This is a genomic window from Pseudarthrobacter sp. BIM B-2242 (genome assembly GCF_014764445.1).
Lineage (GTDB): Bacteria > Actinomycetota > Actinomycetes > Actinomycetales > Micrococcaceae > Arthrobacter > Arthrobacter luteus_A.
Genome location: NZ_CP061721.1, coordinates 2,399,074 through 2,454,062 on the forward strand (window position 1 = coordinate 2,399,074; position 54,989 = coordinate 2,454,062).

Annotated in this window: 56 protein-coding genes and 3 pseudogenes (1 of these 59 running past the window's edge); 28 read left to right on the plus strand and 31 right to left on the minus strand. The window is 64.4% G+C overall.

The features are described 5' to 3' along the window. Both IDT60_RS11010 and IDT60_RS11015 read left to right on the plus strand, forming a co-directional pair. On the plus strand, nt 1-34 hold the end of the coding sequence (locus tag IDT60_RS11010) for an acyl carrier protein (RefSeq protein WP_009359314.1). The gene continues 212 nt to the left of window position 1, outside the view; the window shows 34 of its 246 coding nt (coding positions 213-246); the start codon falls outside the window, past its left edge; the stop codon is at nt 32-34. A 153-nt stretch (nt 35-187) separates the two neighbouring features. Further along, on the plus strand, nt 188-1,426 hold the full coding sequence (locus IDT60_RS11015; protein WP_191079113.1) for a beta-ketoacyl synthase: 1,239 nt from the start codon (nt 188-190) through the stop codon (nt 1,424-1,426). Between the two features lie 165 nt (nt 1,427-1,591). On the opposite strand, the gene IDT60_RS11020 is transcribed toward IDT60_RS11015, so the two are convergent. From IDT60_RS11020 to IDT60_RS11040, 5 genes and pseudogenes are all read right to left on the minus strand, one after another. Next, nucleotides 1,592-2,095: a DUF3145 domain-containing protein gene (locus tag IDT60_RS11020; RefSeq protein ID WP_141140870.1), complete on the minus strand. Its 504-nt coding sequence runs from the start codon at nt 2,093-2,095 to the stop codon at nt 1,592-1,594. 272 nt (nt 2,096-2,367) lie between these two features. Next, nucleotides 2,368-3,294, minus strand: a complete 927-nt coding sequence (locus IDT60_RS11025) for a tyrosine recombinase XerC (RefSeq protein WP_191079114.1) — start codon at nt 3,292-3,294, stop codon at nt 2,368-2,370. A gap of 62 nt (nt 3,295-3,356) precedes the next feature. Continuing rightward, nucleotides 3,357-4,541 carry a DNA-processing protein DprA gene (gene dprA, locus IDT60_RS11030; protein ID WP_191079115.1) on the minus strand — a complete coding sequence of 395 codons (1,185 nt, stop codon included), beginning with the start codon at nt 4,539-4,541 and terminating at the stop codon, nt 3,357-3,359. Between the two features lie 12 nt (nt 4,542-4,553). After that, a pseudogene (locus tag IDT60_RS11035) lies at nt 4,554-5,426 on the minus strand (YifB family Mg chelatase-like AAA ATPase); the annotation flags it as partial. Between the two features lie 220 nt (nt 5,427-5,646). Next, entirely contained in the window at nt 5,647-5,964 is a 318-nt protein-coding gene (locus tag IDT60_RS11040) for a hypothetical protein (protein WP_191079116.1), read from the minus strand. 454 nt (nt 5,965-6,418) lie between these two features. Here IDT60_RS11040 and IDT60_RS11045 point away from each other — a divergent pair, with 454 nt between their 5' ends. From IDT60_RS11045 to IDT60_RS11070, 6 genes are all read left to right on the plus strand, one after another. Next, the gene (locus IDT60_RS11045) at nt 6,419-6,736 is read left to right on the plus strand and encodes a heavy-metal-associated domain-containing protein (RefSeq protein WP_191079117.1); all 318 of its coding nucleotides are present in this window, start codon (nt 6,419-6,421) and stop codon (nt 6,734-6,736) included. 188 nt (nt 6,737-6,924) lie between these two features. Next, complete coding sequence (locus IDT60_RS11050) at nt 6,925-7,395, plus strand: hypothetical protein (RefSeq protein WP_191079118.1); 471 nt, start codon at nt 6,925-6,927, stop codon at nt 7,393-7,395. Between the two features lie 150 nt (nt 7,396-7,545). Further along, nucleotides 7,546-8,187 carry a DUF305 domain-containing protein gene (locus IDT60_RS11055; protein ID WP_191081912.1) on the plus strand — a complete coding sequence of 214 codons (642 nt, stop codon included), beginning with the start codon at nt 7,546-7,548 and terminating at the stop codon, nt 8,185-8,187. An 85-nt stretch (nt 8,188-8,272) separates the two neighbouring features. Next, a complete protein-coding gene (locus IDT60_RS11060) occupies nt 8,273-9,151 on the plus strand; it encodes a F510_1955 family glycosylhydrolase (RefSeq protein ID WP_191079119.1) in 879 nt (292 codons plus the stop codon). A gap of 51 nt (nt 9,152-9,202) precedes the next feature. Beyond that, nucleotides 9,203-9,736 carry a hypothetical protein gene (locus tag IDT60_RS11065; protein ID WP_223883969.1) on the plus strand — a complete coding sequence of 178 codons (534 nt, stop codon included), beginning with the start codon at nt 9,203-9,205 and terminating at the stop codon, nt 9,734-9,736. A gap of 120 nt (nt 9,737-9,856) precedes the next feature. After that, entirely contained in the window at nt 9,857-10,270 is a 414-nt protein-coding gene (locus tag IDT60_RS11070; protein WP_191079121.1) for a four-helix bundle copper-binding protein, read from the plus strand. Nucleotides 10,271-10,334: 64 nt separating this feature from the next. Here IDT60_RS11070 and IDT60_RS11075 read toward each other — a convergent pair whose 3' ends face one another. After that, complete coding sequence (locus tag IDT60_RS11075) at nt 10,335-10,916, minus strand: TetR/AcrR family transcriptional regulator (protein ID WP_191079122.1); 582 nt, start codon at nt 10,914-10,916, stop codon at nt 10,335-10,337. Between the two features lie 84 nt (nt 10,917-11,000). On the opposite strand from IDT60_RS11075, the gene IDT60_RS11080 reads away from it, so the two are divergent. Both IDT60_RS11080 and IDT60_RS11085 read left to right on the plus strand, forming a co-directional pair. Further along, complete coding sequence (locus tag IDT60_RS11080) at nt 11,001-11,168, plus strand: hypothetical protein (protein WP_191079123.1); 168 nt, start codon at nt 11,001-11,003, stop codon at nt 11,166-11,168. Continuing rightward, nucleotides 11,165-11,713: a DUF2269 domain-containing protein gene (locus tag IDT60_RS11085; RefSeq protein WP_223883688.1), complete on the plus strand. Its 549-nt coding sequence runs from the start codon at nt 11,165-11,167 to the stop codon at nt 11,711-11,713. The genes IDT60_RS11080 and IDT60_RS11085 overlap by 4 nt, the downstream gene beginning before the upstream one ends. A 221-nt stretch (nt 11,714-11,934) precedes the next feature. Here the strand turns inward: IDT60_RS11085 and IDT60_RS11090 are convergent, their stop codons facing one another. Further along, nucleotides 11,935-12,312 carry a DinB family protein gene (locus tag IDT60_RS11090; protein WP_191079124.1) on the minus strand — a complete coding sequence of 126 codons (378 nt, stop codon included), beginning with the start codon at nt 12,310-12,312 and terminating at the stop codon, nt 11,935-11,937. A gap of 69 nt (nt 12,313-12,381) precedes the next feature. Beyond that, nucleotides 12,382-13,827 carry a mercury(II) reductase gene (merA, locus tag IDT60_RS11095; protein WP_191079125.1) on the minus strand — a complete coding sequence of 482 codons (1,446 nt, stop codon included), beginning with the start codon at nt 13,825-13,827 and terminating at the stop codon, nt 12,382-12,384. 190 nt (nt 13,828-14,017) lie between these two features. Here merA and IDT60_RS11100 point away from each other — a divergent pair, with 190 nt between their 5' ends. Next, complete coding sequence (locus IDT60_RS11100) at nt 14,018-14,407, plus strand: heavy metal-responsive transcriptional regulator (RefSeq protein WP_191079126.1); 390 nt, start codon at nt 14,018-14,020, stop codon at nt 14,405-14,407. A gap of 694 nt (nt 14,408-15,101) precedes the next feature. Here IDT60_RS11100 and lgt (IDT60_RS11105) read toward each other — a convergent pair. The 8 genes and pseudogenes from lgt (IDT60_RS11105) to IDT60_RS11140 form a co-directional block, all read right to left on the minus strand. Beyond that, nucleotides 15,102-16,004 carry a prolipoprotein diacylglyceryl transferase gene (gene lgt, locus IDT60_RS11105; RefSeq protein ID WP_191079127.1) on the minus strand — a complete coding sequence of 301 codons (903 nt, stop codon included), beginning with the start codon at nt 16,002-16,004 and terminating at the stop codon, nt 15,102-15,104. A gap of 291 nt (nt 16,005-16,295) precedes the next feature. After that, nucleotides 16,296-17,005: pseudogene (locus tag IDT60_RS11110) on the minus strand (DsbA family protein). 158 nt (nt 17,006-17,163) lie between these two features. Beyond that, nucleotides 17,164-18,234 carry a c-type cytochrome biogenesis protein CcsB gene (gene ccsB / locus IDT60_RS11115; protein ID WP_191079128.1) on the minus strand — a complete coding sequence of 357 codons (1,071 nt, stop codon included), beginning with the start codon at nt 18,232-18,234 and terminating at the stop codon, nt 17,164-17,166. After that, a complete protein-coding gene (locus tag IDT60_RS11120; RefSeq protein WP_223883689.1) occupies nt 18,234-19,886 on the minus strand; it encodes a cytochrome c biogenesis protein ResB in 1,653 nt (550 codons plus the stop codon). Before IDT60_RS11120 ends, ccsB (IDT60_RS11115) begins: the two co-directional genes overlap by 1 nt. A 192-nt stretch (nt 19,887-20,078) precedes the next feature. Continuing rightward, on the minus strand, nt 20,079-20,687 hold the full coding sequence (locus tag IDT60_RS11125; protein WP_191079129.1) for a cadmium resistance transporter: 609 nt from the start codon (nt 20,685-20,687) through the stop codon (nt 20,079-20,081). 52 nt (nt 20,688-20,739) lie between these two features. After that, a complete protein-coding gene (lspA, locus tag IDT60_RS11130) occupies nt 20,740-21,258 on the minus strand; it encodes a signal peptidase II (RefSeq protein WP_191079130.1) in 519 nt (172 codons plus the stop codon). Next, a complete protein-coding gene (locus IDT60_RS11135) occupies nt 21,255-23,207 on the minus strand; it encodes a cation-translocating P-type ATPase (protein WP_191079131.1) in 1,953 nt (650 codons plus the stop codon). The genes lspA and IDT60_RS11135 overlap by 4 nt, the downstream gene beginning before the upstream one ends. Beyond that, on the minus strand, nt 23,204-23,605 hold the full coding sequence (locus IDT60_RS11140; RefSeq protein WP_191079132.1) for a helix-turn-helix transcriptional regulator: 402 nt from the start codon (nt 23,603-23,605) through the stop codon (nt 23,204-23,206). Before IDT60_RS11140 ends, IDT60_RS11135 begins: the two co-directional genes overlap by 4 nt. A 148-nt stretch (nt 23,606-23,753) precedes the next feature. Between IDT60_RS11140 and IDT60_RS11145 the strand changes: the two genes are divergently transcribed. The 5 genes from IDT60_RS11145 (at nt 23,754) to IDT60_RS11165 (ending at nt 28,192) form a co-directional block, all read left to right on the plus strand. Next, complete coding sequence (locus IDT60_RS11145) at nt 23,754-24,503, plus strand: cytochrome c biogenesis CcdA family protein (protein ID WP_191079133.1); 750 nt, start codon at nt 23,754-23,756, stop codon at nt 24,501-24,503. 14 nt (nt 24,504-24,517) lie between these two features. Further along, nucleotides 24,518-25,138: a TlpA disulfide reductase family protein gene (locus IDT60_RS11150; RefSeq protein ID WP_191079134.1), complete on the plus strand. Its 621-nt coding sequence runs from the start codon at nt 24,518-24,520 to the stop codon at nt 25,136-25,138. 143 nt (nt 25,139-25,281) lie between these two features. After that, nucleotides 25,282-25,914, plus strand: a complete 633-nt coding sequence (locus tag IDT60_RS11155; protein ID WP_191081915.1) for an isoprenylcysteine carboxylmethyltransferase family protein — start codon at nt 25,282-25,284, stop codon at nt 25,912-25,914. 173 nt (nt 25,915-26,087) lie between these two features. After that, entirely contained in the window at nt 26,088-27,593 is a 1,506-nt protein-coding gene (locus tag IDT60_RS11160) for an alkaline phosphatase (RefSeq protein WP_191079135.1), read from the plus strand. A 65-nt stretch (nt 27,594-27,658) separates the two neighbouring features. Beyond that, nucleotides 27,659-28,192: a hypothetical protein gene (locus IDT60_RS11165; protein ID WP_191079136.1), complete on the plus strand. Its 534-nt coding sequence runs from the start codon at nt 27,659-27,661 to the stop codon at nt 28,190-28,192. A 404-nt stretch (nt 28,193-28,596) separates the two neighbouring features. On the opposite strand, the gene IDT60_RS11170 is transcribed toward IDT60_RS11165, so the two are convergent. Beyond that, on the minus strand, nt 28,597-29,982 hold the full coding sequence (locus tag IDT60_RS11170) for a phenylacetate--CoA ligase family protein (RefSeq protein WP_191079137.1): 1,386 nt from the start codon (nt 29,980-29,982) through the stop codon (nt 28,597-28,599). After that, complete coding sequence (locus IDT60_RS11175) at nt 29,982-30,611, minus strand: cation diffusion facilitator family transporter (protein ID WP_223883690.1); 630 nt, start codon at nt 30,609-30,611, stop codon at nt 29,982-29,984. Before IDT60_RS11175 ends, IDT60_RS11170 begins: the two co-directional genes overlap by 1 nt. Before the next feature lie 80 nt (nt 30,612-30,691). Between IDT60_RS11175 and IDT60_RS11180 the strand changes: the two genes are divergently transcribed. After that, the gene (locus IDT60_RS11180) at nt 30,692-31,330 is read left to right on the plus strand and encodes a class I SAM-dependent methyltransferase (protein WP_223883691.1); all 639 of its coding nucleotides are present in this window, start codon (nt 30,692-30,694) and stop codon (nt 31,328-31,330) included. Nucleotides 31,331-31,556: 226 nt separating this feature from the next. On the opposite strand, the gene lpdA (IDT60_RS11185) is transcribed toward IDT60_RS11180, so the two are convergent. Continuing rightward, nucleotides 31,557-32,924, minus strand: coding sequence for a dihydrolipoyl dehydrogenase (lpdA, locus tag IDT60_RS11185; RefSeq protein WP_191079139.1), 1,368 nt, complete (start codon nt 32,922-32,924; stop codon nt 31,557-31,559). 202 nt (nt 32,925-33,126) lie between these two features. Between lpdA (IDT60_RS11185) and IDT60_RS11190 the strand changes: the two genes are divergently transcribed. Next, nucleotides 33,127-34,368: a cytochrome P450 gene (locus IDT60_RS11190; RefSeq protein ID WP_223883692.1), complete on the plus strand. Its 1,242-nt coding sequence runs from the start codon at nt 33,127-33,129 to the stop codon at nt 34,366-34,368. 276 nt (nt 34,369-34,644) lie between these two features. Here the strand turns inward: IDT60_RS11190 and IDT60_RS11195 are convergent, their stop codons facing one another. The 4 genes from IDT60_RS11195 to IDT60_RS11210 all read right to left on the minus strand — a co-directional run bounded on the left by IDT60_RS11195 (nt 34,645) and on the right by IDT60_RS11210 (nt 37,078). Next, nucleotides 34,645-35,007, minus strand: coding sequence for a hypothetical protein (locus IDT60_RS11195; protein ID WP_191079140.1), 363 nt, complete (start codon nt 35,005-35,007; stop codon nt 34,645-34,647). A gap of 145 nt (nt 35,008-35,152) precedes the next feature. Further along, a complete protein-coding gene (locus IDT60_RS11200; protein ID WP_191079141.1) occupies nt 35,153-35,344 on the minus strand; it encodes a hypothetical protein in 192 nt (63 codons plus the stop codon). 283 nt (nt 35,345-35,627) lie between these two features. Then, nucleotides 35,628-36,620 carry an arsenic resistance protein gene (locus tag IDT60_RS11205; protein WP_191079142.1) on the minus strand — a complete coding sequence of 331 codons (993 nt, stop codon included), beginning with the start codon at nt 36,618-36,620 and terminating at the stop codon, nt 35,628-35,630. 2 nt (nt 36,621-36,622) lie between these two features. Next, the gene (locus IDT60_RS11210) at nt 36,623-37,078 is read right to left on the minus strand and encodes a MerR family transcriptional regulator (RefSeq protein ID WP_191081918.1); all 456 of its coding nucleotides are present in this window, start codon (nt 37,076-37,078) and stop codon (nt 36,623-36,625) included. 152 nt (nt 37,079-37,230) lie between these two features. Between IDT60_RS11210 and IDT60_RS23555 the strand changes: the two genes are divergently transcribed. The 3 genes from IDT60_RS23555 (at nt 37,231) to IDT60_RS11225 (ending at nt 38,518) form a co-directional block, all read left to right on the plus strand. After that, nucleotides 37,231-37,392 (plus strand): ester cyclase, encoded by a 162-nt coding sequence (locus IDT60_RS23555; RefSeq protein WP_370590747.1) that lies wholly within the window; start codon nt 37,231-37,233, stop codon nt 37,390-37,392. Nucleotides 37,393-37,559: 167 nt separating this feature from the next. Beyond that, nucleotides 37,560-37,919 carry a helix-turn-helix transcriptional regulator gene (locus IDT60_RS11220; RefSeq protein WP_305072114.1) on the plus strand — a complete coding sequence of 120 codons (360 nt, stop codon included), beginning with the start codon at nt 37,560-37,562 and terminating at the stop codon, nt 37,917-37,919. Next, on the plus strand, nt 37,916-38,518 hold the full coding sequence (locus tag IDT60_RS11225) for a cadmium resistance transporter (RefSeq protein ID WP_191079145.1): 603 nt from the start codon (nt 37,916-37,918) through the stop codon (nt 38,516-38,518). The genes IDT60_RS11220 and IDT60_RS11225 overlap by 4 nt, the downstream gene beginning before the upstream one ends. Nucleotides 38,519-39,164: 646 nt before the next feature. Here IDT60_RS11225 and IDT60_RS11230 read toward each other — a convergent pair. From IDT60_RS11230 to IDT60_RS11240, 3 genes are read right to left on the minus strand one after another with little or no spacing between them, the layout of a single operon-like run. After that, complete coding sequence (locus tag IDT60_RS11230) at nt 39,165-40,574, minus strand: rhodanese-like domain-containing protein (protein WP_191079146.1); 1,410 nt, start codon at nt 40,572-40,574, stop codon at nt 39,165-39,167. A 38-nt stretch (nt 40,575-40,612) separates the two neighbouring features. After that, nucleotides 40,613-41,503: a sulfite exporter TauE/SafE family protein gene (locus IDT60_RS11235; protein WP_191079147.1), complete on the minus strand. Its 891-nt coding sequence runs from the start codon at nt 41,501-41,503 to the stop codon at nt 40,613-40,615. Next, nucleotides 41,500-42,120: a rhodanese-like domain-containing protein gene (locus IDT60_RS11240; RefSeq protein ID WP_191079148.1), complete on the minus strand. Its 621-nt coding sequence runs from the start codon at nt 42,118-42,120 to the stop codon at nt 41,500-41,502. The genes IDT60_RS11235 and IDT60_RS11240 overlap by 4 nt, the downstream gene beginning before the upstream one ends. A 131-nt stretch (nt 42,121-42,251) precedes the next feature. On the opposite strand from IDT60_RS11240, the gene IDT60_RS11245 reads away from it, so the two are divergent. The 6 genes and pseudogenes from IDT60_RS11245 (at nt 42,252) to IDT60_RS11260 (ending at nt 47,729) form a co-directional block, all read left to right on the plus strand. Then, a complete protein-coding gene (locus tag IDT60_RS11245; protein ID WP_191079149.1) occupies nt 42,252-42,509 on the plus strand; it encodes a metal-sensitive transcriptional regulator in 258 nt (85 codons plus the stop codon). Nucleotides 42,510-43,100: 591 nt separating this feature from the next. Continuing rightward, nucleotides 43,101-43,232, plus strand: a complete 132-nt coding sequence (locus IDT60_RS23405) for a hypothetical protein (RefSeq protein ID WP_255527057.1) — start codon at nt 43,101-43,103, stop codon at nt 43,230-43,232. Nucleotides 43,233-43,524: 292 nt separating this feature from the next. Further along, a pseudogene (locus IDT60_RS23225) lies at nt 43,525-43,663 on the plus strand (c-type cytochrome biogenesis protein CcsB); the annotation flags it as partial. Between the two features lie 65 nt (nt 43,664-43,728). After that, on the plus strand, nt 43,729-44,631 hold the full coding sequence (locus tag IDT60_RS11250; protein WP_191079150.1) for a cytochrome c oxidase assembly protein: 903 nt from the start codon (nt 43,729-43,731) through the stop codon (nt 44,629-44,631). Between the two features lie 766 nt (nt 44,632-45,397). Continuing rightward, nucleotides 45,398-45,892: a DUF3093 domain-containing protein gene (locus IDT60_RS11255; RefSeq protein ID WP_191079151.1), complete on the plus strand. Its 495-nt coding sequence runs from the start codon at nt 45,398-45,400 to the stop codon at nt 45,890-45,892. 127 nt (nt 45,893-46,019) lie between these two features. Beyond that, entirely contained in the window at nt 46,020-47,729 is a 1,710-nt protein-coding gene (locus IDT60_RS11260) for a dolichyl-phosphate-mannose--protein mannosyltransferase (RefSeq protein WP_191079152.1), read from the plus strand. A 252-nt stretch (nt 47,730-47,981) separates the two neighbouring features. On the opposite strand, the gene IDT60_RS11265 is transcribed toward IDT60_RS11260, so the two are convergent. The 5 genes from IDT60_RS11265 to IDT60_RS11285 all read right to left on the minus strand — a co-directional run bounded on the left by IDT60_RS11265 (nt 47,982) and on the right by IDT60_RS11285 (nt 54,060). Further along, the gene (locus IDT60_RS11265; protein ID WP_223883693.1) at nt 47,982-48,599 is read right to left on the minus strand and encodes a class I SAM-dependent methyltransferase; all 618 of its coding nucleotides are present in this window, start codon (nt 48,597-48,599) and stop codon (nt 47,982-47,984) included. A gap of 135 nt (nt 48,600-48,734) precedes the next feature. Continuing rightward, a complete protein-coding gene (lpdA, locus tag IDT60_RS11270; RefSeq protein WP_191079154.1) occupies nt 48,735-50,102 on the minus strand; it encodes a dihydrolipoyl dehydrogenase in 1,368 nt (455 codons plus the stop codon). A 155-nt stretch (nt 50,103-50,257) separates the two neighbouring features. After that, entirely contained in the window at nt 50,258-51,139 is an 882-nt protein-coding gene (lgt, locus tag IDT60_RS11275) for a prolipoprotein diacylglyceryl transferase (protein WP_191079155.1), read from the minus strand. A gap of 156 nt (nt 51,140-51,295) precedes the next feature. Beyond that, complete coding sequence (gene ccsB / locus IDT60_RS11280) at nt 51,296-52,408, minus strand: c-type cytochrome biogenesis protein CcsB (RefSeq protein ID WP_191079156.1); 1,113 nt, start codon at nt 52,406-52,408, stop codon at nt 51,296-51,298. Beyond that, on the minus strand, nt 52,408-54,060 hold the full coding sequence (locus IDT60_RS11285) for a cytochrome c biogenesis protein ResB (protein WP_191079157.1): 1,653 nt from the start codon (nt 54,058-54,060) through the stop codon (nt 52,408-52,410). Before IDT60_RS11285 ends, ccsB (IDT60_RS11280) begins: the two co-directional genes overlap by 1 nt. 297 nt (nt 54,061-54,357) lie before the next feature. On the opposite strand from IDT60_RS11285, the gene IDT60_RS11290 reads away from it, so the two are divergent. Beyond that, nucleotides 54,358-54,966 (plus strand): TlpA disulfide reductase family protein, encoded by a 609-nt coding sequence (locus tag IDT60_RS11290; RefSeq protein WP_191079158.1) that lies wholly within the window; start codon nt 54,358-54,360, stop codon nt 54,964-54,966. Nucleotides 54,967-54,989 lie beyond the last annotated feature (23 nt).

Below are 54,989 nucleotides of genomic sequence, written 5' to 3' on the forward strand. Positions count from 1 at the left end.
CGCTGTCAGCTTCATCGCCGGCGCACAGGCCTAGCCAAGTCTTCAGCCACTTACGGTTGACAGGACTGCCGGCCTGCTTTTCTGCGGCCGGCAGTCCACCACATTTTTCCGGGCAGCCATTTGCCCAACATGCGGGACCCCGCCGGAGTTACCGGACACGGCCTGCCCAGCGACAGAGAGTGATCCAATGACACGCAAAGTAGTCATTACCGGTCTGGGTGCCACCACGCCCATCGGCGGCGACGTACCAACCATGTGGAGCAACGCGCTGAAGGGCGTCTCCGGTGCACGCACCCTGGAGGACGACTGGGTCGCCAAGTACGAACTGCCCGTCCACTTCGCCGCACGTTGCACTGTGCCGGCCCTGGATGTGCTGAGCCGCGTTGAGGCCAAGCGGATGGACCCCTCCACGCAGTTCGGTGTTGTGGCTTCCCGCGAGGCATGGGCCGATTCCGGCATCACGGAAATTGACCCCGACCGCCTCGCCGTGGCCTTCGCCACCGGCATCGGCGGTGTCTGGACCCTGCTGGACGCCTGGGACACCCTCAAGGAAAAGGGCCCCCGCCGCGTCCTCCCCATGACCGTGCCCATGCTGATGCCCAACGGCGTCGCCGCGGCCGTCAGCCTCGACCTGGGTGCCCGCGCCGGTGCCCACACGCCTGTTTCCGCTTGCGCTTCCGGCACCGAGGCCCTTCACCTGGGCCTGGATCTGATCCGTTCCGGCAAGGCCGACGTGGTCATGTGCGGCGGCGCAGAGGCGGCCATCCACCCCATGCCCCTCGCAGCATTCGCCTCCATGCAGGCACTCTCCCGCCGCAATGACGATCCCCAAGGCGCCTCACGCCCCTACGACATGGGACGCGACGGCTTCGTGATGGGCGAAGGCGCCGGTGCGCTGGTCCTGGAGGCCGAGGAACACGCCCTCGCCCGGGGCGCGCGCATCTACGGTGAACTTGCCGGCACGTCCGTGACTGCGGATGCCTACCACATCACGGCTCCGGACCCCCAGGGCCTCGGTGCCACCCGTGCCCTGAAGGCAGCCATGTTCGACGGCCGCATCCAGGCCGAAGACGTGGTCCACGTCAACGCGCACGCCACCTCCACCCCGGTCGGTGACAAGCCCGAGTACACGGCGCTCCGTGCCGCCCTGGGCAACCACATCGACAACGTTGCGGTCTCCGCCACCAAGTCGCAGATGGGCCACCTCCTGGGCGCTTCGGGCGCCGTCGAAGCAGTACTCACGGTGCTGGCCGTCTACGAACGAAAGGCTCCGGTGACCATCAACCTCGAGAACCAGGATCCCGAGATCCCCCTGGACGTTGTCACTAAGACGCCGCGCGAACTGCCCGCCGGCGACATTGTCGCGCTCAGCAACTCCTTCGGCTTTGGCGGCCACAACGCCGTCATCGCCATCCGCAGCGTCTAACCCCGGTTTCCGCTGATGCGGAAGGAGGCCCCGCGCCTGTGCACTGCACAGGCGCGGGGCCTCCTTTTGCTATGGAACATGGTAATTCTCTGCCGTGGTGCTTACCGCTTCGGTGCAGGGGACCGCGTCCGCCGTGGCGTTACTGGCGGAGTGACTGGACGGCGGTCAGCCGACCTGGTGCAGCCAGCGGACCGGGGCACCCTCGGCTGCGTGGCGGAACGGCTCAAGTTCCTCGTCCCAGGCCTCACCGAGCGCAAGGGAAAGTTCGTGGTACACGGCAGAAGGGTCGCCAGCGCCTGATTCATAGGCGTAGCGGATCCTGTCCTCTGAGACCATGATGTTGCCGTGAACGTCCGTGGTGGCATGGAAGATTCCGAGTTCAGGGGTATGGGACCAGCGGCCGCCGTCGACGCCCTGGCTCGGTTCCTCCGTGACCTCGTAGCGCAGATGAGCCCAGCCACGGAGGGAGGATGCCAGCAGGGAACCGGTCCCCGGGGCCCCCGTCCAGGAGAGCTCAGCACGGAACATTCCGGGCGCGGCAGGTTGAGGGGTCCACTCAAGATCCGTTCGCTTATCCACGACGGATCCAATGGCCCACTCGACATGCGGGCACAGTGCCGTAGGGGCCGAGTGAACGAACAGCACACCGCGGGTCATTGCAACAGACATTCCATCCTCCATAGCTGTAGGTACGTCTTCCCCAACGACCTCTGCCTGGATGAAACTGCCCGTGCTGTCTGTCCAGCGGCGGTGTTCCTTTACTGATTATTAAACTAAGTCCAGACTTGCTGTGACGCACAAAGCGAAGAGCTTCAAGCGAAACTTGAAAGTTGCCGGACGTGACTCTTATTGTGCCGTACACCGCGTAATTACGCCAGTGCGATTCGCCACACCCGACATGAAGCGTTGTTTGCCGTCACTGCGGGAAAAAGTGATGGCTGTCAGGCCCTCGGATGGGCCTGCTGGTAGCTCTTCCGGAGCCGTTCCACCGACACATGCGTGTAGATCTGGGTTGTGGCCAGGCTGCTGTGGCCCAGGATCTCCTGGACCGCACGGAGGTCCGCGCCGCCATCCAGGAGATGTGTGGCGGCGGAGTGCCTGAGAGCATGCGGGCCGGTGGCGGAGGTGTCGCCCAAGGCCTCGAAGAGGTCCTTGACCACCGTCCGGACCTGGCGCTGGTCAACGCGGTTGCCCCGGGAGCCCAGAAACAGCGCCGGACCGCTGTGCCCGTTGGCCAGGGACGGCCGGCCCCGGCGGAGCCAGTCGTCCACAGCGACCGCGGCCGGAACTCCGTAGGGGACGGTCCGCTCCTTGTTGCCCTTGCCAACCACGCGCAGGGTGCGGCGGTCCGGGTTGAGGTCGTCCACATCCAGGCCCGCCAACTCCCCCACGCGCAGCCCGGTTGCGTAGAGGACTTCCACTATGGCGCGGTTGCGCACCGGAATCGGCGAGCCTTCGGCGGCGGCTTGCTCAAGGCCGGTCAACAGCCGTACAAGCTGTTGGGACTGCAGAACCCCGGGCAGTGATTTTTCTGCTTTGGGCGCCCTCAACCGGAGGGCGGGGTCCACCGTGATGATTTCTTCCCGCAGCGCCCACGTGGTGAAGGACCGTGCAGTGGCCGATCGCCGGGCCAGGGTGGACCGGGACATCCCGGCCTGGCTCTGTGCCCCCAGCCAGCCTCGGAGAGTCGTCAGATCCAGTCCCGGCAGATCGGTGAGGCCCTCTGAGACGGCGTATTCAAGGAGGCTCCGCAGGTCGGAGAGGTAGGCGCGCCGTGTGTGTGCAGACCGTGCACGCTCCGCCTCAAGATACCGGCCAAAGCCCGCGAGTGCCTGCTCATACGCCGGGGGCAGTTCCTGATTCTCCACGCCTATACTGTCCCAGAATTTTCCCGCCAATCCGGCCAGGGACACAGGAGACCCTCCGGAATCTATCCGGAGGCCTTGGCACGTTTCCAGCCGCCCCTCTCAGAGACGGCCAGCCCCAGCAGCCCGAGCCTGCCCAGCCCTGCGCGCACGGAGTCGGCACTGAGGCCCGCGACAGCGCACAGCTTGTCCACCGACGTTGTGGAGCGGAGGGGCAGGGCATCGAGGAGGATCAGATCCTCCAGCGTGAGGCCGTCCTGTACTTTGTCACGCGCCGATCCGGGCTCAGCAAGCCCGTCACCGCTGGGTGACGCCAGTTCGGCGATCTCGGCTGCGTCGGTCACGCAGACTGCACCGCCATCACGGAGCAGCCGATGACAGCCGGCAGAGTTTGCGCTGTGCACAGAACCCGGCACAGCTCCGACCGCCCTGCCCAGGCTCTCGGCGTGGTGGGCAGTGTTCAGCGCTCCGGAACGCCACCGGGCTTCCACCACTACGGTCACGGCCGCCAGCGCGGCGATTAGCCTGTTCCGTTGAAGAAACCGGTAACGTGTTGGCGCCGATCCGGGCGGTACTTCGGCCAGCACCGCCCCCTGGTTGCAGACAGCACGTAGAAGATCCTCGTTTCCTGCCGGGTAGAAGCGGTCCACGCCGCCGGCCATAACAGCAATGGTGGGCACCGCTCCGGATCCCCCGGCCAACGCCGCCCTGTGCGCGTGCGCGTCGATGCCGTACGCCCCTCCGGACACAATCGTGAAGCCGCGCTGGGCCAGAGAGTAGGCAAGGTCCCCGGTGACCGAGGCACCGTAGCTGGTGCTGTCGCGCGAACCAACCAGTGCCACGCTTCGCGAGGGGCCGGGCAACTCCTGTTCCACGCCACGCCACCAGAGGCAGATGGGTTCGTGGACTCCGAGGTCCCCCAGCTGGCCGGGCCAGAGATCGTCCGACGGGATAATCACCCGGCCGCCGAGCCGCGCCATGGTGGCAAGGTCGCGCTCAGGTTCCAGATCCGGGATGCGCGGTGCCCAGCGTTTGAGGGCTGCCGCCATTCCGCCCCAGCTGGTAGCGGCGCCATTGTCCGCCAGAATGCCGGTGATTTCCTGTTCCAGCGCCGGTCCGGCAGCAGCCTTGCCCGTGGCGATCTGCAGGGCGTCCCGGGCGCCTGTTGCCTGCACAAGCGCCAGTCCGGCGGCGTCCTGGGGTTCCATGAGCCGCGACAGCGCGGCCCGGGCGATCCGTTCGTTATCCATTTGTACCGTCCTTCACGCCGCCGCCGAGGCAGCCTGCCGCAGGCCCAGGGCCTGGCCGATGTCATTAGTGTCCGGGGTGTCCCGTTGTGACAGGTCCGCCAGTGTCCAGGCGAGCCGCAGGACCCTGTCGTAGCCCCTGGCTGTCAGCACACCCCGTTCCAGGGAGTGGTCCAGGATCCGTGTGGCCGTGGCCGGCAGGCGCAAAGCCCCGCGCAAGATCCGGCCGGGCACCTGTGAATTGGTTTCCAGCCCCAGCGGCCGCAGCCGTTCCGCCTGCCGGGTCCGGGCATCGCATACCCGTGCGGCCACGGCAGCAGTGTTCTCTTCCGCCCCCGCCTGGCCGAAGTCGGCCAGCGAGACCCGTTCCACCTGCAACTGGATATCCACACGGTCAAGAAGCGGGCCGGACATCCTGGCCACATACCGCCGGCGCATCATTGGCGTACACGTGCACTCAAGGCCCTTGCCTGACGCTTTGCCGCAGGGACACGGGTTGGCGGCAAGGACCAGCTGGAAGCGGGCAGGATAAGCGGCCGTCCCCGCGGAACGGTGGATCACGAGTTCTCCGCTTTCCAGCGGTTGCCTCAACGCGTCCAGGACACGGCGTTCGTATTCGGGCGCTTCGTCAAGGAACAGGACACCCCTGTGCGCCCGCGATGCGGCACCGGGGCGCGGCAGTCCTGATCCACCGCCGATGATGGCGGCTGCCGTAGCTGAATGGTGAGGGTTCTCAAACGGCGGACGACGCAGGAGTTGCACGGCGGACGAGGGAAGGCCGCACAGCGAGTGGATGGCGGTGACTTCCATTGCTTCGTTGTCGGCAAGGTCCGGCAGCAGGCCGGGCAGCCTTTCCGCCAGCATGGTCTTGCCCGCGCCCGGAGGAATGCGAATAACGGCGTGATCGACGGTACTGCGATCCTTGCAATCTCAGGCAGAACGGTGCGATCACCACATGCACGTCAGGATCGGCCTTATGACCGTTCAGGCGCATGAGTCTGCCAGGAGACAGCAGCCGGGGCATGGACCGATAATGAGCGGCTATGGAAGGCATGACGAAAAGAAAGAACCCCGACAGCCTGGGCTGTCGGGGTTCCGTCGAGGCCTGTCAGGAGCCGCTGATCTTCCCTGCCGCGATGAGCTGCTGGGCGCGCTGCTGCTGCTCATCGTCGCCAAAGCGCGCCACCGCCGTCATCAGGTCCATGCCGTCCTCAAGTCCGCCATAAATGTCCTCCAGCCGCTCGCGCGAGCCGCCGAGCAGGCTGATACCGCCCAGCGCGTTAATCTGCTCGAGCTGCAGGTACGCGCGGTACACGAGGTCGACCTGCACACCGTCATCGGCGGTGAAGGGGTTCGGGACGTAGTCGGCGTCAGGCGTAAGGCCATCCGTGTCGAGGCCCAACTGGGCCAGCTCGTTCTTGTTCATGGATGCTTCTCCTTGGTTTTGGGACTGTCACTCGGCTGTGACGACTCTCGATCTGAGACCGTCAGGATGCCCCCGGCCGGGCTCCGCCTGGCTGGAACGCCAGCGGGCCGACCACGACGATCACACTGCTTTGGACGTCACTTACCTGGCGTACCAGGACGTCATCGACGCCTTTCAGCATACCGATGGGTGGACCAGCAAGCGTGGCATGCAGAAAGCGAATGAGCAGTTGGCAGGGGCCTGCCGGGAGGCAGCAGCCCCATTTTGTCACATTTGCATAACGGCCTGTCGGAACCCCTTGGGTTCAGGGGCTTGCGTACTATACCCCGCGCGGGGGTATATTCGAGGTGTTGTCAGTGAAGTGGTATGTCCCGGCCGGTGCCCCACGCCGCCTTTCACAGCCGTTCTACCCCAGCGACCATCGATCCTTCGTCTTCAAGGAATGGAAACTGACATGTGTGGAACTGAAATCCGTACCGAACGGCCTCTCGTTTCAGCCGCCTCGGGCTGCTCCTGCTGCTCAACCGAAGCTTCCTCCGCGCCCGCCACAGATGTCGGCGCCAACGGCGCCGTATTTGCAGTCGAGGGCCTGGCCTGCTTGCATTGCGTGCAGACCGTCCAGAAGGCCGTGTCCGCCCTTGAGGGTGTGGAGTCTGCCTCTGTTGACCTTGTTCCGGGCTGCCGTTCCCGTCTGACTGTCGGCGGCAAAGCCGACGACTCCGCTGTGCGGGAGGCTGTTACCTCCGCCGGCTACACACTCATCAGCAACTGACCTCCCCAGGCCTCCCCTGGCAGCAGGGGCCGTGCTGATCCGTGTCCACGATTGTGGTGGCACTGAACGCCCAGTTGCTGCGGAGCGTGAAACTCAATCCCTCCCAGGCACGTTGAACAAGAGGCTGTGACCCGGCATGCCGGTAGGCTTAAGGCTCTGGACAGCCTGCACGGAAGGGAGGAAACATTGTGAACTCATTATCTCGTGGACCCTTCAGCGCGTTCTTCCTTCGTGCAGGCTTCCTGACGGCGGCCCTGGCCATCATCGCCGGTATCTTCGGCATGCACATCATCACCGGCGCGCACCATATGAGCGCCGCGAACAGCATGCCGGCGCCGGCGGCCCAGTCATCCGTGCACCTGGAAAGCCTTCCCGCCGGCCACTCCCAACCACCGGGGATGTCCACGGACGGGGCGGTGGTTGCCCAAGCGGCAGCGGGGGCGTCTTCGTCCTGCGCCCCTGACGGGTCCTGCCCCGAGATGTCCGCCGGCGGCAACGCCTGCGTGCTGTCCCCGGGAAGCACCTCGCTTTCGGCCCCTGCGCCGGGAACAGCGCCCTATGCCTTACCGGACTTTGGTGCGGCGGCGGCAGCCAGCACGAACTATTCCTACTCACCGGGCAGCCCTTCTCCCGGTGACCTCTGTATCAGCCGGACGTAAACCAGCACGACGCGCCGTGTCCTTCCCGGCGCGGCTTCGAGCTACCTCGGCACGCATAAAACAGGCCGCCCCCGCTCGGGGGCCGTCACTGCATGCAATCCCACAGGCGCTACGCGCCGCTGATACTTTTGAGGACCCTGATTTTTCATGATGAAGAAGACCCTGACCATTTCCGCTGCCGCGATCGCAGCAGCAATCGCCCTCGCCGGCTGCGCCGCTGGCACAGAAGCCGGAAGTCCGGCGACCAGCAGCATGCCCGGCATGAACCACGGCGGCTCGACGATGCCCTCGGGTTCAGCGTCGGCAACCTCGGCCGCAGCTTCGGCTGAGTTCAATGACGCGGACACCATGTTCGCGCAGATGATGATCCCGCACCACACGCAGGCCGTGACGATGAGCGAGACCATGCTCAAAAAAGAAGGCATTCCCGCCGCCGTGACGGAGCTGGCCACCAAGATCAAGGCCGCGCAGGGACCGGAAATCGAGAAGATGACCGGCTGGCTTGAAAGCTGGGGACAGCCCACCGCGATGCCCACCACCATGCCTTCCGGGCACAGCATGTCCGGGATGATGGGCGAGGAGGACATGGCCAAGCTTGAGGCCGCGCAGGGCACCGAGGCAGCAAAGCTGTTCCTGACCCAGATGATCGCCCACCACGAAGGCGCGGTAATGATGGCCAGGACCGAAACCACCGACGGAAAGAACGCTGACGCGGTCCAGCTCAGCAAGGACATCGTCAGTGACCAGGAAGCCGAAATCCAGGAAATGAAAGACCTGCTGGCCACCCTCTAGCGAGCACACCACCCGGCACCGGCCCCGTTCCCTGCGGGGCCGGCGCCTCCCCCAAACCCATTTCCCGGACCACTCTGGAGTTCCCGTGCCCCTGCACCTTATAAACCGAGGCCGTCCCGCCGCTGGATTCACCGCGGCCGCCGCCCTCCTGCTGACCCTGTCCGCCTGTGCCTCCGGCACAACAACCGGCACCGCATCTACTACTGCCGCGGCTGGCCTTCCCAGCTCGCACGTCCACGGCCTGAGCGTGAATCCCACAACAGATCAGGTCCTGCTTGCTACCCATGACGGCTTGTTCGACCTCACCAAGTCCCCCGCCACAAAGATCGGAGACACCAACGACCTGATGGGCTTTACGACAGCAGCTGACCAGGGCGTGTTCTATGCTTCCGGACACCCTGGCCCCGGCTCGGGCCTGCCCAACCCCATGGGCCTGGTCAAATCCGTGGACGGCGGCAAAAGCTGGGAGCAGCTCTCCCGCCAAGGCGAATCGGACTTCCACGCCCTCGCGGTCACCAAATCCGGAATCGTCGCCCACGACGGAACACTGCTGACCAGCCCGGACGGAAAAACCTGGTCCCCTGCCACCGCCGAGTTCGTCCCAGCTGTCCTGGCCGGAAACCCGGAAACCGACACCGTTCTGGCCACCACCCGCGACGGGCTCCAGCGCTCCACCGACGGCGGGAAAACCTGGGAACTGAACGAGGCAGCCCCCATCATCCAATTCGTCGCGTTCGCCGGCGGCACCGAAGTCATCGGCATCGAACCCGACGGTTCAGTCCAATACTCAGCAGACACCGGCAGTACCTGGACCCAGACAGGCCGGATCGACGGGGAGGTCCAGGCGATCACCGCCGTGAAAAAGACGGGCGACAAACCAACAATCTGGGCCGCCACCACCGAAGGGATTCTCGTCTCCACGGACGGCGGTGTGGTGTTCCAGGCCCCCGACGCTGTCAGATGACCACACCCGAAGTCTGCAGCTGATGGCCACGGCAGTATAGGCGGCCCAGTGATGGAGCACCAGGAGAGGATCTGGTTCGTGGACCCTGGGACGCTGCGGGACGTTGTGGTGGACCGGGATGCAGTCGAAGCCCGGCTGGAAGAGTGCACCGACCTGGAACGCGTGTGGGTTCTATCCCTGCTGGGACGTGGTGAAGAAGCGGTCAGCGAAGCTGAACAACTGCTGGCCGCCTCCGAGGACCCGTTCCGGGCCCTGCTCGTGCTGGCCTACGCCTATCAGCGGCTGTACCGCTGGCGGGACGCGGCCCAAGTGCAGGAACGTGCCCTGCGCGCTGCACGCACGACATTCAGGGAAGCCCAGGTCCGCCATCAGATCGGGCGACGGCTTTTTGATGAAGGCCTTCACCTCGCTGCCGCAGCCGAGTTCGAGTGGGCGGCTGACCTGTTCAAAGCCGCCGGACGTCCCCGCGCAGCACTCACCTCCTACCGGGCAAAAGAACGGGCACTAAAGGTCCATAGGCAAAGCCGGCTCCCGGACTGGAAGGAGCGTTACTACCAGCAAAAGGACAGCCATACTGGCGCATAACAGCACAAGGAGGAGTGGAAAGGAGGCGCACAGGAACCCAGGCCCGGACCCCCCGCACAAACAAATTCATGCGCGGCCGGAACATTATCAGCTACTCAAACCTTTGGAAGAGAGTACACAATGACGCACGGAACCACTCACAAACTGCTCGACGCCTACCCCAAGGACCTTGGCGGCATCGACCCGCACAAGCTGGCCGAATGCATCGCGGCCTGTTTTGACTGCGCACAAGCCTGTACAGCCTGCGCTGATGCATGTCTGAGCGAGGACATGGTGGCCGAACTGACCAAATGCATCCGCACCGACCTGGACTGCGCCGACATATGCACCACAACAGGCAACATTCTCTCCCGCCATACCGGCTACGACGCCAACATCACCCGCGCCGTTCTCCAGGCCTGCGCCACCGTATGCAAAGCCTGCGGTGATGAATGCGAACAGCACTCCGGCATGCACGAGCACTGCAGGATCTGCGCCGAGGCGTGCCGGCGCTGCGAGGCCGCCTGCAATGAACTCCTCAAGTCCCTCGGCTGACTAAGAGCCTTGATCAGCCGCTGAACCATCATCGTGAAGGCCCGCCACAGCGCGGGCCTTCACCTCAGGCACCCGAAGAATGGGCGGGATGCAGGGCGCCTATGGTGACTTTGACGAGCCTGAGCACCGCCTCATGCGAAGTCATTTCAGTTGCAGCTCCAAGGGCATGCAGACAAAAGGCCGCGAGCTCGTCCGGGGCAACGTCCGTGCGGAAAGCCGCCGCGTCCGCCCCCTCTTCAATGAGCTCTGCGAGCAGGTCCTGAAGGTGTTGCTGAGCCTGCCCTGCGTGTCCTGCCTGATGCAGGCGGGCCGCGTTGGCATCATCGCGGCCCGAGCGGGACAGGAAAGCATAGGCACGTAAAACGGCCTCGAGCCGCTGCGCGGCGCCGGCAGTCTGATCTTTGATGCGGAGCAGCTCATCCAGATGCGCCTGCATCTGGCGCTCATGCCAGGCCAGCAGGATGGACTCCACGTCCGGGAAGTACTTGTAAAGGGTCGCCCGGCCGATACCCGCCTCCTGGGCGATCGCAGACATCGTGACCCCCAACGTGCCGTAACCGGCAAAAAGGCGCGCAGCGGCGTCAAGAACGGCACCACGCACAGCGTCCCTGTGGGTCTCGATCGTCTCATTCCAAAGCCTTGGCATACCCGAATGCTACAACCTGACACCCATTAGACACAATGGCGGTTCCGATACATACTGTTTTACAAAACTTATCGAAGGATCATCATGACACACCCCGCGCCCAACCCCGATTCAGGCACTGAGAGCAGAGAAACCCCACGGCACAAGACGCCGCGGTGGGTGAAGGGATTTCTGGTCGCTGCTGCCGTGCTGGTGGTCGCCATTGTGGTCATACACCTCAGCGGCGGAACGGTCATGAACCACACACCATGAAACTCATGCCCCCCGCGGTGCGCAAGGCAGCCCTGACCGTCCACATCCTCTCCTCCGTGGGCTGGCTCGGCGCCATCGCCGCGTTCCTGGTCCTGGCAATCGCCGGCCTGACGTCCGCGGACCCGCAGCTGGTCCGTGCGGCCTACACGGGAATGAACCTCATCGGCTGGATGATCATCTTCCCGCTCAGCCTGGCCTCCCTGATCTCCGGCATCGTCCAGGGCCTTGGCACCGTGTGGGGCCTGTTCCGGCACTACTGGGTCCTGATCAAACTCATCATCACCGCCCTGGCCACGGCCCTGTTGCTCGTACATCTGCAACCGGTCACCGCAATGGCCAAAATGGCCCTGGCAGCAGACCTCGGGCCCTCAGACATGAACGGAATGAGGATCCAACTCGTCGCCGACGCCGGAGCGGCGATACTGGCACTGCTCATCACAAGTATCCTGTCCGTCTACAAACCTCGCGGACTGACCCGGCACGGACAAAAAGTCCTGAACAAACAACAGGCTCAGACCCGGCCAGCCAAGGGCGCCAACGCATAGGAGCGGGGAGACCCGGCCGCCGGGCTGGGCATCCATGAGGCTCGTTTCGCAACCCGGCGCACCGCCCGGAGCGAGTCAACGGAGGCTTGACTGCCCAGCCAAATACCGAAGGCTTGCAGACACCACCCAGCGGAAAACTCTTTGCCGTGATTTTGCCTTACTCACCGGTTACTGGTCTGCACCGGGGCGATCTTCTCGAGCAGGCAAACGAGGCAGAGTGCTCAGCGGTCCATCCTGCGTGTGATGGCGCGGATGGTCTTGTCCAGTCTCGCGGACATCCGTCGGTTGTTGAAGTACAGGGCTGCAGCCCGGGAGCCCCAGTAATTCACGATGTGAAAGGGGCGGGTGCCCGCGTTTAAGAGTGAAGCGAAGGCACTGCCGGCGCCACTTGGCAGTCGACTGATGAGGTGGACTAGCGGGAGCAGTGCGCGGACGACCATGTAGCCGAAGACCATGTGGAAGAGTAGTTCCTCATTTGTCCACTTGGTGCCGTTGCTCTTGCGGCCAAGCTCGGCGGCTGTGGCGCCCGACAGCAACGCATCAAGGTCGGCTCGTGCCCGCCGGTATTCGGTCAGGATGTCTTCCTTGGTCGGTTCCATGTTCCCTCCAGTTCGCCCCTTGCTCGTTTACTTGCCGGTCACGGCACCCGAACGGAAGAGTACCGCGCCTTACGAGGCGCAGCAGGACAGTTTGGAGACGTCGGTCGTGAAGGATTGCGCGGCGATTTTGATGCCTTCGGCCATGGTCAGGTACGGAGACCAAAGGTTCGCTACCTGGTCTACCGTCATGCCGGCCTCGAGGATGTACACCCCGGCGGCGGCGAGGTCTCCGGCTTCCTTGCCGACCGCTGTGATTCCAAGGATGCGCCCGGTGCTGCTTTCAGCGACGATTTTGATGAAGCCGCGGGTATCCCGGTTCACCAGTGCCCGTGGCACGTACTCTAACGACAGCACCCGGCACTCGCATCGGATGCCCGCCTCGTTGGCTTCCCTGTCGGTCATACCTACCGCGGCCAGGGCCGGGCTGGTGAACGTGACGCGAGGCAGGTGCCGGTAGTCGACCTCGCGGCCGGCATTTCGAAAGGCGTTCTCCGCCATCAAGGTCCCGTGCGCGGACGCAACGTAGACGAATTCCCGGTGCCCCGTCACGTCCCCGGCCGCCCAGATCCTGGGGTTGGAGCTGGCCAGGGTTTTCTCGACCAGGATCTGGCCGGTGTCACCGGTCTTAACCCCGACTGCATCCAGGTTCAGTCCGTCGGTCACGGCGCGGCGGCCGGTGGCCACCAGCAGCTTCTCTGCCCGGAACTCCTGCTGGGCCCCGGCCACTGTGGCCGTGACGACGACCTCGGAGCCGGCCGCGTCCGCCCGGACCGATGTTACTGCTGCGCGGCGGACTACCCGGATGCCCTCGTCGGCGAAGACACTGACCAGGGCGCGGGAGGCCTCCGGTTCCTCCTGCGAGGCAAGCCGGGAGCGGGCCAATACGGTCACTTTTGATCCGAGGCGGGCAAAAAGCTGCGCCTGTTCCAAAGCCACGTACCCGCCTCCGAAGACGATCAGAGACTCAGGGACCTCGTCTAGCTCCATGGCCGTGGTCGAGGTCAGGTAATCCACCTTGTCCAGTCCCGGCACCGGCGGTGCCCATGGGGCCGAGCCGGTTGCGACGAGATAATGGGCAGCGGTCAGGGAGTCGCGGGCGCCGTCAGGTCCTGTGATTTCCAAGGTCGGTTCTTCCGGGGTGCCGGCGAAAACGGCAGTGCCATGGCGCAGGTCCCACCCGTAATCGGCGGCCAGATCCACGTACTTATCCGAGCGCATACCTTCAACCAGTGCCCTCTTGCTTTCCATAAGCGCGCCCATGTCCACAGGGCCGGCCGAGGTGCTGATCCCGGGGAACCGTCCAGTCCCGTCCAACGCGACGTGCCGGGCTTCAGCGGCGGCCAGCAGGGCCTTTGAGGGCACGCAGCCAGTGTTCACGCACGTCCCGCCCACTGTTGACCGCTCGATCATCACGACCCGCTTGCCCAGATTCGTTGCACGGATCGCGGCAGCAAAGGCTCCGCCGCCCGAACCAATTACGGCCAAATCAAAATCCTGCGGTGCTGCACCAGCCATTGGTCCTCCAGCTACTTTTGCGTGAACACCCAAAATCGTTCTATTTGCGTGCTGTCCTCAGTCTGCACCTTCCCCTGCACGGGAAGGTCAAGTCCGGGCCGCAGCTCGTGATTGGGATCTTGTCGATCGGCCACAACCTTCCAGTAGCGTGGAAGGATAAGAGCTTTCGGGAGTGAGATTAAGGACCCAGATGCGAATAGGAGAGGCCGCTTCTGCTGTCGGCCTAACAAGCAAGACGATCAGATTCTACGAGGATCGAGGCCTGCTCCCGCCAGCTGAACGTTCCGCCAATGGTTATCGCGACTATGGCCCCGACACGATCAGCCGCCTGGAATTCATCCGCCGTTGCCAAGGCGCCGGACTGACGCTGGCGCAGATCCAAGGAATTCTCCACATCCGGGATAGCGGCACAACCCCATGCACCCGAGTACAAGACATACTCGGCAAGCAACTCATCGATCTGGACAAGACAATCGCGGAACTAACTGCGCTACGAGCCACCGTCGCGGAACATTTCAGGACGATCGAGGCAGCAGACCCCGGTAACTGCGATGCAGAACAGATCTGCAGCTACATCTGACAGCCGTCTGTATCTCCCTGCTGCACTTGTAGATGTCTCACAACCCTTGGGAAACGAGACGTCTTACGACTGTATGAATGCTTGTACTCGTAAGTGAATTCCGGGATGCTCGTCGTCTCGAAACTAAGGATGATTGTCGATGCCGAGACCGTGAATTGCGATACATAGTTGAAAGAATCGATGGGAAAAATGGATAGTCCAGCAACTTCACTCCCCGGAGTTGAATGCCATAGGCAATGCCCAGTTCGATCAGTGTTGGTGGTGGAAGCATCAAAGACAACCCCCGATACCCCTCATTGTGATGCCCCTGAAATTCCCTATCGTGATGGCCTGTGTGCAAGACCGGCAGCACGGGGCAGCCGTCCCGATACCCTCCCGGCTTTCTGATCAGGTGACGTTGAGCGCGCCTGCGATGATGTAGTCCGGCCGCTGCCGGTCCTCCCACGACCGGATGACTACGGATCGGGTCGATTCCGTGGGCGTTAAGCGTCGAACAGAATCTCAGGCGCTTCTCGCTTAACCTTCACCCACGGGTGTTGAAAGAAGTGGAGGCCGCCGGGCCTACCTTGCCAAGTATGTGCCCCGTTACAACACCACAAACACTCAGGCATCGCACTGTTCTCACCCGCCGAAGTTCACGACGGATCCTGGAAAGAAACCTGGACAACACCCGGCCACGCACTAGAACCCGTGCTCATGTTGGTTCTTCCCGTGCCGGTGGCGGATGGGCTGGTCCTGGTTTTGTCGTAAGCACACGCGACCGGGGTCTGGCTCTGAGAATCTGGAACAGGGCCAGCCCTGTTACCAGGAGCAGTCCGGCTACCCAGGTATTCACTCTGAGACCCAGTATCGTGTTGGCGTAATCCGAGCGCATCAGTTCAAACCCAAACCGTCCTGCGGTGTAGAAGACGATGTACAGGGCAAAGACGGCCCCTGCACCCAGTGAGAACTTGCGGTCCAGGATAATGAGAAGCGATGCCGCGGCCAGACACCAGAGGGATTCGTAGAGGAAAGTCGGCTGAAAGTAGCCAAGAACCTCCGGTGTGCCTTCCGGTGTAAGCAGTGCCTGGCCGGTGGCAGGGTTCATGGCGTGGATCTGGAGTTTCCAGGGAAGATTTGTCGGGCCTCCGTAGAGTTCATTATTGAACCAGTTGCCCCAGCGGCCCACGCCTTGGGCGAAGAGCAGCCCGGGTGCCGCTGCATCGACGAACGCCGTGAAGGGAATCCCGGCCCTGCGCGCGCCCACTGCTGCGCCGACCAGGCCCAGAGCCACGGCGCCCCAGATACCCAGTCCGCCCTCCCAGATCCGCAGTGCCCCCCAGGGGTCCTTGCCGGGGCCGAAGTAGAGCTGGTTGTCTGTGATCACGTGGTAAAGCCTTCCCCCAATTATCCCGAAGGGTACTGCCCACATGACTATGTCCAAGGTCTGGGCTGTTGTGCCGCCGCGTTCTCGGAGCCGCCTGGCTGTCAGCCATGTACCGGCGACGATACCGGCGAGGATGCACAGGGCATAAAACCGGATCGTCAGGGGCCCAAGGTCGAAGGCGCTGATCGTCGGCGATGGGATGAAGAGGTCCGGTACTGCTGAAGCTCGCATGGCACCTGTCACTTGAGGTAGGAGATGAAGAGCCATCAGGCCCCTTGGGCTGCGTGGATGAGTTTTATGAGCCGAGGGGCTCGTACGATGTTCGGCTGCGTCCGAACATGACGACATCGACACCGGCCATCACAGGACGAAGCAACCTTCTTCCACGTCCTCGAAGGAAACGTCAGGCCGGTTCTGCTGGGCCTGATTCAGGTGTGGCTCTGGTTGCCGTGCCCCAGGACCAGACAGGTCCTGGAAAGGCAAAGCGTGTTGAAGGCTATCGCCCTGCTGATCGGATGGGTTTCATTTATTCGCGGCATCGCTGAGGAACTGGCGGAATTGTTCCTCGCTGTTGAGGACGAGTTTTTCGCCGTTGAGGAAGAACGTGGGAGTGCCGGTGACGCCGAGGGCTTTGCCGTCGTTGATGTCCTTGCGGATCCTTCCTTGGTTTCTTCGGCGGCCATGGCTGCGTCGTACTTCTCCATGTCCAGGCCAAGTTCTTCGGCGAAGGTCCGGAACAGGGCGTTCTGGAAGTCCTGCTTTTCGCCCCACTGGGGCTGGGTTTCGAACATCTTGGCGGCCATCTGTTCGTATTTGCCCTGCTGCGCTGCCGCTTCCACGGCAAGGGCGGCCTGGCCGGAGTTCTTGTGTGAGGGCAGCGGGAAGTAGCGGTTTACGAAGGTGATCCGGTCCCCGTATTCAGCTTTGAGGGCCTCCACCAGCGGGGCGGCGGCGCGGCAGGCCTCACACTCAAAGTCCAGGAACTCCACGAGCTGGGCCTTCTCCGTCGCGGGGGTCGTGAGCCGGTGGCTGTCCTCCCTGACGAGCTGGGCGTCCACGACAGGTTGCACGGCGGCCGGTTCGGGCTTGGTCGCGGTGAACACCGCGTACCAGATCAGGCCGGCGCCGACAATGACAGCCAGCAGGATCCATACGACTCGGCGGATCCGGCCTGCCCCGTCCCGCGGTACGGCCTGCGTTGTGGTGGGCGGGGATGTTTTTGTGCGTGTCATGCTCCATGCTTTCGGGTCGTGGTTGCTTCCCATGGCGTTGCTGTACTGAACTTGCTGGCGCATCAGGGCGGAAAGCCAGCTCAGTCGGGGGTGTCAGGAACGGGTCGTGGTGTCCGACCAGCCGGCCGCACACCATAAAGATGGCCCAGGTGCTGTGGTCAGAGCCCCGAGTATGAGTGCAGTCCGTTGAAGAACTGGTTCACGATGGTGAAGTTGAAGACCACGCAGAGGTAGCCGACGATGGAGAGCCAGGCGGCGCGGGTGCCGGTCCAGCCGCGGGTTGCTCGGGCGTGGAGGTAGCCTGCGTAGACAACCCAGATTACGAAGGTCCAGACTTCTTTGGTGTCCCAGCCCCAGAACCGTCCCCAGGCTTTTTCGGCCCAGATCGCGCCGAAGATCAGTGTGAAGGTCCAGCCGAGGAACCCGATGGCGTTAAATCGGTAGGAGAGGTTTTCCAGGCTCAGCGCCGATGGGATCAGACGCATGAAGGCAGGCTTGTCCGGCCCGCCGGAAGCCAGCGCTTTTTCGCGGCGCGCCTGGACGAGCTGCAGGGCTGACATCGCGAACGTGAGCGTGAAGAGCGCCGAGGAGAGCACGGCGATGGAGACGTGGATGATCAGCCAGTAGCTCTGCAGTGCGGGAACCAGGTGCCCAACGGGGGTCCAGTACGCCACGGAGGCCGCGACGAGCATGATGATGACCAGGCCGGTGACGAACGTGCCGAGGAAGCGCAGGTCGCGGCGGAGCAGGGCCAGCAGGAACACGGCGATGACAGCGAAGGCGCCGGTGGTGAGGAATTCGTACATGTTGCCCCACGGCACGCGTCCCGCACCGAAGGCCCGGGTGATCACACCCGCGCCGTGGATCACCACGCCCAGGACGGTCAGGGCCACGGCAACACGGGCAGGAACGCGTTGTTTGACCGCGTAGCGCATGTCGCCGTCAGCAGTGCCGCCCACTGCAACATTCGACGACGAGGGGCGGACGGCTGCATCAGCCGGCCGGCCGTCATCGGCCGCTGTTGGGTTCGGCGACACACCCGCGGCTCCGATGGCTACGGGGAATTTCGCCGCGGCGGTTTCTGCGGCCTTCCTGTCCACGGACTGCAGGGTTTTGCTGCTTTTGGCCAGGTCCCAGGCGAAGGCGATGAACGCCACGGTGTAGGTTCCGGCGGCCAGCAGCATGAACAGTTCGCTGTACTGGCCCAGGGTTTGGTTGATGACAGGCATTAGCGGTCCTTAACGTGTTGGGCGGTGTCGGGGGTGCTGGCGGTGGCCGGGAGCTGCCATTGCTTGGTGAAGAGTTCGCGCAGGGCTTCTGTTTCCCCGGCCAGGCGGTGGTCTTCGCCGCGGGCCAGCAGGCCGTACTCGACCATGGTGCGTCCATCCGGGTGGGTGCCGGTCCGCACCCAGACACGGCGGCGGCTGATGTAGAGCGAAGCTACGAGCCCGGCGACTGCCAGGAGGGAAAACACCAGGACACCGCCCTGTCCGGGCGTGGCCCGGATGTCGACACCGATGTAGCGTTTGAGCCCGTCGAAGCTGATGCTGCCCTTACCCTCAGGCAGAGTGTACGTCGCGCCGGGGCCAAGGGTAATCCCGCCGGCGGGCAGGTCCCGGCCGTTGAGCTGGGTCAGGTTCTTCACGTCGAGTACGTACACGTTCTGCGGCTTCCCGTCGTCCAGGCCGAGGTTCCCGTAGTAGGAGTTCAGGTTCAGCTGCGGGTTCAGCGGGTCGGGATCGAAGCTGTAGGACACGCCCTGGTCGTTTTTGATGGCCGAGGGGAGGAAGAAGCCGACAAACCCGAGCTGGTCCGGGCCCGCGTCCGGGACTTTGATCGTCATTGATGAGGTGAAGACGCCGTCGCTGGGAACGGACACCACGGGGCCGCTGAACGCCGTCTGGCCGTTGCCGTCCTTGACGGTCACGATGGGGGCGTAACCGTTTCCGACCAGAAAGATTCCGGTTTCTCCGAAGTACACCGGTTCGTTGACTTTCAGGATCTGCTGCCGGCCCTCGGCGCCCGGTTCCTCTTTGGTGGTGAGGGCGGCGGTGAAGTCGATGGGTTGGCCGAACTGACGGGTGGATTCCCTGTCAAAGCGCACATCAAACTGGTCCAGGGTGACAGCGAAGGGGTCCAGTGTTGCGGGATCGAAATTGGTGCCGGGCGTGAAGGCGTCATAGCCAACAAGGGTGTTGACGAACGTCTCGCCCTCGATCAGGATCTTTTGTCCCCGGTAGCCGAACAGCCCGCCGATGCCCACACAGACAAGAACACCGATCAAAGAGACGTGGAAGACCAGGTTCCCGGCCTCCTTCAGAAACCCCCGTTCGGCCCCGACCGAGGGCATGGCCTCGTCGGTGTCCCGCACATCAACCCGGTAGCCGCGCTTCCTCAGGACCGCGGCGGCATCGGTGACGGCCTGCCTGGCGGAGACGCCTGCCGCGGCGGGGAGCGCCATGGTTTCATATTCCGGCAGCCTGGACAGCCGGCGCGGCGTGCGCGGCGGTCGGGAGCGCATGGCCTTGTAGTGCGCCCTTGCCCTGGGAACGACACAGCCGATCAGGGAGATGAACAGCAGAAGGTAGATCGCGGAGAACCACGCCGAAGCGTACACATCGAACATCTGCAGACTGTCCAGGAACTTACCGGTGTCCGGATTGTCCTTTAGGTACCGTGTGACGGCGGCAGCGTTGACCGGCCGCTGCGGGAACAGCGAACCGGGGACGGCGGCTACGGCCAGCAACAGCAACAACAACAGGGCAGTGCGCATGCTGGTCAATTGACGCCACACCCAGCGCAGCATGCCTTTGATGCCCAGGGCGGGTTCGGCCACGGGCGTGGAGGTTTTGGGCTGGCCGGGTTTGGTTTGGGCGGTCATAGTGCTGCTTTCTGCCGCTGTGGGCTGTTCCGCTTTTTGATCGTTCTTCCCTGGCCTTCCCGCCGAATTCGTGCCGCTCCCCTGGTCATCTGCGCCTTCGCCCCTTTCCAGGCCCTGGGCTCCGGGCTGCGGGCCGGCTGGCTGTTGCCCGCAGTCCCGGGCGCCGGGCAGGCAGAAGCTGCCGGGGCAGCGTCAGAGCCAGAGGTTGATGAGGCGTTGCAGGGATCCTGATCCGATGAGGATGGTCAGGCCCAGCCCGATGAAGACGGCCGGGACGAGCCAGTGTTCAATTTTTTCCAGGGTTTCGACGACTTTGTGGTGGGTGCCGATGAGCTTGCCCAAGGCGCACCACACAGCGACCAGGGCCAGGAAGACGATGACGGTGATGGTGGTGTCGGCCGGTGCCATAGTGCGGAACACGGGGGTGTAGATCGCGATGTTGTCCGCGCCGTTGGCGATGGTGATGCCCGCGATGCCAAGCAGGCCAAGACTTCCCGTGAGTTTGTTCTCATCATCATCATCGCCCTCGCGTTTCAGGCCGCGGATCAGGCCCAGGATGCCCAGGATCAGCGGGAAAATTCCGAGCAGCCCGACCCATTCGTCCGGGACGATGGTCAGACCCAGGGCAGCCAGGAGACTCAGCCCGACGAGGGTGATGAAACCGGCGTACTGCCCTCCGACAATGTGCCAGGCCCGTGGCTGGCCCCTGCTGGAGGCCAGGAAAAGCGCCGTCAGCACCACGATGTCATCGATGTTCGTCGCGGCGAACATCGCAGCCGCTGCCAGGATGGTGGCAAGCATGAGGAGTCCTTTCCGGGTATCAGTGGGGCGTTAGGGCGCTCTGGGGTGCTGCCTACGCCTTTTGCTGTTCCCTGGACCCGAGCAGGGTGCCCAGGACGTACAGGCCTACGCCGACGGTGACGAAGACGTCGGCGAGGTTGAAGGTCGGGAACCAGCCGCTGTGCAGGTAGTCCACGACACCCTCCCCGTCCAGCCGGTCCATGAGGTTCCCGGCGCCGCCGCCGAGCACCATCGCCGCACCGGCCCGGCAGATGGCCGGCATGGCCGGGGCGGTGGAGACGGCGTACCAGGTCATGCCCAGCACGATCGCGGCGGTCGCGGCGATGACCAGCCACGGGGCCAGGTCCGCGCCGAGGCTGAACGCGACCCCGGTGTTGTAGAGCAGCTTCAGGTTCAGCAGGCCCAGATCGACCGTGGCACCGTTGGCGAGCAGGGCTTCGGCCAGGGCCTTGATCCCCAGGTCGGCCGCCGCCAGCACGGCTGCCGCGACGAGCAGGGCGATCTTGATCCGCCGTGCCTTCTCAGCGACCGGTGGCGTTCCGGCAGGGTTGGCCGGGGGCTCGGCGCTCACGCCGCCGGTTCCAAAGCAGGCGCCGGCTTGGCAGCGGGGAGTGCGTTTTTGCGGCTGATCCGGCCGGCGCGGACGCCGTTGGCGATCACCACGATTTCGGCCAGTTCGTGGATCAGGACGACCGCGGCCAGTCCCAGCAGCCCGAACAGGGCCAGCGGGATCAGGATCGCGATCAGCAGCAGGGACAGGCCCACGTTCTGAAGCATGATGGACCGGGTCCTGCGGGCGTGGTCCAAGACCTGGGGCAGGTGGTTCAGGTCCTCGCCCATCAGGGCGATGTCAGCGGTTTCAATGGCGACGTCCGTGCCCATGGCACCCATCGCTATTCCGGTGTCAGCGGTGGCCAGGGCCGGGGCGTCGTTGACGCCGTCACCGACCATGGCGGTGGGCTGGCGGGACTTCAGGGCCCGGATGATCTCTGCCTTGTCTTCCGGGCGGAGATCGGCGTGGACTTCGGTGATCCCGGCTGCCTTACCCAGGGCCGCGGCGGTGATCGCGTTATCCCCGGTGAGCATGGCCGTGGTGTACCCGGAAGCGCTCAGCCGGGCGATGACCTGCGGGGCTTCGGGGCGCAGTTCGTCACGGACCGCTACGGCACCAATGACTTCACCGGCGGATTCGATCAGGACGGCGGTGGCGCCTGCCGTTTGCATCCGCTCGACATCCGCGGCCAGGGCGCCGGGGTTGATCCAGCCGGGGCGGCCCAGCCGGACGGTTTTGCCCTCAAAGGTGCCTTGCAGGCCGGCGCCGGGAACGGTGTCCACGTCGGTCACATCGGCCCTGGCGGGTGATGCGGCGAGGATGGCGCGGGCCAGGGGGTGTTCGCTGCGGGCCTCCAGCCCGGCCGCGAGGGCCAGAACCTCCTCCCGGGTAGCGGTCCCTGCGGCGGCGACATCGATCACTTCGGGCTTGTTCCGGGTCAGGGTGCCGGTCTTGTCCAGGGCGATGGTGCGGATCTTGCCGAGGGTTTCCAGGGCGGCTCCGCCCTTGATGAGCACACCGATGCGGCTGGCGGCGCCGACGGAGGCGACGACGGTGACCGGGACGGAGATCGCCAGAGCGCACGGCGATGCGGCAACGAGGACGACCAGGGCGCGTTCGAACCACAGCAGCGGCTCTCCCACGATGAAGCCGAAGGCGATGATCAGGGCCGCGGCGATGAGGATGCCGGGGACGAGTTTCTTGGCGATGTTGTCGGCCAGGCGCTGCCCGGGGCCCTTGCGGGACTGTTCGGCCTCGACGATGTGCACGATGCGGGCCAGGGAGTTGTTTTCCGCGGTGCTGGTGACTTCGACTTCCAGCGGCCCGGTGCCGTTGATCGCCCCGGCGTAGACATCGCTGCCGGGACCGGCCTCCACGGGGACGGATTCGCCGGTCAGCGCTGAGGTGTCCAGGGAGGTGCGGCCGGTGATGATCCGGCCGTCGGTGGCCAGCCGTTCGCCCGGGCGAACGATCATCCGGTCCCCGGGAACGAGCTCGGCAGGGTCAACGACGATTTCTGCTCCACCGCGCAGGACTGTCGCTTCGGCCGGGACCAGGTCCAGCAGGGCCCGCAGGCCACGCCGGGTCTTGGCCAGCGAGTATTCCTCCAGGCCTTCAGAAATCGAGTAGAGGAAGGCGAGCATCGCCGCTTCCTCGTACTCTCCCAGCGCGACGGCCCCGGCGGCGGCGATGGTCATCAGGGTCCCGACGCCGATCTTGCCTTTGGCCAGGCGGCGCAGGGTGGAGGGAACAAAAGTCCATGCCGCGACCAGCAGCGCCCCGATTTCCAGGACCAGGCGCAGCCACTCCGGGCCCCCGCTCAGGGACAGGATCCAGGCGGTCAGGAGCATCACACCCGCGATGGCGGCGGCCCTGATTTCGTTGATCTGCCAGAACCCGACCGCTTCCTCGGCCTCTTCCGCCGCGGTTTCGGGCTTGTCGTCGCTGCAGCCGCAGGCGTCACTCATTGCGCAATCTCCTTCGTTGGTTCCACGTTTGTCAGTTCCGGGCCGCTTCCGGCGCCGTAGTTCGGGCACAGGCTGACCGCGTTGCCGGTTGCGGCGAGCAGGACTTCGGCCTGGGCAAGCATGTCCATCAGTTCCGGGCGTGAGAGTGAGTAGTAGACGCTGCGGCCCTGCGCACGGCCTTCCACCAGGCCGCAATCGCGCAGGCATGCCACATGCGCGGATACCGTGGACTGGGCCAGGCCCAGCTCCGCGGCCAGGTCACCCACCCTGATTTCCCCCTCGGCCATCCGCTTCACAATGCCCAGCCGGGTGGCGTCACTCAAGGAATGAAACAGAGCGGCAGCAGGAGCCAGTTCCCGCCACCCTTCATTCAAAACCGTCCCATGATGAATCGTCATAGGACGATGATAACGCATAACTTTGATGTTATCGGTCCCTTACAGTAACGTTCAATGGGACAAGTACGTACCTCCAGCTCTAGGTTGTGCGGCCCGGGCATGCCGCCGTGGCGCGGCCACGAACTTGGCATGAATCGAGGAGTCAGCGTTGAGCATTGGCGGGTATTTCGCCGAGATGGTGCAGTCCGGGGCGCTGCTGGTTGCTATGCCGCTGGCGGCTACGGCAGGGATTGTCTCCTTCATTTCCCCGTGCATCCTGCCGTTGGTACCCGGGTACCTGGGCTTCGTCTCGGGATTGACAGATCCCACCCGGCCGGACAACCGTCGCAGGGTCATCACGGGTGTTGGGCTGTTCATCCTTGGATTCGCCGCTGTTTTTACCCTCTACGGGGCCGCGTTCGGCGTGATTGGAGGGTGGCTGCTGCAGTGGCAGGACATCCTGATCCGGGTCTTGGGCGTCTTCGTGGTGTTCATGGGCCTGGTGCTGGTCGGTGGTTTCTCCTTCCTGCAGACCACCCGGAAGCTGTCCTTCAGGCCCAGGGCAGGCGCCGCCGGCGCCCCGGTGCTGGGGATCGTGTTCGGCCTCGGGTGGACCCCCTGCATGGGCCCTACCCTCAGCGCGGTCCTGGCGCTGAGCACCACCACCGGGGATCCCTGGCGCGGGGCGCTGCTGGGATTCCTGTACTGCCTGGGGCTCGGAATCCCCTTCATGCTGGTCGCGATGGGCCTGAACTGGGTGACAAAAACCCTGGGATTCATCCGCCGGCACATCCGCACGTTCAACATCATCGGCGGTTCCCTGCTGGTCCTTGTCGGGATCCTGATGGTCTCAGGGATCTGGATGCTCTGGATCTACCAGCTGCAAAACCTCGCCGCCACAATCACCACTCCCGTCTGACGGAAGAACCAATCATGAACACACACCAACCCGCACCTGTACCTCCCCTCCCGGGGCGGCGGAACCTGCTGCTGGGAGCAGCATCCGCGGCGCTGCTCCTGGCAGGCTGCGCCGCCCCCGACACCCTGGCAGACCAGGCCAAAGCCGGGGACAACAAAAACTACATCGCCGGGGACGGATCCGTTTCCGAATACTCCCCCGACACACGCAGCGCCCCCGTGACGATGACTGGCGCGCTCTATGACGGCACCACGGTGGATTCCGCGGACTGGCAAGGCAACGTCACCGTCCTGAACGTCTGGTACGCCGCCTGCGCGCCCTGCCGTAAGGAAGCCCCCGACCTGGAAGCCCTGCATCAGGAATTCAAGAACGACGGCGTGCGGTTCTACGGCATCAACGTCCGCGACACCGCCGCCACCGCGGCCGCCTTCGAACGCACGTTCGGCACCACCTACCCCAGCTTCAACGACTCCGACGGCGGCATCCTGCTCGCCCTGGCCGATCACGTGCCCCCGCGGGCCGTACCAACCACCCTCGTTTTGGATAAGCACGGCAAAGTCTCCGCCCGGGTCCTGGGTCTGGCCGAAAAGAGCACCCTCAAAGCCCTGATCAGCGCCGCGCTCAGCGAGGCCTGAAACGTGCCGGGAACGTGCACGGCAGGCACGGACCTCATGCCCTGCTCTGGGCGGCGGGTACTTCCCCTGGCTTCAGGCTCAACGACATCCGGCGGCTGGGGCAGCCGGACCGCACAATCCGCGCCGACCAGGAGTTACGGGTGATGGCTGTTGCCGCCCTGGTCCTGTTTGTCGTCATGATGCTGCTCGCCGGCGACCTTCGGACACTGCTTCAGCGCCGCAGGACCGGCGACACCGGCAACCGGCGGAACTGGGCGGACCGCGGTTCAACCGAGTGGTGGGGGCTGGCCCTGGCCGAGCTGGGCTACCTGACGGTCGGCATCGCCGCTCCCGCCGCTGCCTTTTCCGGCCTGCCGCCCATCGCCGCCCTTGACCACCCGGCTGCGCACATTACCGGAGTCGTGATCGCCATCACCGGCATCCTGGCAACGTTCGGCGCCCAGCTGGCGATGGGATCATCCTGGCGGATCGGAGTTGACGAAACCGAACGCACCGCGCTGGTGACAACCGGCCCGTTCCGGCTGATCCGCAATCCCATCTTCACCGCCGCGGCCGCGGTGTTCCTGGGGCTGACGATGATGGTACCCAACGCCATCGCGCTCGTCGGCCTCATCTGCACGATCACCGGAATCCAGATCCAGGTCCGCCTGGTCGAAGAACCCCACCTGCGCCGCATCCATGGCACCGCCTACACCGACTACGCCTCCCGGGCCGGCCGCTTCCTGCCCGGCCTGGGCCGCCTGCCCGCCGAGCGCCATCCCCGGGCTGAGACCTGACGGAAGCTGAAACCGAGGCCCGGCCGGAGTGCAGGAACCTGTTTCCCGACTGTTTACCCTTACGGCATCTGCAGGACCACTGGAGACAACTTAGGGGCCGTGGGCGGTACCTACGATCCGTGGTGGCGTCATCAAACGCCACCACCGATTCGTACCCCTTTTGGAGACACCCGATGCGACGCACTCTTCCCTTGCTTGGCTCCGCCGGCGCCCTTATGGCCGCAGCCGTGGCCGTCACGGCACTGGTCGGGCCTGCCGGGCCCGCCACAGCGGCCCCGGACGGCAACAACGGCCGGACCAAGAACGTTATCTACCTGCTCGGTGACGGCATGGGCCGCACCCACATCAGCGCCGCCCGGGAACGGTTCTACGGTGCCGAAGGCAAACTGGCCATGGAAACCCTCCCGGCCCAGGGCTACGTCAGCACCTACGCCGTGGAGAAGAAGTCCGGCCAGCCCGGCGAACCGGACTTCAAGCCCAACCTCGTCACCGACTCGGCCTCCGCCGCGACCGCCTGGGCCTCCGGGGTGAAAACCTATAACGCTGCCCTGGGAGTGGACGCCAAGGGCGCCGTGGTGCCCACCGCGATGGAATTGGCCAAACAGGCAGGCTACCGCACAGGGAACGTCTCGACCTCCGAGATCACCGACGCGACCCCCGCCGGGCAGATGAGCCACGTCCTGGCCCGCGGCTGCCAGGGCCCCGTCTATTCTGCCTCGGCATGCCAGGACACGGCCGTGACCGGCGACGCGCTGCCCACCAGTGATGTCAGGGTCACCCCGGTCGCTGACCAAATCGCCCGCAACGGCACCGCCGATGTCATCTTCGGTGGAGGCCTGGGACGCTTCGACGCCGCAGATGAAACCGCCCTGAAGGAACAGGGGTACTCGGTCCTGGGTTCGGCGGCAAGCCAGATCCCTGCCACCCGCACCGACCTGAACGCAGCCTCCGGGGATAAGGTCTTCGGCTTGTTCAACAAGGGCAACCTCACCGTGGAAAAGACCAAGCAGGACAACCCTGCCGCACCCCAGGCCCAGGAACCGTCCCTGCCGGACATGACCAAAAAAGCCATCGAGCTGCTGAACAGCAAAAAAGGCGCCAACGGCAACGGTTTCTACCTTCAGGTCGAAGGGGCCCTGATCGACAAGCGCTCCCACGCCAATGATGCCGCCCAGTCGCTAGAGGAGATCAAAGCCTTCGACGATGCCGTTGCCGCCGCTCTTGACTTCGCCAAAAAGGACGGCAACACCCTCGTGATCGTGACCGCCGACCACGAAACGGCCGGTTTCAACATCATCGAGAAGGGCTCCTTCACCAACCCCGAGGCAGCAGCACCTCCGGTCAACGTCGACAGCGGGAACACCGCCAACAATTCCGCCCCGTCACGGGCGGGCGGGAACACCAAAGACCCCGCCCGTTCCTCCGGCATCCTCAACGGCGCCGGCGCAGCCGACCCGCGTAACTTCGCCCCGGCCACCTTCCGTACCCCGAACGACCCGGCCGAGGTCAAGGACGGTTCCAAGGAGGCCAGCCTGTGGCTGACCTACATCTCCGGCAACCACACCGGCGCTGACGTTCCCGTCTACGCCTACGGTTCCGGCTCTGAAAAGCTCCAAGGCAGCGTGGACAACACGGACCTGTTCGACATCGTCGGCAACGCCCTGCGCGTCCTGCGCTGACCTGACCAGTACATCCAGGGGGTCCGGGAAGATTTCCCGGACCCCCTGACACCGAAAAGAAGACCATGCACCGACGCCAAATCATTGTCCCTGCCGTGCTGCTCATCGCGGCTTTAGCCTTGACCGGATTCCTCGTGACGGCAGCGCAGCAGCCTCCCGGACCGGCCGATGCCGGCCATGGCCCGGCGGCAGCAGCAGCCAGGACTTCATTCCCGGGCCTCCCCTCTGCCGCCAGCGAGCCGGACCTGCCGGGGCTGCACGCGCCAGGGCCGGGCAAGGGAAAGGCACTGCAGGTTCCCGGACCGTTCGATGACAGGTTCGTGCTCGAAGGCCTGGTCTTCGACGGTTCAGCGGTCAGCGGCACCGTCAGGTCAACCGGGGCCACGAGCGAGCTTCTGGACCTTCAGGTTCTCGCCGGCTTTTACGATGACAAGGGCAGTCTGCTCGGCACGGCACGCTTCGACCACCACTTGGGAACCGAGGAACCGCACGCCGACGCCCCGGCAGAACACACGGAGTTCACCATGTCCGTCCCGGACCAATACCAGGACGCGGCAGTCTCAGCAGCGGTCGGCGTGCCCGTCTTCGTCACCGAATAGACCATCCATCGGGAAGGCCGGCCACGTCCTTCCAAGCTGGTCCGTTGAGCTCCGGAACGCCCTGGCACTGTCCTAATCTTTCCGGCCGCCGGCCGCCGGCCGCCGTTGACGGCCGTCGCCTTCCAAAGGAACACCACTCCTTTTTGACCCCGACGGAACCAAACCAACGACCCACGAACCTGGACAACCCGGGAAGCTTCAGCCCCGAACGCTTCCGCCACTGGTAGCACGTGGCCACCGATGCCAGGGAAAGACGCACGCTGGAACTGATCAAGCGCGCGATCCGCCCGCTTGCCGCGGAACATACCCTCCGAACTAAGCCCGCCTATTCAACCCGTCCAAGATGCGGCATGTCACCATCGGGGCCCGCTTTGAATGATGACCTGCGGTGGGGGGGGTATTCCTCATGGCCCCGCATCGTGAGGCGATGCGGTATACGGGACGACTGTGCGGTACTTGCCCCCTGGTGTCTGCTGGGGCAACTCATCTGCTCGAATGAGGGTGACGTGGGCGAGGTCGTGGCCGGTGAGGAGGTTCTCGATCTCGGTGCGTGCGGCTTGCCAGGTGAGTCCGGGATCGGCGCCAGCCTTGGGGTGCAGGCGGAGCCGGAGTTCGGTGGGTGATGTTTGCACCACTTGGAACAGGTCAATCCCCGGGACACGGTCAAGCAGGGTGCTGACAGTGAGTGGGGTAATACTAACGAGTTCCTCGTCATGGGCGGGGAAGGTGAGCAGGTCCGCCGTGCGGCCGTGGACGCGGACGGCCGGCAGCCGGTCTCCGCATGGGCAAGAGTCAGGCCGGACCAGCACAGCATCGCCGAGGTCATAACGCAGAATCGGTTGGACGCGGTTGGCCAGGTTGGTCAGCAAGGTGGTGTGGGATTGTTGGCCGGGCGGGACGGGCCGGTGGTCGGCGTCGACGGGTTCGAGGAGCACCCAGTCGCTGTTCACGTGCAGCCAGTTCTCACGGCAACTGTAAGTGAGGAACGGACATTCGGTGGCGGCGTAGCTTTGCCGGACAGTGGCTCCGAACGCGGCGGCAATACGGTCATACTCGGTCACCGGAAGGCCTTCGGCCGACAGGACGACCAGGATGGGGTCGATGCGCAGCCGTCCTGCCTGCTGCTCCCCTGCAAGCAGCGCGCCGGTACCGGCATAGGCGGCAAGAATGGCCGGCCGGAAGGTGCTGAGCCGGGTCACCAGCTCCGGCACTGGCAGCTGGACAGGCAACACGTCGATGAGGCGCCGGCGGAACCTGTTTTTACGCAACCCGGCCGCGGCCACCGCTGAGGCGAAGTGTCCGCCGGTTGCGTTGACCATGGCGATACGCCCGCCGTGCGCGGCGATCCGTACCACGTCTGCCGGAGAGAGCCATGCACCGAGCATCCGTGTGCTCAGCGCGGCGGTCACGGCCAGGGAGTGCTGGTCAAGCAGGAACAGGCCACGGGTTCCGGTGGTGCCCGATGTCGTCAGCGCCGTGTATTGGCCAAGGAACTTCTCCCCGACCCGAGCGGGATCATCGACGAACGACTGGACCTGGGCGAGGCTGATCTTGGGATCGGTCACCCAGTCGTCGAACCGCGCCATCAGCGTTTTCTTGCTGACGACCGGCAGCAGGGCAGCGTCGCTCACCCGCTCGGGCAACCCGTGATAGAGCTCGCGGTAGTAGGCAGAATGGTTGCGCGCGTAGGTGACGATCCCGGCGAGCCGGTCCTGTTGTCTGCGCAGCAGCATTTCCGCGCCCTGTTTGTGCACGCGGCGCGCGTCCAGCATCAGCCCAAGAGCAGTCATCACGGCCCACCGGGATGATCCGGCCGGTGCTCGCCGGCTTCTTTCCATGCCTCATGGCCGGACCACGCGGCGAATCCCGCAACAACGAGGGCGGCAACCGGGTCGGCCCACCACCAGCCGAGGACAGTGTTCAGGCCAAGGCCGGCGAGCACGGAAATGGACAGGTAGTTCGACATCCAGGTTTCGGTCGATTGCGCCACCAGCACAGGGTTTCCCAGTGCCTGCCCGGTGCGGCGCTGGGCCAAGGCAACCGGGACCATGACGATCAGCGCCGCAACGTTGAGCATGATGCCGACCAGTGATTCCCCCGCCTTGTCCTGGGTGATCAGGTCCCGCGCGGCCTCGAACACGACGTAGGCGGCGAGTGCGTAGAACGTGAGTGCGATCATTCGCAGGGCCGGTCGCAGACGTGAGGTGGTACCGGCGCGCAGTTGCCAGATCACCACCGAGGCGGCGAAGACCTCGATCGCCGAATCGATGCCGAATCCGACCAGCGCCGTGGAGCCGGCAGCCAGCCCGGCAGTGATCGCGACGGCACCCTCAATGAGATCCCACACCACAATGAACCACGCCAACCTCAGGCCGCGGCGGGTGAGCTTGTCCCTCTCCACCTCAGTGATCATCGGCATAAACCGATGATAGCGCGTCTTGTGCTGATATGGTGTGACCACGATTACAAGTACTTGAACGACGGGTGCCGGTTATGTTGATGAACAGGATCGAAACTGCGCTGGTGACCTCGCCGCCCCGGCGGTGGTTGCAGCATTACGAAGTGCACCTGCTGACTAAGCTGGGCGGACGTACGCCAGGAGCGCGGGTCGCGGAGATCGGCTGCGGCTCCGGCTACGGCACCAAGCTGATCCTCGACAAGTTCGGCGCCGCCGGCGTCGACGCCGTCGACCTTGACCCGGCGATGATCACCCGCGCTGCCAGGCGGCTGCAGCGCTACGCCGGACGGGTCCGGCTGGCCCAGGGCAGCGCAACTGATCTGCGCGCCGCGTTCGCTACGTTCAGCGGCGGCACTGACGCCAGCTACGACGCGGTGTTCGATTTCGCCATCATCCACCACATCCCTAACTGGCGCGACGCGCTGGCCGAGGTCGCCCGTGTACTCACCCCGGGCGGCCGATTCTTCTTCGACGAGGTCACCGCCGCCGCACTCGCCCGCCCGTCCTACCGGCGGCTGTTCGACCACCCCGGCAAGGACCGGTTCACCGCCGGGGAATTCCTGGCCGAATTGCCCCGCCATGGCCTGGACGTGGGCGACCGCTGGGTTACCCGCGTGGGCGGGGACTACCTCCTCGGAGTCGCCACGAAGTCCGGCAGGACCGAGGAAGTAACCAACTAAAGCCCGCCGTTGCTCGTCTCTTCAGTGCTTTTGATCCGGCGGGGACGGGCGAAGCGGCCCGCACTTGGATGTGTCCCTGACCCGGCGGGGTGCCTTCCGGGGGACGCCGTTCGGCCACCTGCCCTGGGAAGCAGCCGCGGTTCTACTTGCCCGGAACGGACGATGTTTTTAACGGGGCCTGCTGGGCACGGTGTCGCAGCGGTCGGTCCTGCACCCTCCTGCCAGGTCAATCGTGGGTGTGCAGGGGTTTTCCGGCCAGGGCCAGGGCAGCTTCACCGATCGCGTCGTTTTGGGTGGGGTGGGCGTGGATGAGGTTGGCGACGTCTTCGGGGTAGGCGTCCCAGTTGACCATGAGTTGGCCCTCGCCGATCAGTTCACTGACCCGGGCACCGATCATGTGGACGCCGACGATGGGCCCGTCCTTCTGCCGGACCATTTTGATGAATCCCGCGGTTTCGAGCATCAGGCTCTTGGCGTTCCCGGCCAGGTTGTATTCGGTGGTTTCGACTCCATCTGTGCCGAATTTCTCCCGGGCCTGGGCCTCGGTCAGACCTACGGACCCGATTTGGGGTTCGGAATAGGTCACGCGCGGGATGCCGGATTCCACGATGGGCGCGGGCTTCAGCCCGGCGATTTCCTCGGCAACGAAGATGCCATGCTGGAAGCCGCGGTGGGCCAGCTGAAGCCCAGGGACAATGTCTCCTATGGCATAGATGTTGCCCACGCCGGTGTGCAGGCGGTCGTTGGCCAGGACGAACCCCCGCTCCATCGGGAGGCCATTTTCCTCGTACCCGAGATTTGCCGTGGCCGGGCCGCGGCCAACCGCTACGAGCAGCAGGTCGGCCTCGAGCGTCGTGCCGTCCCGGGTAGTGACCGCGACGCCGTCCTCGTTCTGCGTCACGCCGGCGAACATGGTTTTCGTGTGAAAGGCGATATTGCGGGCCCGGAAGGCGCGTTCGAGCCCTTTGGACACGATTTCCTCTTCGCCGGGTACCAGCCGGGGCAGCGCCTCAATGATGGTGACCTTCGCCCCAAAGGAGCTCCACACCGAGGCGAATTCCACCCCAATTACGCCGCCGCCGAGAATGATGGCGCTTTGGGGCACGAAGTCCAGCTCCAAGGCATGCTCGGACGTGATGACCCGCCCGCCGATGTCCAGCCCCGGAAGGGACCTGGGGTAGGAACCGGAGGCCAGGACAATGTTGTTGCCCCGGTAACGCGTGCCGCCCACCTCGACGGTGTCCGGCTCAACAAGCCTGCCCCAGCCGCTGACAAGTTCGACACCGCTGGAGGCAACCAGGCCCTGAAGACCCTTGTACAGGCGGGAGACCACACGCTCTTTGAACGCGTTCACACCGGACATCTCAACACCTTCAAAGGTGCCGGCCACCCCGACCGACTTGCTGCCACGGATTGCGTCGGCCACCTCCGCGGAATGAAGCAAAGCCTTGGTAGGGATACACCCGCGGTGCAGGCAGGTGCCGCCAAGCTTGTCGCCCTCAACGAGGGCCACCTTCATCCCCAACCTGGCACCGCGCAGGGCAGCGGCGTAGCCGGCGCTGCCGCCTCCCAGGACAACAAGGTCATAGCTCATTGATCTTCCCTTTCCACCAAACGGACTGGTCAGCGTGTGTTTGTATCGTACGCGGACGATGCCGGCTCCGGCCGGGTATCAAACGCGGAAAGAACAAAGCCCACCCGAAGCGCCAACCAAGGGACAAGGGCTTCCTGCCCGGAAGCCGCTGGCCTAGACTCGGGAAAAACACGGCCTGGCCTGCACAACGGGGAGAATACGAGTGACTGCACGATTGCCTGACAGCTCGCTGGCCCTGCTGCGGCAGGGCTACACCTTCATCTCCGCCCGCTGCGACGAAGCCGGCACAGACCTCTTTCAAACCCGCCTGATGCTCCGCCCTGTGGTGTGCATCAGGGGAGCAGCGGCGGCGGAGTTCTTTTACGGCGGGGGCCGGTTCAGCCGTACGGGGGCTCTCCCGCGGTCGGTCAAGCACCTGCTGCAGGACGCCGGCAGCGTCCAAACCCTTGAAGGGGACGCGCACCACCGCCGCAAGCAGCTGTTCCTGGACCTGGGCAGCCGCGGATCGGCTGAACGCCTGGCGGACCATTTTGACGCTGAATGGCATGACCCTGATCGCGGGCTGCCGTCCGGGCGGCGTTTCAACCTTCACAACGAAGCCCGCCGGATCCTCACCGCGGCAGCCTGCCGATGGGCGGGTCTTCCTACCGACCCGTTCACTATCCGCAGGCGCAGCACGGAACTGGGCCTGATGATTGACCAGGCCGGCGCCTTCGGGCCAGTGAACTGGTACGCCCGCTGGCGGCGGCATTCCACCGAAAAGTGGGCCGCGACCGCCATCCTGACAGCACGCTTGGCCGCGCCGGACCAGACACCGGCAACCCCGGTGGAAGCCATCGCCTTCCATCGCGATCACGCCGGCAAGGAGCTGCCCGCCGACACCGCCGCGGTGGAACTGCTGAACCTGCTCCGCCCGGTCGTGGCCGTCAGCAACTTCATCGTCTTCGCTGCCCTTGCCCTCACCCAGCACCCCGAATGGAAAAACAAACTCGCCAACGGGGACGATGACGACCTGCACTGTTTCGCCCAGGAAGTGCGCCGGTACTACCCGTTCTTCCCCTTCGTCGGCGGCACCGCCACCGGGCACCTGGAATGGTCCGGGCACGCCTTCAAGCCCGGGGACTGGGTCCTCCTTGACTTGTACGGAACTAACCACGACCCACGAAGCTGGCCAAACCCGGAAAGCTTCGACCCCGCACGCTTCCGCACCTGGCAGCCCAATCCCAACACCCTGATCCCACAAGGGGCAGGCGACAAGGAAACAGGCCACCGGTGCCCAGGGGAAGACATCACGGTGGAACTGATCAAACGCGCCATCCGCACCCTTGCGGACACACCCGCCCTGCAGGTACCCGCACAGGACCTCAGCTTCAACCTCTCCAGCATGCCCGCCCTACCCAAAAGCGGATTCATCCTCGGGCCTGGCCATGCCGGCCGCCGCTGACAGAGCAGAACGAACCAGAGAACGGCTGGGAACGACTCATCCGGGCAGGTGGTTCAGATATGAAACACCGCGCAGCACCAGAACAGCCAAACTATTGCCGCCGGTGCGATCCTGTTTGCTCCCAGACGAGGGATCCCCTGGCTTCGGTACGAGCGGTGGAATGGTTGGAGCGGCATCAGATTCGGTTTTACCTGGGGGCTCGACCGCACGAATGGGCGTCAAGGGTTGAAACAGGCGTTTGTGCGGCGCTTGTGACCACCGGAAGGTTGGAGACCCCTAGTCAGCCTCGCTGTTCGCTGGGCCAATAAATTTGGACAACGTCCTTGCCTCGGTGGGCTTCAGGAAGAACTCAACCGGTTTGAGCCTGCCATCGATCTCCAAGGTCAATGTGAAGCCCTCAGATCCAACGCTGGGGCGGGCCGACCAATGCTTGACGACTGGCGCGAGGTCCCGCCCCATCAGAACGTTGCGCTCATCCATGTCCCAAGGCGCGCCCGCGTCGACCATCGCTTTATGCTCTCCACAGAGGTAGGCCTCATGATAGCCGACAGCAGCGTTTTGATTACCGAAAACGAAGGCGGATCCAGGGTTCGTGCAACGGAGCACTGAGCAAATAATCATGCTTTGGAAGATACCCATGAATGTGGAGGAAACCCGTGCAACACGTCCATGAGACTTCAATAGCTTCAAGCTCCGACGGGGACAGGAATCTCAGTCATCCCCCTGTACAAGTCCCGCTACCGTCACGCCGTGTTCGGCTTCCGGGGTAAGAAGACGTCGAATGTCAGCTGATCGACAAGGCCCTGCCGGAGAAGGCCTGAAACGTCAGGTAAGACTCGGCCTTCTTGGCCGCCTGTTCCTTCCATCCACTCTCTACGTGATCCGCGGCCCAAATAGCCTCCCTCGGTGTGAACTTGTGCAATTCCAGTTGCATTATCAGACCGGTGCGCGAGAACGCATGGAAGTGCAACGTCATGGGGAGGCCTCGAAGCCCACAACTGCCAAAAGCAGTTTTATAGGCTGGATATGAAGCCTAAGGACCGATATCCGGAGGTGGAGATGCATCTAAGTGCCCGCATCGCCCCGGGCTGAAGACGGCCACCAGTTCATCCATGTGCGGGGTAGCTTGCGCTGGCGGTGTATAGGAGGCCCCTTCCGGCGATTCTATCCCCAGGCATTGGCGACAGATGAGTAGTGAGAGCTGACAGCTGAACGCACGTCTACGGTCTATGACCAAGGGCTTGTGCTCAGCGCCCGTTTTACGACTGTGCGTGGGTCAGGTGGCGTGTCTCGTGCTCCGGCACGATGATAGGGACGATGCGTACCAGGACGACCATGGCGACCAGTTCGACGAGTGTCTGGGTGACGACGGCTAACGGGGCGATGCTCAGTGCCGGCGGCAGGGCCAGGGCCAGTGGGAGGACGACGAGGGAGTTGCGGGTGGTCGTGGAGAAGATGGCGGCCCGGGTGGCCGGGACGTCGAGGCGGGCGGCGCGTCCTGCAACTTTTCCTATGATGACGGCGATGACGACGAAGGCCACGTAGAGGGGAATGACGCGGGTGAGATTGAGGACCTGGGAGCCCACTGCGGCGATCTGGGATCCGATCACGACTGCGAGGGTGACCATCATCAGAGGCACCATGGCACCAGCCATGGTTCTTTCTATCGCTTGACCTGCACGATGCCGGCGGGCGATGTGCTGCACGGCGGCGGCGGCGGCCAGGGGCAGCACAATCAACAGGAGGAACGCTTCGATAAACGGGCCGACATCAATCACGTCAAGAACGTCGGCGCCGGCGAACAGCAACAGATAGACCGGGAGCAGGAGTACCTGCACCAGCATCAGCAGCGGAGTTGCGGCGAGCAGGCGGGCGCTGGCGCCGCCTGCGATGCCGCTGAAGACGATGACGTAGTCGACGCATGGAGTCAGCAGCACCAGCAGGACGCCGAGCATCAGCCCGCGATCGTCCGCGACGAAGCGGGAAAGACCGAACACAAAAGCGGGGATGATGATGAAGTTCCCGATGAGCACCGTCCCCAGGAAGGGGATGTCGCGGAATGCTTTGCCCACCTCGATCAGTGGGACAACGAGGAACGTGGCGAACAGCAGCAGAATCAGCACCGGTTTAATGGAATGTTCCAAGGCCGGCGCGAGCTGCGGCGCAGCCAGACCGACCGCCGCCCCAGTCAAGATCGCAACCATGTAGAGCAGAACCTGCTGATCGTCCCACCAGCCGATAATGCGGTTCATGATCACCGTGCTCCTTCGATGGTTGTCGTCTTTGGGTCGGTTGTCTGCGTGGGGCATGCTTTCCGCTGGGTGGCGAGGAGTGCGCATTCGGAGCGGCAGGATCGTCCGCTGTCCGGACAGGCGCCAACCCTGGCCACTGCCGTATCGAGCCGGTCACGCAGCAGGCGCAGACTCGCAAGGCGTTTATCGACCTCAAGCAGCCTCTGCTGTAGCCGGGGGTGAAGAACTTCACGCACCTCAGTGCAACTTTCACCCTCGATAACGGTCAGAAGATCCACAATTTCAAATAGCGACAGATCGAGCTGCTTCGCAGCCTCAATGAACGACAGCTGGCCGAGCGCATCAACGTCGTAGTCCCGGTACCCGTTGGAGCCCCGCTTCGCTGTGAGCAGCCCTACCGATTCGTAATAGCGCAGCGTCGTCGCGGGGACCCCCGACGCTGCCGCCAGCTCTGAAATTCGAACGCTGCCTAGCGTAGACCTTCGAGTGCACTCGAAGGTCCACTCGGCGCGAACCCGGGCTGGAAATGTGGACGGTGTGGGACTGTAACAGCATTAAATGCGGTCCTATTGTTGACGCATGAGCGAGACGGCCGAGCACAACAAGCGCACTGTTTTCCATGCTGGTGGAGGCACTTTCCGGATGTCAGGACGTCGTCCAGACAGCGGCTGAAGGCGATACCGTCGTCGCCAGGCTGCGCTGTTCTGGTACTCACCTCGGTGTCTGGCGCGGGCATGCCCCGCCCGGCAGGCGCTTTGAGTGTGTGGGTTAACGCGGTGTACTTCTTTTCTTTCCTAGATGGGTTGATCAGTGGCAGTTGGGGCCTTGAGGACAACCTGAAACGCTTCGCCCAACTAGGCCTCGCACTGGACTCACGCGCTCCTTCATTTGAGGGCAGCCGTGTCTCAAATGGTCAGTGTCTACTGTATAGTTCAGCGAGTGCTGACTATAGATTCTCACTTGGATGTAATGAACCGGTTAGGCCGGGCCATGGCCGACCCCACCCGGTCCCGAATACTGCTGACCCTGCTGGAGCGGCCCGCCTATCCCGCTGAGCTGGCCCGAGGCCTGGGGCTCACACGGTCGAACGTGTCGAACCATCTGGCGTGCCTGCGGGACTGCGGGATCGCGGTCGTCGTGCCGGAGGGCCGTCAGAACCGGTATGAGATCGCCGACCCGCACCTGACGCGCGCGTTGACCGCACTGGTCGATGTCACCCTCGCGGTGGATGAGAGCGCCCCGTGCCTGGATCCGGCCTGTTCGGTGCCGGGCTGCTGTGATGCGGAGGCTGAGGCATGATCCTGTCTTCAGCCCTGCAGGCGATCGGCCTGTTCCTGGCCACGAACATCGATGACATCATCGTGCTCTCCCTGTTCTTCGCCCGCGGCGCCGGCCAGCGCGGGACCAGCGCCCGGATCCTGGTTGGCCAGTATCTGGGGTTCGTCGGTATCCTCGGCGCGGCCGTGCTCGTGTCGCTGGGCGCGGGGGCAATCCTGCCCCCGGAGGTCATCCCGTACTTCGGGCTCATCCCTCTGGGCCTGGGACTGTGGGCCGCCTGGCAGGCCTGGCGCGGGGACGACGACGATGACGACGATGAGGCCAAGATCGAAGGCAAGAACGTCGCCGCCTGGACGGTGGCCGGAGTGACCTTCGCCAACGGCGGGGATAACATCGGCGTCTACGTCCCGGTCTTCCTCAGCGTCGGCCCGGGAGCCGTGGTGGCCTACTGCATCGTGTTCCTGGCCTTGGTCGCGGTGCTGGTGGTGCTGGCCAAGTTCATCGCCACCCGCCGGCCGATCGCGGAGGTGCTGGAACGCTGGGAGCACATCCTGTTCCCGATCGTCCTGATCGGCCTCGGTGTCTTCATCTTGGTCAGTGGAGGAGCCTTCGGCCTCTAGCGAGTCCTCCAGGACAGAGACGTGGTGGCGGTGCGACTGAGCCTCGGTCGCACCGCACCGCCACCTAGCGGCGGCAGCCCTACCATATAAGAGCCAGGACACAGCGGCTGCGGTGATAGGTTTCTGATGGGCCGGGTCAGAGCCGCAAACGATACTCGAACACTACATCCAGCAGATTGACTTGCACTAGGTTTCAACTTGCCGTCAAAGTGCCCGTAAGAGGTGCCGCGTATAGGCGACTTAAGGCTTCCCGTTAGACGGTCCCTAGCGCGACAACCCGAATTTGACGTCCGGTTTTGCAGAGGTGGAGTTTGAGGTGTCCCGTATACCCTGCCCGCAAAACTGCCCGGTGAACGCGCGCCCTAAACGCTACACACCCAAGCGTCTCAAAACCCTTGCGACTTGAGACGGAAAGGTTCCGAGAGACACGGAGCTGGGCGTGACAGTTGGTTTCGAAGGGCGGTGTGCCCTGGTGCGGCTCGGACGTGGTCGCACTCTATTCATCGGCCGCGTGCGAAACGTGCGCTGCGGTGTCCGATCCTTAGGGGGTGCCGAAGTCACCTCTCATGGAAATCAGTGGTTCCCGGGAGTAGTCGCAGGGCGGCGGTCCCGTGGTCCACCGGCCCGCCCCGCCCTGCGAGGTCAATCAGCTCGTGGTGTCCGCGGGCGCGGAGGCCTGGAACGCGTCCCACGCAGCGTAGCTGCCGTCCAGTTCGACGACGTCGTACCCGGCCCGGCGCAGGGCGCTGGCGGCGACGGAGTTCCGGACGCCGGACTGGCAGTAGGTGACGATGGTGCCTTCGGCGGGAAGCTCATCGAGGTGCCACATCAGGCGGCCGCCGCTGAGCTGGTGCGAGCCGGGGATGTACCCGGCTGTGTGCTCGGTCTTGTTCCGGACATCCACGACCATGGCGGCGTCAAAGCCGTGCAGGTCTTCGGGTTGGATCAGCTTCGGCGTGAAGGTGGGGAGTCCTTCGATGCTGGTGACGTAGCCGGCCACGTTGTCGATGCCTACGCGGACAAGATGGTCCCACATGCCCTGTGCGGCTTCCTGGTCCTGCGCCAGCAGGACCAGCGGGTTCTTGTCCGTTTCCGGGTTGACTACCCAGGCGCCGTAGCTGGCAACGGACTTGCCGGCCGGAATGTTCAGCGAGCCGGTGACGGTGCCTTCGTGGACTTCGCTGTTGGGGCGGGTGTCGATGAAGGTCAGGGTGTCCTCGGCCAGGCCTGCAGCTACGATGCCGGTTGCGAGTTCGGGCAGCGGGGTGCGCTGACCCATCACGGCGGGGCCTTCACGGTTTTCCCGCTTCATCCGGCCGAAGTAGGCGTGGGCGTCGGGCTGGCCGTCGAGGAGTTCGTTGATGAAGCCCTGCTCGTCGTTCGCCGCGAGGTAGGGACCCCACCAGGAGTAGAGCCGCTCATAACCGACCGTGGAGGACGGGATCGCGCCGAGCGCCTTGCCGCAGGCACTGCCGGCACCGTGGGCGGGGTGGACCTGAATGTAATCGGGCAGGGTCAGGAACTTGTCCCGCAAGCTGGCAAAGAGCTGCCTGGCGCCTTCGAAGCGGGTGTCGACGCCGCCGGCGGCCTCGTCCAGCAGGTCCGGCCGGCCGAGGTCGCCCGAGAAGACGAAGTCGCCGGAGAGCAGGTAGCCGGGCTGGTCGCTGAACGCCCCGTCGGTGACCAGAAAGGACAGGTGCTCCGGGGTGTGGCCCGGGGTGTGGAGGGCCTGGATGCTGATGTTGCCGATGGTGATCTTGTCGCCGTCGGAGAGGCGTTCGCCGTCGAAGTTGTACTGCCAGTCCGGTCCGCCCTCGCCGGAGACGTAGATCTTCGCGCCGGTGGCTGCGGCCAGTTCACGGGTGCCGGAGAGGTAGTCGGCGTGGATGTGGGTTTCGGTAACTGCCACGATCTTCATGCCGTTCTTCTCAGCCAGTTCCTGGTAGACCGCGATGTCGCGGCGGCTGTCGACAACAACCGCGGTGCCGTTGGCCTGGCAGCCGATCAGGTAGCTGGCCTGTGCGAGGTCTTCGTCGTAAATGCGCTCGATAAGCATGTAGTGATCTCCTTTGAGAAGAGGGTGGTAAGCGTGGATCAGGCGGGTCTGGGAAGGGTGCGCCGGGTATTGCGCAGTGGGCAGGAGCGGATCAAGAACCAGCAGATTGCGGCGGTGGCTGCGGTGAGCGCTGCGATTCCGGCGGCGATGAACCAGTGCAGGTGGGCCGGTGCCTGCTGGATGAGGACAAAGCTTCCCATGGCAAGGACGAACCAGCCGAAGGCTTTGCGCAGTGCGGCTTCCGGGATCCGGCCGGCGACCTTGGAACCGGCCAGGGTGCCCGCGATGGCCGCGGCTGTCACGCCGAGGGTGATCCCCCAGTCGAGCTGGACGGTGGTGAGGTAGCCGGCGAGCCCTGCGAACGATTTCATGGCGATGACCACCAGGGAGGTGCCCACGGCGACGGACATCGGCAGGCCGCCCAGGAGTGCCAGGGCCGGGACCACGAGGAAGCCGCCGCCTGCGCCGACCAGGCCGGTGATGAGCCCGACGGCGGCGCCGTCCAGCAGCACCCTGCCTAGGGGCAGCTCGTGCTTGACTGGTGCGGCGCCGTCGTCGTTCTTCTTTTTCCGTCCGCGGAGCATTGCCACGGAGGTCGCCACCATCATGATGGCGAAGGCAATCAGCAGGATCTGGCCGGGAATGTGCCCGCCCAGCAGACCGCCGAGGAACGCGCCGGCCATGCCTGCGGCGCCGAAGATCAGGCCGGTCCGCCACATCACCCTGCCCTCCCGGGCGTGGCTGAACACGCTGACCACGGAGGTAACGCCGACAACGAGGAGGGAGGCTGCGATGGCTTCCTTGGCCTCGAACCCGGCCGCGTAGACCAGGATCGGGACGGTCAGGATCGAGCCGCCGCCGCCGAGGACGCCGAGGGAGAGCCCGATGACCACCGACAGGGCAAGGACCAGGGCCAGGGTGGCGGTCATGAGGCGTTTGCCTCCTCCCGGGCGTCGGTGACGGGAAGGGTCAGGATGGCGCTTTCGCGCGTGGGTTCCTTGGCGGCCTTGTTCCACGGCATTGCCGAGAGGGCCTTGCCCATGGCACAGGTATTGGTGGCTGCGGAGAAGGTCAGTCCGGTGCCGATGGCCCCGGCGAGCATGCGGACCTTCGGGGAGACGAACTTGCCGCCGGCCAGGCCCAGGACCACCAGGGAACCTGCGGCGAGACGGACCTGCCGCTCGAGGGCCCAGCGGTCCCTGCCCTTCACGACATCGCCGCCGGCGGCAGCGAAGCCTGGCGCGCCGCCGGTCAGGACGTAGGCGGTGTCGATCCCGGCCTTGGCAAGACGCTGGCGGGCCTGCTCGGCGCGCACCCCCGACTGGCAGACCAGGACAACGCGGGAGCCCAGTCGGGCGGCAAGCTCCTCGGTGTGTTCGGACAGCAGCGGCAGGGGCACGTTGTAGGAGCCGCCGATATGCAGGGACTCAAACTCGGCGGCGGACCGGACATCGATCACCACGAGATCGTGGTGCTGGTCGATCCAGGTGCGAAGGGTCTCGGGAGCAAGGGCAGTAACGGCTGGTGCGGTGGAAGGGGAAGTCATTGCTGGCCTCTCGTGGGGTGGCGGGAAAGGGTGTGGATACCCCACCGAGTATCGCAGATACCCCAAGGGGTATGCAAAACACCCTAGGGGGTATAGTTGAAGCCAATCCACCCCGCCCTTTTGGAGACTCCATGCAACTCGACCCAACTGAACTGACCCCCGTGGTCAACCGCCTCAAGCGCGCCCAGGGACAGCTGGCTGCTGTGACCCGCATGCTCGAGGAAGGCAAGGACTGCAAGGACATCGTCACGCAACTGGCCGCCGTGTCGAAGGCCCTGGACAGGGCCGGCTTCGCCATCATCGCCACCGGCCTGGAGCAATGCATCGTCCGCGAAGACACCACATTGGACAAAAAAGAACTGGAAAAGCTCTTCCTGTCCCTCGCCTGACAAATCCGACATCCCAGAACACGGCTACCAACGCCAACTTCACCGGGGGCCGTGGAGAGTTCGCTTAGCCTGCTGGCCTTCATCGCCACGTCGAGGTCCGCACTCACCGCTCGCATGTCGCCCAAAGCGAACCCGGGAAGCAGCTCGGCCGGGTTCGGGCAGGCGCTGCTTCCGTGCGTAGGTTTGACGGCAAATCGTCCACAGCTCGTATGTCTTCACGCATAGATGGTTAAGGACATAGACCCGGGGATCTATGTGAGGGGTATGTTTTTCGCTCATACACGAGGAGAAAAGATCCCTGCTAAATCAGCACAAACAGCCCCCTCCCACTGCGATCACCACATGCTCACTAAGTGTCGAGTTCCGACAGCACGCGCCGGCCAAACTCGCCGTCGAGGGTGAAGGAAAGAGTTGGTGGTGCATCCGCGTAGGTTCCCGGAACTGAAGGCTCGGCCCTGTTTCGCCGCCGCTCGGATTTCGGTCGTGGTCACAGGAGGCTCACGGGCAGCGCTCCGATGCCGTTTTTTGCGGTTTTCCACATACTCAACGACTCCCCTATCGGCAGCCGGCCACTGATGCTGCACTGGAGCCATGCTCAGCTACGAAGACATCATCCTGCCCGGAGGGGAACGGGTCCTGGTCATCCAGGAGCACGAGGACGGCCGCTGCTGGTGCGGCGAAATCTGGGATTGGCGGGCACCGCCCAGTCATTTAAGTGTTTAGGTTCGGGGCCGCTTCCCAGCACGGTGCTGGTCCGGTCTAAAGCAAACACCGTCGATGCGCGGCCAGGGACGTACAGGAATCTCGATCATCAGGGAGTGCAGAGGTCCACGGTCGTCGGGACACGTGGGGGAAATAAAACGCGAAACGGAACCTCGACGCGGCAGGGCCCTAAGGTCTTGCCCGGGGCTTCCCAGCCGAAGGCCTGTTCTTGGGGTGGCTTGTGAAAAAGTGAAATATCCAACGCTAAGGTTTTGCGCCAGCGGTTGCGAAACGTCCCTCTAGGCCGGCTTAAATCCTCGCCCGGGCCGCACGTGGCGGGCGCGGCAACCGCTCGGCCTGGCTGTGCATCATCGGATTCGCCGCTAGTGTTCAACTTCACCGTCGTCAACGTGTACTTCCCCGGCCTGCACTCCTACTCCAGACGCACCTGACCCCGTCCCCGGCACCGCGGCGGCCGAATAACGATGTATCATCGCTTCGGTGAAGGGAACCTGCCATGCCACCGATTGACCAGTGGGTCGCGTTCGAACCCCTCGCGGGCTCGCCAATCGCCGTCGCCGCCCTGCTGCTCGCGGCGCTATACCTGAGGGGGGCGATCTGGATGTGGCGGCATCGCCGTCGCTGGGCAATCGCCCGTACGGCATCGTTCTTGACCGGATGCGTCCTGATCTTTGCCGTCACGACGTTCGGCGTGAACCGCCTGGCCGAGGAGTTCGTCTCGGGCCTGGTGTTCCAACAGATCACCCTGTTGACCGTCGTCCCGCCGCTTCTCATCGCTGGCTCGCCGGGGCGTCTTCTCCTGCGCAGTACACCGCACACCGACCTCGGACGACTCGTGCTCCGCGCCGCGCACGCGGGACTCCGATCACGATTCTGCCGCGCCGCACTACACCCCGTGGTCGCCATCGTCGCCGCGATCCTGCTGTACCCGGCTCTCTATCTCACAGACGTCATCAGCATCATCATGCGCATCCCCTCCGGCCATGACGCCATGTTGTTCATCTTCCTCGTCCTCGGCGTCATCTCGGCGATACCGCTATGGTCGTCCGACCCCTTGCCACGTGTCCCATCCTTCGCTGTGCGGTTCGTCGACATCGTCGTCGAGCTCCAAATCCATGCCGTCTTCGGCCTGATCCTGCTCCGAACCGGGACACCGCTTTTCAGTGCATACGCCAACCCCACCGGCGACCATGATCCGATCCTCGATCAGGCGATCGCCGGGACCCTGGTATGGACCTATGCAGAACTGCCGCTATTCGTGGTACTCATCGTCTGCCTTTCCCGCTGGCGCACCCGGGAGATGCGCACCTCGAAGCAACGACAACGCGTCGAGGATGCAGAGCTCGACACATACAACGAATACCTCGCAAGTATGGCCCAGGGACGCCTTGAGAGGTAGTGGGATCCTCGTGTGTCGCGGCCAGCGCATCAGTGCCGGCCCCAAGCGACCAAGGTACTGCTGGTTCCGGGCAGCCGGTGACGTCGTTTATTTTCCACGGTCGTCCTCTCGTCAGCCCGTATTCCGGGCCGGAATAAGAAAGCTTAGCGCCTGCCGCAGGCGGCCGGCTTGGGTAGCAGGCTGAGTAATCAGTGAGCGCCGTTCAGCCGCCGCGCGTACCGGCTCAAACCGTGCAGGTACCGCCGCCGGCCGCCGGCAACCCTGAGCCGATAAAGAGGATCACGGCGTACTAAACAGCGGCATCCACACGAACTGCCGTGTCGGTAAAGCGATGAAGGGCCCAGGGCAGTCATGGCCGCAAGCCAGGGCACTGCCGGTGAGCAGCGGCGGTGCCCGGCCAACCACCCCGGGGTGAGATACTGCAGTTCAGGCGGCACGAGTACCGGTGATTAGTGTGCCTATCCCGACAATCCACGCCAGTTATTCAACCCAGGGGAAACAATGCGACGTTTCTGTTTCATCGCGATGGCCATCTTGGGACTGATAGGAGTGATGGCTATCGCCGCGGCCGCCGACAGCACAGATCGGGCCGTCGGGATCCTACTCTCCCTCACAGGTTTCATCGGCGCAATCGCAGTCGTCAGAACCAACAGAAACTCAAGCTAGCTGTATTGGGGCAGACCGTGAATCCGCAGGGATGGATGGAGTGAGGGCTGACGGCCGTCGCCAAGATGAAATATCCCGGGAAAAGTGGAAAGCTGGCCCTATGCCTGAATCCAGTAGAGCTGCGCCTGCCCCAAAGAGCGCACCCGGTGACGCCAGCGTTCTTTACACCGAGAAGCTCTGGCCGAACTTCTGGATCTGGCTGGTCTCCGCGGGCTTCTCGAGCGCCGGAATCCTGATGCTGGCGCCCATCAGCATCGCGGCCGGGATCACCGCAGCTATTGTGCTGTTCGCCATCATTTTCGTGCTGTTGGTCCTCTCGACCCCGACAATCCAGGTGACCGGGTCAACGCTGAGTGTGGGCCGGGCCACGATCGAACGGAGCTTCGTCGGCACCACCATGGCGTTCCGCCGCGCCGAAGCGACGGCGGAACGCGGCACCCGGCTCAATGGCCTGGCGTTTCTGTGCATCCGTGGCTGGGTGGATCCGGTGGTCCGGATCGAGATCACTGATCCCTCCGACCAGACCCCGTACTGGCTGGCGTCCACCCGGCACCCGGACCAGCTGATCGTGGCCCTGTCGGCCCAGCGGCACTAGGCCTGGGTTAGCTCAATGTCCCCGTAGGGCTTGTTTATTACCACCGTCCTCCAGCCCGGGCTCCGGGTCATAACGCCCGGGTTTATGACCCGCAGATTATGGCACCGGCAAAACATAGCATGGGCACATGACGCAGACCTCCGTACCTCCTGTCGAGGCCCGCCCAGCCCCTCTGGAGCATCCGGCGCCCGGGACGCCTGTACGCAATCTTGCAAGCCACCGGTGGATCCGCCGGCCGCAGGAAGCATTCACCGAAAGCGCCCTGCAGGAACGGCTGCTTGGCGGCATCCGTTCATGGCGCGATTATCCGACGTCGCTGCGGCTGTGGTTCTGGCTGATTCCGGCCCTCAACGCCGCGATCGGCGGCGTCCTCCGCTTTGTCCGCCTGGACATTCCGCGCAGCCTGGTGTTTGACGAGACCTACTACGTCAAGGACGGCTATTCGCTGCTGGTGAGCGGTTACGAACGCAGCTGGCCGGAGGAGGCCAATGTCTCCTTCAACGCCGGTAACCCGGCCGTCCTGCTGGACACCCCCCAGTACGTGGTCCACCCGCCGGTCGGCAAGTGGATGATTGCGGCAGGAATGTGGCTGTTCGGGCCCGACAATCCCCTGGGCTGGCGCTTCGGCGCAGCGCTGACGGGGACCCTGTCCATCCTCCTGATCGCCCTGATCGCGCAAAAACTCTTCCAGTCCCTGACCCTTGGGGCCGTAGCCGGCCTCCTCCTGGCAGTGGACGGACACCACCTGGTGATGTCCAGGACCTCCCTGCTGGATATTTTCCTGATGTTCTGGATCCTCGCCGCTTTCGGTGCGCTCCTGATGGACCGCGACGACGGCCGGCGGCGGCTGGCCGCTACGCTGGGACGCCAGTCCGCCGCTGCTGCCCCGGACGGCAGGCCCTCGGTGCTTCAGCTGTTTTCCGGACCGTGGCTGGGCGTCCGCTGGTGGCGCGTGGCGGCGGGCATCTGCCTGGGCCTTGCGGTGGGCACCAAGTGGTCCGCGCTGTTCTTCATGGCTGCCTTCGGTTTGCTGACCGTCTTCTGGGACCTGAGCGCTCGCCGGGTCGCCGGGATCCGGGGCTGGATCAGCGGCGGCCTCATCAAGGACGGAATTCCCGCTTTCCTAAGCATCGTCCCTGTTGCCGTCCTGGTGTACGTTTCCACGTGGGCCGGCTGGTTCCAATCCAAGGATGCGTACTTCCGGCACTGGGCCGACACCAACCCCTCAGTCCAGTGGGGCTGGATTCCGGGCCCGCTGCGGTCTCTGGCCCAGTACCATCTGGAAGTCTACAAGTTCCATCAGGGACTCAGCTCCGACCACCCCTACGAAGCCAGCGCCTGGAGCTGGCTGGTGATGGGGCGGCCCACGTCGTTCTTCTACGAGTCCCCCAAGCAGGGAAGCCCAGGCTGCGACGTTACCAGCTGCGCCTCGGCCATCCTCTCAGTGGGCAATCCCCTGATCTGGTGGAGCGCCACGGTTTCGCTGGTGATCCTGCTGTTCTGGTGGGCAGGCCGCCGGGACTGGCGGGCCGGTACCATCCTGGCCGGGGTCGGCGCGGGCTACCTCCCGTGGTTCCTGTACCCGGAACGCACCATGTTCACCTTCTACGCCGTCTCCTTTGAACCGTTCCTGGTACTCGCCCTGACATACTCCCTCGGCCTGGCGCTCGGACGGAGGCAGGACCCGCTGTGGCGTCGGCGTTCCGGGCTCTACCTGGTGGCCCTGTTTGTGGCCGCAGCAGTTTTGCTCTCGGCATTTTTCTACCCAATCTGGACCGCGGAAATCATCCCGTACCAGGAGTGGCGGCTCCGGATGTGGATGCCGTCCTGGATCTAGGGCAGAATGCTCGCGACCTCTGACCTGTCCAAAAATTCATCCACGTCCCGGCCGGGACTCGCCTCCAGCTTCCTTTGCCCCAATCCTGGCCCTGCCAAAGACCTGGGCAGGCCTTGTTCGACCAGCCTTCGAACACATGTCACCGAACGAGCTCTGGACCTCGAGGATCTGGCCCGGGGACGGCAGTGCGGTCTGGAAAGGTAAGGTTACGGCGCTGGACCAGCGAACAGGGCGCAGGCGGCGGAGTACATATCAGCCGTCGCTCCTGGCAGGAACCGGCTTTGCGGCCACACCGAGCAGGTAATCGCCGGAGATCCGGGTGAGAGAACCAATCACCACGAGCCCGTGGTTGGCCAGTTCGTCGAGGAATTGCTGGGCGGTGAAGCGGTCCTCGGTGGGATGGTCGAACAGCCGCTGATAAGTCGGGCGGGCCAAGGCGTGAGCGGTGACCTCTTCGAAGTAGAACCGCCCGCCCGGCGCCAGGACCCTGCTGGCCTCGGCGATGGCTGCGCGCCAGTTCGGTATGTGGTGGACGATCCCGAAGTCGAACACCGCGTCATAGTCGTCGTCCCCGGCACTGAGCGCGGAACGCAGGTCGGTTGCGCTGCCTTGCGCCAGTCGCACCCGGTCACCATAACGGGCAAGGCGCCGGGCAGCGCGGTTGATCATCGCCGGGTCCAGGTCTACAGCGTCAACGCTTGCGGCGCCGAATCGTTCCAGCACCAGCTGGGACCCATAGCCTAAGCCGCAGCCGATCTCCAGCGCCCGTGCCCCGGGCAGCAACCGGCCACCCAGCCGCAGCAACACCCGGATCTCGTAGAAGCGCTGCAGCCACCGCCGGGGCGGAGAATTGACCAGAAGAGTTTCCATCCGGTTCATTAACACCGTTAGCCGTCCCTTCGTCCAAACGATGTGGGTGAGTCAACGACAGCCACCTGGGACGACCGGGGTGGCAACACGGCGATGGTGAAGCCCGTCCGCAGAGTCGAACCGAGCAGACGTCGTTCAACCGTGGGCGTGCAAGGGTTTGCCCGCCAAGGCGAGGGCAGCCTCACTGATGGCGTCGTTCTGGGTGGGGTGGGCGTGTACCAGGTTCGCGACGTCCTCGGGATAGGCCTCCCAGTTGACCATCAGCTGGCCCTCCCCGATCAGCTCACTGACACGGGCGCCGAGCATGTGCACCCCAACGATCGGGCCCTTCTTTTGACGGATAAGTTTGATGAAGCCCGCGGTCTGCAGCATCTGGCTTTTTGCGTTCCCGCCAAGGTTGTACTCGACCGTCTCGACGCCGTCGGCGCGGAACTGTTCCTTCGCCTGGGCCTCCGTGAGGCCGACAGAGCCGGCCTGGGGTTCCGAGTAGGTCACACGCGGGATGCCCGATTCGATGATGGGTGCCGGGTTCAGGCCGACGATCTCTTCGGCGACGAAAATCCCGTGCTGGAAGCCCCGGTGGGCCAGCTGAAGGCCGGGCACGATGTCCCCGATGGCATAGACGTTGCCGACCCCGGTGTGCAGCCGGTCGTTGGTGGGCACGAAGCCGCGCTCCATGGGGATGCCGGCTTCTTCGTAGCCGAGGTTTGCTGTGGAGGGGCCACGGCCCACCGCCACGAGCAACACCTCGGCCTCCAAAGTTTTCCCGTCCTGGGTGGTGACGGTGACGCTGTTATCGTTCTGGGTAACGCCGGCGAACATCGTGTTGGTGAGAAATTTGATGCGGCGTTTGGTGAAGGCCCGCTGCAGTCCCTTGGACAGGGATTCGTCCTCGTTGGCGATGAGGCGCGGGAGGGCCTCGACGATGGTCACTTCCGTGCCGAAGGAAGCCCAGACGGAAGCGAATTCCACGCCAATGACGCCGCCGCCGAGGATGATCGCGCTCTTGGGTACGAAATCTAGTTCGAGTGCCTGTTCGGAGGTGATGACCCGGCCGCCGATCTCCAGACCGGGCAGGGACTTGGCACAGGACCCGGTTGCCAGCACGATGTTTTTGCCCTGGTAGCAGGTGCCGTTGACTTCCACCGTGTCGGGGCCGGCCAGCGTGCCCCATCCCTGGATCAGGTCGATACTGCGGGAAGCCACCAGGCCCTGGAGCCCTTTAAACAGCCGGGCAACGACGCCTTCCTTGAACTTTGTCACACCGGCCATGTCGATACGGCCCAAGGTGCTTTCGACGCCGAATGCTTCGCTTTCACGGATGGTGTCCACGATTTCCGCCGAGTGCAGCAGGGCCTTGGTGGGGATGCAACCGCGGTGCAGGCAGGTCCCGCCGAGCTTGTCGCCCTCAACGAGGGCCACCTTCATGCCCAGCTGCACCCCGCGCAGAGCAGCTGCATAACCGGCGCTGCCACCTCCGAGGACTACGAGATCATGGGCCATAATTTTCCTCCCGATCCAGTACGTGAGCTGTTTCCCGATATTATTGCCCAAGGCCGATCTTTCGGGGAGTCCTTTCCGGGATTTCGTGGTTGTGGGTTGGCAGTTGTGTTCAATCGCTTACCACGGCAGCTGCGGCACCCGTTATCGCCGCACTTTCAGCGTGCGGGGTGCGGTAGCGTGCCGCCGGTTTCGACTTTTGACCGTGCCCGGGATCTGAGGGTTTGGAAGAGTGCCAGCCCGGTGACGAGGACAAGCCCGGCTACCCAGGTGTTGACGCGTGCACCGAGGATCGTGTTGGCAGGATCGGAGCGCATCAATTCGAGAGCAAACCGGCCGGCCGTGTAAAAGACGAGGTAGAGGGAGAAGACCGCTCCGGCGCCGAGGCTGTATTTGCGGTCCAGGATTATCAGCAGTGCCGCCGCGGCCAGGCACCAGAGGGATTCGTAGAGGAAGGTCGGGTGGAAGTAGCCGATGACCTCAGGGGCGCCTTCAGGGGAAGTAATTGCCTTCCCTGTGGTGGAGTCCATGGCGTGGATTTGCAACTTCCATGGCAGATCCGTGGGGGCGCCGTAAATTTCGTTGTTGAACCAGTTTCCCCACCTGCCCAGGGCCTGCGCCAGGAGCAGTCCAGGGGCGGCGGCGTCAACGAATGCAGCGAAGGGGACTCCGGTGCGGCGGGAACCAATGGCTGCCCCGACGAGGCCGAGGGCGACCGCACCCCAGATCCCAAGTCCGCCTTCCCAGATCCGCAGGCTGCCCCAGGGGTCCTTGCCCGGCCCGAAGTACAGCTGGTTATCGGTGATCACATGGTAAAGCCTGCCGCCGACGATGCCGAAGGGAACGGCCCACATCACGATGTCCAGGGCCTGTTCGGAGGTGCCTCCCCTTGCTGTGAGGCGGCGGACGGTCAGCCAGGTGCCGACGACGATGCCCGCCAGGATGCACAGCGCGTAGAAGCGTATCGTCAGCGGGCCCAGTGCGAAGGCGCTCAGTGTCGGGGAAGGCAGGAAGAGATCCGGCGTTGATAACGGTTGCATGGCTCCGGTTCGCTCAGCGTCGTGGCGGGTAGGGAAATCCTGCGGCGGTAATCGTTCTCGGCACGGAGCGGCAGGTCAGTGGAAAGGCGCCCTCGGCTCCATGCCCTGGACTGGCCGCAGCCGGCTGCTGCGGCCCTGCCGGCGCCTAGGGTGAGATCACAGGCCGGAGTAGGAGTGCAGGCCGTTGAAGAACTGGTTCACGATGGTGAAGTTGAAGACCACGCACAGGTAGCCGACGATGGACAGCCACGCGGCGCGGGTTCCGGTCCAGCCGCGTGTGGCACGGGCGTGGAGGTAGCCGGCGTAAACCACCCAGATGACGAAGGTCCAGACTTCCTTGGTGTCCCAGCCCCAGAACCGGCCCCAGGCTTTTTCGGCCCAGATCGCACCAAACATCAGGGTAAAGGTCCAGCCAATGAACCCGAGCGCGTTGATGCGGTAAGAGAGGTTCTCCAGGCTCAGCGCCGACGGGACGACGCGCATGAACCCAAGCCTGGCCGCGCCTCCCGCGGCGACAGTTTTCTGCCGGCGGGACTGGACCAGCTGCAGGGCGGACAGCGCGAAGGTCAGGGTGAACAGGGCCGATGAGAGAACGGCGATGGAGACGTGGATGATCAGCCAGTAGCTTTGCAGGGCGGGAACGAGGTGGCCCACGGGAGTCCAGTACGCCACCGAGGCGGCGACCTGCATGATGATGACCAGGCCGATCACGAAGGTGCCCAGGAACCGCAGGTCACGGCGGATCAGCGCGAGCAGAAACACCGCTGCGACGACGAAGGCGCCGGTGGTGAGGAATTCGTACATGTTGCCCCAGGGAACCCGGCCCGCACCGAGGGCCCGGGTCACCACCCCGGCGCCGTGGATCAGGGCGCCCAGCATGGTCAGGGCTACACCGACGCGCGCGGGCATGCGCCGGGCGGGGGCGTAGTCCATGTCGGTCCCGGCAGTTCGTCCTGCGCCGGCTGCGTCTTCTCCTGTCCGGTGCGCTGCTGAGCTGGGGCGTTCAGCAAAGCCAGCCGGCCCGCCGACGCCGGAAGCCGCCCGGTCCCCGGACGCGCGGGCACTGGTTCCGGCGCTGATCGGAACCCTGGCGGGTGCGGAGGCTTGAGCGGGCGCGGCTGTTGCGGCTTTGAGGTCCACCGCACGCAGGGTCCTGCTGCTGCGGGCCAGGTCCCAGGCGAATGCGATGAACGCCACGGTGTAGGTGCCTGCGGCCAGGAGCATGAACAGCTCGCTGTACTGGCCCATGATTTCGTTGATCTCAGGCATTAGTGCTCCTTCGGTGAGCGGGCAGGGACGGCGGCGGCAGCGGCGGGGTCGGACTCTGCCAGGTTCCAGCGGGCGGCGAGGCGGGCACGGATCGCGGCGGCTTCGGGCGCGAGCCTGTGGTCTTCTCCGCGGGCCAGCAGCCCGTATTCGATCATCGTGCGGCCGTCCACGTGGGCGCCGGCACGGAGCCAGACGCGGCGACGGTTCACATACAGGGAGACGATCAGCCCCGCGACGGCGGCCAGGGAGAAGATGAGAACCCCCTCCTGCCCGGGGACCGTGCGGATGTCCACCCCGATATAGCGTTTGAGCCCGTCGAAGCTGATCGAGCCTTTACCCTCCGGGAGGGTGTAGCTCTGCCCTGCGTCCAGGACAATGCCGCCGGCGGGAAGATCCCGGCCGTTGAGCTGGGTGAGGTTCTGCACGTCCAGGTTGTAGACGTTCTGGGGTTTCCCGGTGTCCAGCCCGAGGTCACCGTAGTAGGAGTTCAGGTTCAGTTGTGGGTTCAGCGGGTCCGGGTCGAAGCTGTAGGACACACCCTCCTGGTTCTTGATGGCCGAGGGCAGGAAGAACCCGACGAAACCCAGCTGGGAAGGTGACGCGTCCGGGGCCTTGAGGACAATGCTGGAGGTGTAGACGGCGTCGTTGGGGACGGAGACGACGGGGCCGCTGAACGCGGTGTTCCCGTCCCCGTCCTTGACGGTGACGATGGGTGCGTAGCCGTTGCCCACCAGGAAGATGCCCGTTCCGCCGAAGTAGACCGGTTCGTTGACTTTCAGGACCTGCTGTTGCGGGGCGGCGTCAGGGCTTTCCCGGGTCGTCACGGCGGCTTTGAAGTCGATGGGCTGACCGAACTGCCGGGTGGATTCGCGGTCGAAGCGGACCTCGAACTTGTCCAGCGTGATGGCGAACGGGTCCAGCCAGTCGGACTGGAAGTTGGTTCCGGGGGTGAAGTTGTCGTAGCCGACGAGGGTGTTGACGAAGGTGTCGCCTTCGATGATGATTTTTTGGCCCCGGTAGCCGAACAATCCGCCGATGGCCACGGAAACCAGCACGCCGATCAGGGCGGTGTGGAAGACGAGGTTGCCGACCTCCCGTAGCAGCCCCCGTTCAGCCCCCAGTGAGGGCATCGCGGCGTCGGCGTCCCGGATATCGACCCGGTAGCCGCGTTTTTTCAAAACGTCCGCTGCGTCCCGGATGGCGTCGCCCGGGCTGACACCGGATTCCGCCGGCAGGACGAGCGTGCCGTATTCGGGCAGCCGGGAGAGCCGACGCGGGGTGCGGGGCGGGGCTGAGCGCAGGGCCTTCCAGTGGGCCCGTGCCCTGGGTATCACGCAGCCGATGAGGGAGATGAACAACAGGATGTAGATCGCGGAGAACCAGGCCGAGGAATAGACATCGAAGAGCTGGAGTGAGTCAAGGATTTTTCCGTACTCCGGGCGGTCCTTGATGTATTGGGTCACCAGGGCAGGGTTCGCAGGACGCTGCGGGAACAACGAGCCGGGCACAGCGACCACGGCCAGCAGCAGCAGGAGAAAGATTGCGGTCCGCATGCTTGTCAGCTGCGTCCACGCCCAGCGCAGCATCCCGGCGGGACCCAGCGGCGGCGGGACCGGGCCTGCCGCAGTCTCCGGCGCGTCAGATAAGGACATCACTGCCTTCCAATCGGGATGAACAAGAGCTCGCACGGTCTGCAGACCGCAGTTTCTACCTTACGTAGAATTAGTACCAGGTGGGTGGCCACGCCTTCCGAGCGCCCTCCTGATAATATCGCCTAAAGACGATTGCACCGGTTCCGGTTAAGTCCCTCTGCCCGAAGTTCTCACGGAATACGGGGGCGGGCCGGGAACGGCTTCTGCAGGTGCGTGCCTTAGCCGGCTGGCTTGATCCGCCAGGGAAGCAGTGGGCGTGACGATCAGCCGGAAACCCGACAAACGAGGAAGTCATCCATGAACACCCCATCCGGCGGCGGCCTGGCCCGGCGCAGCATCCTGACAGGATTGGCCGCGGCGGCCTTCCTCGGCCTGGCCGCCTGCGCGGGACCTGACCCCCTCGCCCAGCAGGCAGCGGCAGGGGATAACAAGAACTACATTGCCGGTGACGGATCGGTGCAGGAATACGCTGAGGAATCACGCAGCGCTCCTGTGGCCTTGAACGCGACCCTCTATGACGGCACCCCTGTCAGTTCCACGGACTGGGCCGGCACTGTGACGGTACTCAATTTCTGGTACGCGGCGTGCGCCCCGTGCCGCGTTGAGGCCCCGCACCTGGAAGCGCTGTACCAGGAGTTTGCCCCGCAGGGAGTTTTGTTCTACGGCATCAACGTCCGGGATGAAAAGCCCACGGCGGAAGCCTTCGAGCGGACCTTCGGCGTGACCTATCCAAGCGTGCAGGACAAGGACGGGAAGGTGCTGCTCGCCATGACCCGCTTCGTTCCGCCCCAGGCGGTCCCAACCACCCTCGTGCTGGACAAGCAAGGCCGTGTCGCGGCCAGAATCCTGGGCGGACTGGACAAAAGCACCCTGAAAGCCCTGATCACTTCCACACTCGAAGCCTAAGAAAAGCTATGACGCTCCCGGCT

What these genes read in the sequence shown, in the direction of transcription:
- IDT60_RS11290 (WP_191079158.1), top strand. Translation starts at nt 54,358, where the DNA reads ATGAACACCCCATCCGGCGGCGGCCTGGCCCGGCGCAGCATCCTGACA.
- IDT60_RS11170 (WP_191079137.1), bottom strand. Translation starts at nt 29,982, where the DNA reads ATGACTGCTCTTGGGCTGATGCTGGACGCGCGCCGCGTGCACAAACAG.
- ccsB (WP_191079128.1), bottom strand. Translation starts at nt 18,234, where the DNA reads ATGCCTGTCATCAACCAAACCCTGGGCCAGTACAGCGAACTGTTCATG.
- IDT60_RS11240 (WP_191079148.1), bottom strand. Translation starts at nt 42,120, where the DNA reads ATGACTTCCCCTTCCACCGCACCAGCCGTTACTGCCCTTGCTCCCGAG.
- IDT60_RS11020 (WP_141140870.1), bottom strand. Translation starts at nt 2,095, where the DNA reads ATGTCTGTTGCAATGACCCGCGGTGTGCTGTTCGTTCACTCGGCCCCT.
- IDT60_RS11250 (WP_191079150.1), top strand. Translation starts at nt 43,729, where the DNA reads ATGCCACCGATTGACCAGTGGGTCGCGTTCGAACCCCTCGCGGGCTCG.
- IDT60_RS11230 (WP_191079146.1), bottom strand. Translation starts at nt 40,574, where the DNA reads ATGCTTATCGAGCGCATTTACGACGAAGACCTCGCACAGGCCAGCTAC.
- IDT60_RS11150 (WP_191079134.1), top strand. Translation starts at nt 24,518, where the DNA reads ATGAACACACACCAACCCGCACCTGTACCTCCCCTCCCGGGGCGGCGG.
- IDT60_RS11055 (WP_191081912.1), top strand. Translation starts at nt 7,546, where the DNA reads ATGAAGAAGACCCTGACCATTTCCGCTGCCGCGATCGCAGCAGCAATC.
- merA (WP_191079125.1), bottom strand. Translation starts at nt 13,827, where the DNA reads ATGGCTGGTGCAGCACCGCAGGATTTTGATTTGGCCGTAATTGGTTCG.
- IDT60_RS11195 (WP_191079140.1), bottom strand. Translation starts at nt 35,007, where the DNA reads ATGGGTATCTTCCAAAGCATGATTATTTGCTCAGTGCTCCGTTGCACG.
- IDT60_RS11285 (WP_191079157.1), bottom strand. Translation starts at nt 54,060, where the DNA reads ATGTCCTTATCTGACGCGCCGGAGACTGCGGCAGGCCCGGTCCCGCCG.
- lgt (WP_191079155.1), bottom strand. Translation starts at nt 51,139, where the DNA reads ATGCAACCGTTATCAACGCCGGATCTCTTCCTGCCTTCCCCGACACTG.
- IDT60_RS11045 (WP_191079117.1), top strand. Translation starts at nt 6,419, where the DNA reads ATGTGTGGAACTGAAATCCGTACCGAACGGCCTCTCGTTTCAGCCGCC.
- IDT60_RS11075 (WP_191079122.1), bottom strand. Translation starts at nt 10,916, where the DNA reads ATGCCAAGGCTTTGGAATGAGACGATCGAGACCCACAGGGACGCTGTG.
- lpdA (WP_191079139.1), bottom strand. Translation starts at nt 32,924, where the DNA reads ATGAGCTATGACCTTGTTGTCCTGGGAGGCGGCAGCGCCGGCTACGCC.
- lgt (WP_191079127.1), bottom strand. Translation starts at nt 16,004, where the DNA reads ATGCGAGCTTCAGCAGTACCGGACCTCTTCATCCCATCGCCGACGATC.
- IDT60_RS11235 (WP_191079147.1), bottom strand. Translation starts at nt 41,503, where the DNA reads ATGACCGCCACCCTGGCCCTGGTCCTTGCCCTGTCGGTGGTCATCGGG.
- IDT60_RS11255 (WP_191079151.1), top strand. Translation starts at nt 45,398, where the DNA reads ATGCCTGAATCCAGTAGAGCTGCGCCTGCCCCAAAGAGCGCACCCGGT.
- IDT60_RS11040 (WP_191079116.1), bottom strand. Translation starts at nt 5,964, where the DNA reads ATGAACAAGAACGAGCTGGCCCAGTTGGGCCTCGACACGGATGGCCTT.
- IDT60_RS11245 (WP_191079149.1), top strand. Translation starts at nt 42,252, where the DNA reads ATGCAACTCGACCCAACTGAACTGACCCCCGTGGTCAACCGCCTCAAG.
- IDT60_RS11080 (WP_191079123.1), top strand. Translation starts at nt 11,001, where the DNA reads ATGACACACCCCGCGCCCAACCCCGATTCAGGCACTGAGAGCAGAGAA.
- IDT60_RS11015 (WP_191079113.1), top strand. Translation starts at nt 188, where the DNA reads ATGACACGCAAAGTAGTCATTACCGGTCTGGGTGCCACCACGCCCATC.
- IDT60_RS11175 (WP_223883690.1), bottom strand. Translation starts at nt 30,611, where the DNA reads ATGCCGATGATCACTGAGGTGGAGAGGGACAAGCTCACCCGCCGCGGC.
- IDT60_RS11205 (WP_191079142.1), bottom strand. Translation starts at nt 36,620, where the DNA reads ATGAACCGCATTATCGGCTGGTGGGACGATCAGCAGGTTCTGCTCTAC.
- IDT60_RS11260 (WP_191079152.1), top strand. Translation starts at nt 46,020, where the DNA reads ATGACGCAGACCTCCGTACCTCCTGTCGAGGCCCGCCCAGCCCCTCTG.
- IDT60_RS11085 (WP_223883688.1), top strand. Translation starts at nt 11,165, where the DNA reads ATGAAACTCATGCCCCCCGCGGTGCGCAAGGCAGCCCTGACCGTCCAC.
- IDT60_RS11180 (WP_223883691.1), top strand. Translation starts at nt 30,692, where the DNA reads ATGAACAGGATCGAAACTGCGCTGGTGACCTCGCCGCCCCGGCGGTGG.
- IDT60_RS11070 (WP_191079121.1), top strand. Translation starts at nt 9,857, where the DNA reads ATGACGCACGGAACCACTCACAAACTGCTCGACGCCTACCCCAAGGAC.
- IDT60_RS11120 (WP_223883689.1), bottom strand. Translation starts at nt 19,886, where the DNA reads ATGACCGCCCAAACCAAACCCGGCCAGCCCAAAACCTCCACGCCCGTG.
- lpdA (WP_191079154.1), bottom strand. Translation starts at nt 50,102, where the DNA reads ATGGCCCATGATCTCGTAGTCCTCGGAGGTGGCAGCGCCGGTTATGCA.
- IDT60_RS11265 (WP_223883693.1), bottom strand. Translation starts at nt 48,599, where the DNA reads ATGGAAACTCTTCTGGTCAATTCTCCGCCCCGGCGGTGGCTGCAGCGC.
- IDT60_RS11090 (WP_191079124.1), bottom strand. Translation starts at nt 12,312, where the DNA reads ATGGAACCGACCAAGGAAGACATCCTGACCGAATACCGGCGGGCACGA.
- IDT60_RS11065 (WP_223883969.1), top strand. Translation starts at nt 9,203, where the DNA reads ATGGAGCACCAGGAGAGGATCTGGTTCGTGGACCCTGGGACGCTGCGG.
- IDT60_RS11100 (WP_191079126.1), top strand. Translation starts at nt 14,018, where the DNA reads ATGCGAATAGGAGAGGCCGCTTCTGCTGTCGGCCTAACAAGCAAGACG.
- IDT60_RS23405 (WP_255527057.1), top strand. Translation starts at nt 43,101, where the DNA reads ATGCTCAGCTACGAAGACATCATCCTGCCCGGAGGGGAACGGGTCCTG.
- IDT60_RS11135 (WP_191079131.1), bottom strand. Translation starts at nt 23,207, where the DNA reads ATGAGTGACGCCTGCGGCTGCAGCGACGACAAGCCCGAAACCGCGGCG.
- IDT60_RS11125 (WP_191079129.1), bottom strand. Translation starts at nt 20,687, where the DNA reads ATGCTTGCCACCATCCTGGCAGCGGCTGCGATGTTCGCCGCGACGAAC.
- dprA (WP_191079115.1), bottom strand. Translation starts at nt 4,541, where the DNA reads ATGGATAACGAACGGATCGCCCGGGCCGCGCTGTCGCGGCTCATGGAA.
- IDT60_RS11140 (WP_191079132.1), bottom strand. Translation starts at nt 23,605, where the DNA reads ATGACGATTCATCATGGGACGGTTTTGAATGAAGGGTGGCGGGAACTG.
- IDT60_RS11225 (WP_191079145.1), top strand. Translation starts at nt 37,916, where the DNA reads ATGATCCTGTCTTCAGCCCTGCAGGCGATCGGCCTGTTCCTGGCCACG.
- IDT60_RS11200 (WP_191079141.1), bottom strand. Translation starts at nt 35,344, where the DNA reads ATGACGTTGCACTTCCATGCGTTCTCGCGCACCGGTCTGATAATGCAA.
- IDT60_RS11165 (WP_191079136.1), top strand. Translation starts at nt 27,659, where the DNA reads ATGCACCGACGCCAAATCATTGTCCCTGCCGTGCTGCTCATCGCGGCT.
- ccsB (WP_191079156.1), bottom strand. Translation starts at nt 52,408, where the DNA reads ATGCCTGAGATCAACGAAATCATGGGCCAGTACAGCGAGCTGTTCATG.
- IDT60_RS11155 (WP_191081915.1), top strand. Translation starts at nt 25,282, where the DNA reads ATGGCTGTTGCCGCCCTGGTCCTGTTTGTCGTCATGATGCTGCTCGCC.
- IDT60_RS11160 (WP_191079135.1), top strand. Translation starts at nt 26,088, where the DNA reads ATGCGACGCACTCTTCCCTTGCTTGGCTCCGCCGGCGCCCTTATGGCC.